The sequence below is a fragment of the Pseudomonas sp. Pse79 genome (assembly GCF_024519615.1).
GTDB lineage: Bacteria > Pseudomonadota > Gammaproteobacteria > Pseudomonadales > Pseudomonadaceae > Aquipseudomonas > Aquipseudomonas veronii.
Genome location: NZ_JALJRR010000021.1, coordinates 1 through 57,671, shown reverse-complemented (window position 1 = coordinate 57,671; position 57,671 = coordinate 1). Strand labels below are relative to the sequence as shown.

At 62.4% G+C, this 57,671-nt stretch carries 43 protein-coding genes and 1 pseudogene (1 of these 44 running past the window's edge); 12 read left to right on the top strand and 32 right to left on the bottom strand.

Annotated elements, in window-relative coordinates; translation table 11 throughout:
• The 4 genes from NR164_RS22970 to NR164_RS22955 all read right to left on the bottom strand — a co-directional run.
• On the bottom strand, positions 1–2,523 hold the 5' portion of the coding sequence (locus tag NR164_RS22970) for a hypothetical protein (protein WP_256823304.1). The gene continues 174 nt to the left of window position 1, outside the view; only the first 2,523 of its 2,697 coding nucleotides appear in the window; the start codon lies at positions 2,521–2,523; the stop codon falls past the left edge of the window.
• Positions 2,524–2,815: 292 nt separating this feature from the next.
• Positions 2,816–5,521, bottom strand: coding sequence for a hypothetical protein (locus tag NR164_RS22965; RefSeq protein WP_256823303.1), 2,706 nt, complete (start codon positions 5,519–5,521; stop codon positions 2,816–2,818).
• A 148-nt stretch (positions 5,522–5,669) separates the two neighbouring features.
• Complete coding sequence (locus NR164_RS22960) at positions 5,670–18,566, bottom strand: non-ribosomal peptide synthetase (protein WP_256823302.1); 12,897 nt, start codon at positions 18,564–18,566, stop codon at positions 5,670–5,672.
• A gap of 45 nt (positions 18,567–18,611) precedes the next feature.
• A complete protein-coding gene (locus NR164_RS22955; RefSeq protein ID WP_017845801.1) occupies positions 18,612–19,364 on the bottom strand; it encodes a thioesterase II family protein in 753 nt (250 codons plus the stop codon).
• Positions 19,365–19,667: 303 nt separating this feature from the next.
• Between NR164_RS22955 and NR164_RS22950 the strand changes: the two genes are divergently transcribed.
• A complete protein-coding gene (locus tag NR164_RS22950) occupies positions 19,668–20,219 on the top strand; it encodes an RNA polymerase factor sigma-70 (RefSeq protein ID WP_017845800.1) in 552 nt (183 codons plus the stop codon).
• Positions 20,220–20,255: 36 nt separating this feature from the next.
• On the opposite strand, the gene NR164_RS22945 is transcribed toward NR164_RS22950, so the two are convergent.
• Positions 20,256–21,044 carry an ABC transporter substrate-binding protein gene (locus tag NR164_RS22945; protein WP_026139881.1) on the bottom strand — a complete coding sequence of 263 codons (789 nt, stop codon included), beginning with the start codon at positions 21,042–21,044 and terminating at the stop codon, positions 20,256–20,258.
• Between the two features lie 92 nt (positions 21,045–21,136).
• The gene (locus NR164_RS22940) at positions 21,137–21,760 is read right to left on the bottom strand and encodes a TetR/AcrR family transcriptional regulator (RefSeq protein ID WP_046382540.1); all 624 of its coding nucleotides are present in this window, start codon (positions 21,758–21,760) and stop codon (positions 21,137–21,139) included.
• Between the two features lie 154 nt (positions 21,761–21,914).
• Between NR164_RS22940 and NR164_RS22935 the strand changes: the two genes are divergently transcribed.
• From NR164_RS22935 to NR164_RS22905, 7 genes are all read left to right on the top strand, one after another.
• On the top strand, positions 21,915–23,693 hold the full coding sequence (locus NR164_RS22935; protein ID WP_256823301.1) for an acyclic terpene utilization AtuA family protein: 1,779 nt from the start codon (positions 21,915–21,917) through the stop codon (positions 23,691–23,693).
• Between the two features lie 75 nt (positions 23,694–23,768).
• Positions 23,769–25,385, top strand: a complete 1,617-nt coding sequence (atuC, locus tag NR164_RS22930; protein WP_256823300.1) for a geranyl-CoA carboxylase subunit beta — start codon at positions 23,769–23,771, stop codon at positions 25,383–25,385.
• A 415-nt stretch (positions 25,386–25,800) separates the two neighbouring features.
• Positions 25,801–26,958 (top strand): citronellyl-CoA dehydrogenase, encoded by a 1,158-nt coding sequence (atuD, locus tag NR164_RS22925; protein ID WP_256823299.1) that lies wholly within the window; start codon positions 25,801–25,803, stop codon positions 26,956–26,958.
• A complete protein-coding gene (locus NR164_RS22920) occupies positions 26,955–27,722 on the top strand; it encodes an enoyl-CoA hydratase/isomerase family protein (protein ID WP_046382536.1) in 768 nt (255 codons plus the stop codon). Before atuD ends, NR164_RS22920 begins: the two co-directional genes overlap by 4 nt.
• Positions 27,719–29,632 (top strand): acetyl/propionyl/methylcrotonyl-CoA carboxylase subunit alpha, encoded by a 1,914-nt coding sequence (locus tag NR164_RS22915; protein ID WP_306218228.1) that lies wholly within the window; start codon positions 27,719–27,721, stop codon positions 29,630–29,632. Before NR164_RS22920 ends, NR164_RS22915 begins: the two co-directional genes overlap by 4 nt.
• 73 nt (positions 29,633–29,705) lie before the next feature.
• The gene (locus NR164_RS22910; RefSeq protein WP_079444445.1) at positions 29,706–30,248 is read left to right on the top strand and encodes an exonuclease domain-containing protein; all 543 of its coding nucleotides are present in this window, start codon (positions 29,706–29,708) and stop codon (positions 30,246–30,248) included.
• Positions 30,249–30,312: 64 nt separating this feature from the next.
• Positions 30,313–30,597, top strand: a complete 285-nt coding sequence (locus tag NR164_RS22905; protein ID WP_017849400.1) for a pyrimidine/purine nucleoside phosphorylase — start codon at positions 30,313–30,315, stop codon at positions 30,595–30,597.
• Between the two features lie 62 nt (positions 30,598–30,659).
• Here NR164_RS22905 and NR164_RS22900 read toward each other — a convergent pair whose 3' ends face one another.
• Positions 30,660–31,466 carry an MOSC domain-containing protein gene (locus tag NR164_RS22900; RefSeq protein ID WP_046382533.1) on the bottom strand — a complete coding sequence of 269 codons (807 nt, stop codon included), beginning with the start codon at positions 31,464–31,466 and terminating at the stop codon, positions 30,660–30,662.
• Between the two features lie 39 nt (positions 31,467–31,505).
• Positions 31,506–32,441: a chemotaxis protein CheV gene (locus NR164_RS22895; protein ID WP_046382532.1), complete on the bottom strand. Its 936-nt coding sequence runs from the start codon at positions 32,439–32,441 to the stop codon at positions 31,506–31,508.
• Positions 32,442–32,992: 551 nt separating this feature from the next.
• Between NR164_RS22895 and NR164_RS22890 the strand changes: the two genes are divergently transcribed.
• From NR164_RS22890 to NR164_RS22880, 3 genes are all read left to right on the top strand, one after another.
• Positions 32,993–33,442 carry a hypothetical protein gene (locus NR164_RS22890; protein ID WP_169865368.1) on the top strand — a complete coding sequence of 150 codons (450 nt, stop codon included), beginning with the start codon at positions 32,993–32,995 and terminating at the stop codon, positions 33,440–33,442.
• Positions 33,443–33,721: 279 nt separating this feature from the next.
• A complete protein-coding gene (locus NR164_RS22885; protein ID WP_046382531.1) occupies positions 33,722–34,615 on the top strand; it encodes a sensor histidine kinase in 894 nt (297 codons plus the stop codon).
• Entirely contained in the window at positions 34,612–35,271 is a 660-nt protein-coding gene (locus NR164_RS22880) for a response regulator transcription factor (RefSeq protein WP_017849395.1), read from the top strand. Before NR164_RS22885 ends, NR164_RS22880 begins: the two co-directional genes overlap by 4 nt.
• Here NR164_RS22880 and yegS read toward each other — a convergent pair.
• From yegS to flhA, 15 genes are all read right to left on the bottom strand, one after another.
• A complete protein-coding gene (gene yegS / locus NR164_RS22875) occupies positions 35,230–36,150 on the bottom strand; it encodes a lipid kinase YegS (protein WP_046382530.1) in 921 nt (306 codons plus the stop codon). The genes NR164_RS22880 and yegS overlap by 42 nt on opposite strands.
• Positions 36,151–36,323: 173 nt before the next feature.
• Entirely contained in the window at positions 36,324–36,716 is a 393-nt protein-coding gene (locus NR164_RS22870) for a DUF2802 domain-containing protein (protein WP_046382529.1), read from the bottom strand.
• Positions 36,717–37,199 (bottom strand): chemotaxis protein CheW, encoded by a 483-nt coding sequence (locus tag NR164_RS22865; RefSeq protein ID WP_017849392.1) that lies wholly within the window; start codon positions 37,197–37,199, stop codon positions 36,717–36,719.
• A gap of 80 nt (positions 37,200–37,279) precedes the next feature.
• Positions 37,280–38,077, bottom strand: coding sequence for a CheW domain-containing protein (locus NR164_RS22860; RefSeq protein WP_256823297.1), 798 nt, complete (start codon positions 38,075–38,077; stop codon positions 37,280–37,282).
• Positions 38,077–38,865: a ParA family protein gene (locus NR164_RS22855; protein WP_017849390.1), complete on the bottom strand. Its 789-nt coding sequence runs from the start codon at positions 38,863–38,865 to the stop codon at positions 38,077–38,079. The genes NR164_RS22860 and NR164_RS22855 overlap by 1 nt, the downstream gene beginning before the upstream one ends.
• A gap of 50 nt (positions 38,866–38,915) precedes the next feature.
• Entirely contained in the window at positions 38,916–39,803 is an 888-nt protein-coding gene (gene motD / locus NR164_RS22850; protein ID WP_017849389.1) for a flagellar motor protein MotD, read from the bottom strand.
• Positions 39,804–39,945: 142 nt separating this feature from the next.
• Entirely contained in the window at positions 39,946–40,686 is a 741-nt protein-coding gene (locus NR164_RS22845; RefSeq protein WP_017849387.1) for a flagellar motor protein, read from the bottom strand.
• Positions 40,686–41,810, bottom strand: coding sequence for a chemotaxis response regulator protein-glutamate methylesterase (locus tag NR164_RS22840; RefSeq protein WP_079444447.1), 1,125 nt, complete (start codon positions 41,808–41,810; stop codon positions 40,686–40,688). Before NR164_RS22840 ends, NR164_RS22845 begins: the two co-directional genes overlap by 1 nt.
• 48 nt (positions 41,811–41,858) lie before the next feature.
• Positions 41,859–44,126 (bottom strand): chemotaxis protein CheA, encoded by a 2,268-nt coding sequence (locus tag NR164_RS22835; protein ID WP_256823296.1) that lies wholly within the window; start codon positions 44,124–44,126, stop codon positions 41,859–41,861.
• 11 nt (positions 44,127–44,137) lie between these two features.
• Positions 44,138–44,926, bottom strand: coding sequence for a protein phosphatase CheZ (locus NR164_RS22830; RefSeq protein ID WP_017845401.1), 789 nt, complete (start codon positions 44,924–44,926; stop codon positions 44,138–44,140).
• An 18-nt stretch (positions 44,927–44,944) separates the two neighbouring features.
• Entirely contained in the window at positions 44,945–45,319 is a 375-nt protein-coding gene (locus NR164_RS22825; RefSeq protein ID WP_003192908.1) for a chemotaxis response regulator CheY, read from the bottom strand.
• A 168-nt stretch (positions 45,320–45,487) separates the two neighbouring features.
• Entirely contained in the window at positions 45,488–46,228 is a 741-nt protein-coding gene (fliA, locus tag NR164_RS22820) for an RNA polymerase sigma factor FliA (RefSeq protein WP_017845400.1), read from the bottom strand.
• Positions 46,225–47,058: a flagellar synthesis regulator FleN gene (gene fleN, locus NR164_RS22815; protein ID WP_003192912.1), complete on the bottom strand. Its 834-nt coding sequence runs from the start codon at positions 47,056–47,058 to the stop codon at positions 46,225–46,227. Before fleN ends, fliA begins: the two co-directional genes overlap by 4 nt.
• Before the next feature lie 105 nt (positions 47,059–47,163).
• Positions 47,164–48,480, bottom strand: coding sequence for a flagellar biosynthesis protein FlhF (gene flhF, locus NR164_RS22810; RefSeq protein WP_046382525.1), 1,317 nt, complete (start codon positions 48,478–48,480; stop codon positions 47,164–47,166).
• Between the two features lie 11 nt (positions 48,481–48,491).
• Complete coding sequence (flhA, locus tag NR164_RS22805) at positions 48,492–50,606, bottom strand: flagellar biosynthesis protein FlhA (protein ID WP_227778909.1); 2,115 nt, start codon at positions 50,604–50,606, stop codon at positions 48,492–48,494.
• A 466-nt stretch (positions 50,607–51,072) separates the two neighbouring features.
• On the opposite strand from flhA, the pseudogene NR164_RS22800 reads away from it, so the two are divergent.
• Positions 51,073–51,354, top strand: a pseudogene (locus NR164_RS22800) (DUF6124 family protein).
• A gap of 109 nt (positions 51,355–51,463) precedes the next feature.
• Here the strand turns inward: NR164_RS22800 and NR164_RS22795 are convergent.
• From NR164_RS22795 to fliL, 9 genes are all read right to left on the bottom strand, one after another.
• Positions 51,464–51,667: a cold-shock protein gene (locus tag NR164_RS22795; RefSeq protein ID WP_017845394.1), complete on the bottom strand. Its 204-nt coding sequence runs from the start codon at positions 51,665–51,667 to the stop codon at positions 51,464–51,466.
• Positions 51,668–52,045: 378 nt separating this feature from the next.
• Positions 52,046–53,182: a flagellar biosynthesis protein FlhB gene (gene flhB, locus NR164_RS22785; RefSeq protein WP_017845392.1), complete on the bottom strand. Its 1,137-nt coding sequence runs from the start codon at positions 53,180–53,182 to the stop codon at positions 52,046–52,048.
• 3 nt (positions 53,183–53,185) lie between these two features.
• Entirely contained in the window at positions 53,186–53,971 is a 786-nt protein-coding gene (gene fliR / locus NR164_RS22780; RefSeq protein WP_057003870.1) for a flagellar biosynthetic protein FliR, read from the bottom strand.
• A 4-nt stretch (positions 53,972–53,975) separates the two neighbouring features.
• A complete protein-coding gene (fliQ, locus tag NR164_RS22775; protein WP_003175300.1) occupies positions 53,976–54,245 on the bottom strand; it encodes a flagellar biosynthesis protein FliQ in 270 nt (89 codons plus the stop codon).
• Positions 54,246–54,249: 4 nt separating this feature from the next.
• Positions 54,250–54,993 (bottom strand): flagellar type III secretion system pore protein FliP, encoded by a 744-nt coding sequence (fliP, locus tag NR164_RS22770; RefSeq protein ID WP_046382522.1) that lies wholly within the window; start codon positions 54,991–54,993, stop codon positions 54,250–54,252.
• Positions 54,993–55,436 carry a flagellar biosynthetic protein FliO gene (gene fliO / locus NR164_RS22765; protein WP_026139822.1) on the bottom strand — a complete coding sequence of 148 codons (444 nt, stop codon included), beginning with the start codon at positions 55,434–55,436 and terminating at the stop codon, positions 54,993–54,995. The genes fliP and fliO overlap by 1 nt, the downstream gene beginning before the upstream one ends.
• A 1-nt stretch (position 55,437) precedes the next feature.
• A complete protein-coding gene (gene fliN, locus NR164_RS22760) occupies positions 55,438–55,905 on the bottom strand; it encodes a flagellar motor switch protein FliN (protein WP_017845388.1) in 468 nt (155 codons plus the stop codon).
• 56 nt (positions 55,906–55,961) lie between these two features.
• Positions 55,962–56,930: a flagellar motor switch protein FliM gene (fliM, locus tag NR164_RS22755; RefSeq protein ID WP_017845387.1), complete on the bottom strand. Its 969-nt coding sequence runs from the start codon at positions 56,928–56,930 to the stop codon at positions 55,962–55,964.
• A gap of 9 nt (positions 56,931–56,939) precedes the next feature.
• Positions 56,940–57,440 (bottom strand): flagellar basal body-associated protein FliL, encoded by a 501-nt coding sequence (gene fliL, locus NR164_RS22750; RefSeq protein ID WP_017845386.1) that lies wholly within the window; start codon positions 57,438–57,440, stop codon positions 56,940–56,942.
• Positions 57,441–57,671: the final 231 nt, after the last annotated feature.

Here is a 57,671-nt window from a genome sequence, read left to right as displayed (position 1 = left end):
CACTAGTACCAAACGAGGCGCAGGAGCCCCATTTGTCTCACGGACCCAGACACTGAACTTATAGTCACGTCCCGCCTCCAGTTGGGTGAAGTCTTTGTATAACTTCACGCGCTGAGTGACAGGATTGGTCGTGTTGGTATAACCCCAGTCTTGCAGATAATACCCATTTGACGATCCGGGAACCGCCCCTGTTTTAAGCACCAGATCCTTGATATTTGCGGCACCCGGCCCTCTTTGCCAAGCATTCCAACCTTTGCCGTTCGGATCAAAGTCAGTGTGGTCATAAAATGCCTTATGGAACGCCAACCGCAACTGCGGAAAGGCAATCGCATTACCCACAACGCCACCCACATCTGGCGTCGCCTTGAACGCAATGACCAGATCGGTTCTATTCTTCAGTTTCTCCAGCTCTGCACGCGGGAGCAGCTTCGTCAATCCACCGGACACCTCAGTAATCGGCTCGGCAATGGACACTTTGATGGTGTAGGGCGCGCCATTTTCGGCAGTGCCCACGCATTCCAACCAACCAATCTGCCCCTGCAGAATGAACCACCACGGCTCTATGGTGATTTCAGCATCCCCAGTAAAACTACGCAGATCCAAAATACCGCCTTGAACGGCGGGAGGCGTCGCCTGCGGCACAACCGGCGTCGGCAGACGCACCGGAACACTGACGTGCAAGTTCAAATCAGCCGAGGTCTGCATCTGGCAGGCGCTGGTCACGGTGTAATTGATCTTCACCGTTTTGCCGATGCTCTCGATCACCGCTTCGCGCGGCACGAAAAAGATGACCGCGCCCGACGCGCTGCCAGGCTCGGCGGCCAACGGCCAGCAACTGCCGTTGGGGCGGGTCCAGCACACACTGATGCTCTGGCCGGGATGGCTGCCGACGTAATCCACCGCCACATGTACACCGTCGCGTCCGTTCCAGACGGTCAAGTCGCTGCCCACTGCCTCGGTGACGCTGGGCGCCAGCAACACACTGGGCTCTTGGACGATCGTGAAGGACTTCGGTGTAAATTCAAGGGCCGTCGCCCGATTGCACGCACCATCGAAGCTTGCGGCAAAGTGCAGGACGAACTCACTGCAGTCCGCTAGTTTTTTCAGTTCTGCCCGTAGGATGGGCGCATCAACCCCCTCTCTGAGCCAGCGCGCCGTAAGGGGTTCATCCATCAGGATGTCAAACCGGTAAGGGCTGTCATCCAGACGCACGCCGGTCACCCACATCCAGCAACATTGCCCCTCGGCGGCGTACTCCCAGATCGGCACCAGCCCCGTGGCATTCGCCGTGAACGTCTTGAGGTTCAACTCTCCCGCCGTTGCCTCTTCGATATCCGGCGAGGTCAGTTGAGGCCCCAGTACCTTGATCACCCGCTCCGGAGAGTACTGGGGCAGAAAACCACCGAATTGAACGCTGTAGTTCAGTGTCAAGTTCCGGTTGAACAGCGCAGCGATGATCTCGGGAGGCACGTCAAATGACAGGCTCACCGCCCCCCGACTCACCTCCTGGCAACCGAGGGACACCGGCCCATAATTCGGCCCGGAGGCATAAGCGCACACGTAATCACCTTCGCTCATGCCGTCGTAGACCACGATTGCATGGCCGCCCTGGGTGGTATTGGTCGGGTTCACCTGCCAGTGACCGGGAGGTAGCTCCACCGACTCCCGTAGGTGCGGCGCAACCAGATGCAACTGCGGATCAACGCGCAGCAGCGTCGTAGAGCGCTGATGGAAATCCTGGGCATTGTCCGGTAGCGGGTTGTCAGCCGACACCGGCTCACCTGGCGCAGTGCCGTCCCAGATAACCCCCAAATGGCAGGTAAGGGACGAGTAGTCTTCCAGGCGTGAGAGCCAGCCACGCGACAAACTGAACTCGAACACAAACCCCGGATGCGCTTCCTCCGCGGTCACAAGGTGGTCATAGGCCACCCAATAAAACCTGAACGGCACCTGATGCTGATTACCGGCGACCACCACAAACAAGCGCTCCCCTTCCCGGATCATCGGCCAGGCCTTGATCCGGATGGTTTCATCGCCCTCGAAGGTGAACATATTCAGCCACAACGTGCTCCACTCCAACTCGGCATGCACAAACTCAGGCATAGACTCACGCAGATCCTCTTCGCGGACGTGCTGGATCTCAAGCTCAAGCACCAGCGACTCTTTGCGCACACCACTGACGACAGCCTCATACCAGATCAGCACCGTATGCCCGATGCAGGTACTGATCCATTGCCACGGAATCTCGGCCACGTCGCCGCTCGCCACATTGATCGGCGGGAATGTCGGGGCAGCCTGGTCTTTGATCGCGAAATGCACAACGACCTGGGTGCTGCCGGCCGGCAGCGTCAGCGTCGCGGTCGTGCCTTGGGCTGCATCCAGGGGATAAAGCACACTGTTGTTCTGGGCGAATTCGATGATTGCAACGGGCAACTCCGCAGCGGCGGCGTTGGCTGTTGGAGGAGACGCAACCCTCGCCGTTTGCGCGGAAGGTGTAGTTTCAGGGATCGGTTTTTTAGCCACGATAAGACTCCTGTCCAGCGTTAGATAACCATCGGGGCTGGCCCTCGCGGGCCAGGAACTCTGTTTATCTAACGCTTGGATCAGGGCACTCGCCTACTGTCAGAATTGACAGTTATTACTTGAAAGCTGCGTAAAATCGACCAATGGTAGTTCCGCAAGTCCAACCTCGAAAACACCGCCCCCCCTGCTGGGCATACTAAAATGTTCCTGAAAAAACACAGGAACATTATTTAAAGCAATCATCCTGAAGAAAATAGAAGCGCCCCTTCTCCAGAGGCGCTCATACAAATGATTAGAAGTAGAGTTCCCAGTTATCCGTAAAGGAATGCTGCCGAGTATGCACAACTACTGTTGTGATCAATTCACCAGCGCCGCCCGTAAATTCAACCCAATTATCAACCGGGTCTCCAGCAGAGAACACGCGCTCGCCCAGCTTTCTTCCCAACGCATTATAAAACTCAAAGCTACCGTAATAGACATGTCGCATATAAGAAAACCTCAATTGCATATAGCCTGAGTTAAGCGTGAAATCCACCCGTTGAAGCGGCAGCTCTCCATCGCCGTTGCTACAGGAAAACGCAATGGCCTGTCCCGACGTCATCGTCGGATTGCCGCCGGAGGCCGCATGAACCCCCATGATCGCCTGATAATGCTTCACCGTCATAAGCGGCGTACGCAAGATACTTCCAACTGAATAGTAACCTCCAACAAGACTCTCGAATGTCTCTGTAACTTTCGAGATGACACGCACGATCAGCTCGCGCGACGGGCATACCACTGCGTCGCTCTCATTCGAACTGCCGTCTGGCGTCACGCTGAAGGTGAAGGTCATTGAGGAGCCATCCTTCGCCTTTTCCAATTCGGCACGCGCCACTGGGCTTGCCACCCCTGCGCCTGCCTCTGCCGCCGTAATGGTCCTGGCCGAATACACCATAAACGAGTAGGCAGTGCCGTCCTTTTTCGTACCGTTTGCCCGCAGCCAGCACTTCTGCCCTGCCCTCAGGAACCACATCGGATCTTCGAGGGAATTGGGATTTCCAGTGAATGCTCTCAGGTCCAGCGTAGCGTTCTGCGTCCTGGGAGGCGTCGCCTCCAGTAGGTTCGGGGTTTCCAGGCGCACCGGGTTGCTGATATTCAAGTTCAATGGCAGTGAAGCCTGCACCTTGCACGCGCTGGTCACGGTGTAAGTGATTGGCACGGTTTTGCCCATGCTTTCGATCACCGCTTCCGGCGGCAACTCGAAGATCACGGCTCCAGTAGTACTTCCGGGTTTGGACGCCAAAGGCCAGCAAGCGCCATTCGGTTTCTTCCAGCAAACGCTGATGCTGTGTTTGGTGTGGTTGCCCACATAATCCACTTCGACGTGTATGCGATCGCGTCCGTTGTAGGCGGTCAAATCGGAACCCACCGCTTCGGTAACTTTGGGAGCGGCCAGCAGTAGAGGCTCTTGCTCGATCTTAAACGTCTGAACGGGGAACAAATGGCCGCTCGCTAGATCGCTGACCTCACAAAAGCTCACCGCAAAGTGCAGTTCAAAATCGCTGCAATCAGCCACCTTTTGCAGTTCAGCTCTCGGGATAGATGCATCGACACCGCGAGTCTTCCAATCATCCGTGACAGGCTCAGCCTTCAAAATGTCGAATCGGTAGGCACTGCCGTCTTCACGCTCACCCGTGATCCACATCCAGCAAAGGTTCGAGCACTCAGCATAGGCCCACACAGGCACTGTCGCCGTTGCGTTCCGAGGGAAGGTGTTGAGGTCCACCGTACCGTTAGTCGCTTCTTCAATAACCGAGTGGGGAAACTGGGGGGTTAAAACGCTGACAACTTGTTCAGGTGAAGCCTGCGGTTCCTCACTGTTGGGGAACTGGACGGTGTAGGTCAGCGTCATCGACTTGTTGAAATAACAGGCAACGATACACGGCGGGAGCTTGACGGACGCCAACTCCCCATCATTTTCAAGCGTCACACAGCCCAACGGCTCAGCCCCGTGATCGGCCCCCCTCACATAGAAACAAATTTGGTCGCCTGCATAGGTTTCCAGGGTTGGGGCATCCACATTGCCCCCCTCTTTGGTGAGTTCGGGATTAAGGCACCACTTCTCGTTGTACAGCACAGATTGCCGCAAGTGCGGAGGCGGCAAGTTCTCAAGGCCGTGATCGACAATCAGAGCAGCCGTTCGACGACGCTGGATTTCAAGCGCGTTTCTCGGCAGGCGGGTCTCCAAGTGAGGATCAATATCGGCCGCAGGTTCAGCTGGCAAGCCGCTTGTGATCCAGGCACTTTGCAGGGTGATCGATCTCCAGGGTTTACGTCGTGCCAGCCAACCACGTGAAACAAAGAATTGGAGTACATGGCCTGGCATAGCCTCCTGCTCAGTCAACACGTAATCATAAACCACGGTGTAGAAGGTATACGGAACAACGTCTTGCTCGGTAACAGCAGTGCAATAAACCTTATCGCCCTGTTGGGCAAGCGGCGGAACCGGCACAAGAACCGTCTCATGGCCTTCGTGATCGTGCATGTCATAGGTGGGCGTGTTATGCACGATTTTTTCGTGGAGCAGGTAGGGGGCGAGCTCTTCACTTTCACTTGCTGGGTAAAACGATATCCCCACTTCCTTGACCAACGAAGTCACTGCCTGCCCTTGCGCCTTGCCGGTATAGAAAATGAGGGCCGTAAACCCCATGAGTTTCGTCAAGTAATCCAAGGGGATCGCTATCTTCCTTGCTCCTGACTCACCACTCGAATCCACAATATCAGCAAGGACCAGCTCAGGTGCCTCCTTTGCGCTGAACTTGACGGTGATAGTCGACGCGTCCATACGTGAGTCAACTGTCAGGTATGAATCCGGCATGTTGGCGGGAAGTACTGTGCTATCCACCTCACTGGAGATTGTCGGGGCGGCAACCTCCAGAGTTTTGGGCTTGAGCGATTTTGGCGTTGTTGCTTCGACCGCGGTTGAGGAGACTTCAGGCGGTGTTTTTTCTTTAGTCATGACAAGAACTCCGTGTTCCAGGGGGATACCCTCAGCCCGTCTGAAGCCGAGGACTCTCCCTTTAGTGAGCGCCTTTGACTCTCCTTCGCCTACTGTCAGAATTGACAGTTCTTTTTAAGAAACAGCCCATTTCCGACCGATGGCAGCCTCACAAGCCCTCCAACTCCGCCATCAAATCACTCAACCGATCCACCTTCTCGGCACTGATCGCTGTCGCCGCCAGCCCATCGATGTACTCGGCCAACTGCGCCACCGTGCTGCACTCGAACATCGCCCGCAACGGCACATCCCGTTGCAACGTCTTCTGCACGCGCGAGGCGATCTGCGTGGCCAGCAACGAGTGCCCGCCCAGTTCGAAGAAGTTGTCCTGCACGCCCACCCGGTCAACCTTGAGCACCTCGGCCCAAATCGCGGCCAATGTCCCCTCCAGTGCCGTGCGCGGCGCCAAGTAGGCCTGGTCGTGCAACTGGCCGATCTCCAGGGCCGGCAGGGCGTTGCGGTCGAGTTTGCCGTTGGCGTTGAGCGGCAGGCGCTCGAGCCACAGCCAGTGCAGCGGCACCATGTATTCCGGCAGTTCGGCGCGCAGGCGTTGTTTGATGCGCTCCAGGCACTCACCGGGGTCGAGGGTGGTGTCGGCGGCCACCAGGTAACCGACCAGGTGTTTGCCATTGACGCCCTCCTGCACCCCGACCGCCGCGTCGCGCACTGCCGCTTGTTCATGCAGACGCGCTTCGATTTCCCCCAGCTCGATGCGGTAGCCGCGGATTTTCACCTGATGGTCGATACGCCCGACGTACTCCAGCACCCCATCGCTGCGCCGCCGTGCCAGGTCGCCGCTGCGGTACAGACGCTCGCCCGCGGCGCCGAACGGGTTGGGCACGAACACCTGGGCGGTGCGCAGCGGGTCGCTGACGTAACCGCGCCCTACGCCGGTGCCGGCGACGCACAGCTCGCCCACCGCGCCCTGCGGCACCAACGCCAGTGCAGCGTCCAACACGTACAAGCGGTTGTTGTCGGTCGGCGCACCAATCGGCAGGTAAGTGCCACGGGTCGAGGCCAGGTCGACACGGAAGAACGCCACATCATCCGAACATTCCGCCGGACCATAAGCGTTGACCAAGCCAATCTCGGGGTAACGCAGCAACCACTGCTGCGCCAGCTCCGGCGGCATGGCTTCACCGGTCGGCAGCATCCAGCGCAGGCCGTCCAGGCGGATGCGTGCCTCGGCCAGCATGCCCTGGATCAGCGACGGCACGCTTTCCAACACGCTGATGCCCTGGGCCTGCACATGGGCGAGCAAGCCCTGAGGATCGTGGGCGACGGCATTCGGCACGATATCCACCCGCGCGCCGAACAGCGGCGCGGCAAGGAACTGCCACACCGAAATATCGAAACTCTGCGAGGCGGTTTGCGCGATCACATCCACCGGGCTCAGGTCCAGGTACGGCACCTTGCTCAACTGGTTGTTGAGCATGCCGCGCTGTTCGACCATCACGCCTTTGGGCTGGCCGGTGGAGCCCGAGGTATAGATCACATAGGCAAGGTTGTCCGGGCCACTGTAAATGCCGGGGTTCGCCCCACGAGCAGGCACCTCCTCCCACACCAGCAACTGGCATTCCACGCCTTGCAGCAGCTCAATGGCCTGCTCGCGACACGCCTCGGTACACACCAGCAACGGGGTGCGGCTCAGCTCGATAATCCGGCTCAGACGCTGACCGGGCAGCCCCGGGTCGAGCGGCAGGTAACCGGCACCGGCCTTGAAGCTACCGATGATCATGCCGAGCAAATCGAGACTGCGCTCCGCCAGCAATGCCACCGGCTGGTCCAGGCCGACACCCGCGGCGATCAGTGCGTGGCCCAGGCCGTTACTGCGCCGGTTCAACTCGGCATACGTCCACTGTCGGTCGAGGCACGTGGCGACGATGCGTTGCGGATGCTGCGCCACCTGGGCTTCGAACAGCTCGATATAGCTGCGCTCCAGCGGGTAGGCGTGCTCGCTCCGGTTGCAGCCGTGTACCAGGAATTCACGCTCCTGCGCGCCCATCAATGGCAGCTCGGCCATGTCGCCATGAAAACCCTGCATCAGCGCCAGCAGCAGGCGCTTGAACTCACTCAACATGCCCTGCACGGTGCTTTCGTCGAAGTAACGCTGGTCGTAGGACAGGTGCAAACCAAGCTCATCGCCCGGATAGCACACGGCCGTCAGCGGGAAGTTGGTGTGGGTGCGGCCGGAGTCCGAGGTGGCGTTCAGGCTTTGCGCACGGTCGAGCACCGAGACTTCCACCGGGGCGTTTTCGAACACGAACAGGCTGTCGAACAGCGGTTGGCCCTTGGGCAATTCGCTGTGTTCCTGAAGGGTCACCAGCGGCAGGTATTCGTACTCGCGCAGTTGCATATTGCTGTCGAGCAGGCCATTCAACCAGTGGCGCACGCTGCACTGTTGGCCCTCCTCGGGCAGCTTCACACGCAGCGCGATGCTGTTGATGAACAGGCCAACGGTCCGTTGCATGTCCGGCATGTCCACCGGACGCCCGGCCACGGTGACGCCGAACAGCACGTCACGCTCGCCGCTCAAGCGCCGCAGCACCAGGGCCCACGCGGCCTGGGCAAAGGTGTTGACGGTCAACTGATGGGCCTGGGCCAGTTCGCGCAGGTGTATACCGTCGCGGGCATCGAGGCGGGTGTAGCAATCGCCCACTACCATGCCGCCGCTGCCGCCGGCGTGTTCGCGCAGGAACGGGCGGTCGCTGGGGATCGGCGTGGTGCGCTCGAAGCCCCGCAGGTTGTGCTGCCACCACTGGCGCGCCGCACTCAGGTTCTGGCGTTGCAGCCAGGCGATGTAGTCGCGATAACGCGGCGGCGTGGCCAGTTGCGCGTCGTGGCCTGCGCCGAGGGCCGTGTAGAGGTCGAAGAAATCATTCATCAACAGCGAACGGCACCAGGCATCGATGAGGATGTGGTGGTTGCTCATCATGAACCAGTAGCGCACTTCAGCGACGCGGATCAGACGCAGGTGGAACGGCGCCTGGTTGAGCAGATCGAAACCGGCTTCGCGCTCGGCCTTGAGCAGGGCTTGCAGGCGCGGTTCCTGTTCGGCCTCGGCAACGGCGCGCCAGTCCAGGTACTCGATCGGCGTACTGCCGGGTTTGTGGATCACTTGCAGCATGTCCTCGCCGACGTTCCAGCAGAACGAGGCGCGCAAGGCTTCGTGACGGGCGATCACCGCTTGCCAGGCCTGGGCGAAACGCTCGGGGTCGAGGGCGCTGTCGATGCGGTAGCGGTCCTGCATGTAGTAGAGGCCGGTGCCCGGTTCAAGCAGGGTATGCAGCAGCAGGCCTTCCTGCATCGGGGTCAGCGGGTACACGTCTTCGATCGCACTGGCGGGCACCGGCAAGGCGTCCAACTGCGCCTGGGTCAGGCGCGCCAGGGGGAAGTCGGAAGGCGTGAGGCCGCCGGCGCCGTCCTTGAGGCAATGGGCGATCAGGCTGTGCAGTTCGTCCAGGTAGGCCGCGGCCAACTCGCCAATCGTCTGCTGATCGTGGCGTGCGCGGCTGAAGGTCCAGCGCAGCACCAGTTCGCCGCCGTACACCTGGCTGTCGACACTCAGTTCGTTGGGCAGCGGCGCATCCGGGTCATGGGCGGGGCCGGCGGATTCCTCCAGCGGGTGGAACAGTGCATCGGCGCCGAAGCTCTGGTCGAACTGGCCGAGGTAGTTGAAGGTGATGTCGGCACTCGGCAGTGCGGCCATCGTCTGTTTGCACAGGTCGTCCGCCAGGTAGCGCAGCACGCCGTAGCCCAGGCCTTTGTGCGGCACGCCGCGCAGTTGCTCCTTGATGGCTTTGATCGATGCGCCCTGCTCCGCCAGCGGCGTCAGGCGCACCGGATAGGCGCTGGTGAACCAGCCGACGCTGCGGGTCAGGTCGATCTCATCGAACAGGGTTTCGCGGCCGTGGCCTTCCAGTTGGATCAGCGCCGAGGCGTGACCGCTCCAGCGGCACAGTACGCGGGCCAGGGCGGTCAGCAGCAGGTCGTTGACCTGGGTGCGATAAGCGCTGGGGGCCTGTTGCAGTAACTGGCGGGTGCGTTCGGCGTCCAGGCGCACACTGAGCGTCTCGGCATCGCGATGGCGCAATGCGCCGTGCGGGCGCGCCACCGGCAAGGGCACCGCCGCACCGGCCAAGCGCTCCTGCCAGACGCACAATTCTTCGCGCAAGGATTCGCTGCCGGCATAGGCCTGCAAGCGGGCGGCCCAGTCGCGCAAGGCACTGGTCTTGGCCGGCAGGCTGACGGATTGGCCGTCGCTCAATTGGCGATAGACGTTTTGCAGATCCTCAAGCAACACACGCCACGACACACCATCCACCACCAGGTGATGGATCACGATCAGCAGGCGCTGCTGGCCTTGCGGACCGTCCACCAGCAACGCGCGCAACAGCGGGCCGTGGGCCAGGTCGAGGCTGCGTTGGGTGTCGCTGAACAACGCGCTGCACTGTTGCAGATCACACACTTGCGCCTGCATCAGCACACCGCCCTCCGGCACGGCCAGGTGTTCGGCGTGCCATTGCGCGTCGCGCCGGGTGAAGCTCAGGCGCAGCGCGTCATGCTGTTCCAGCACCGCCAGCAGGGCTTGCTCCAGGCGATGGGGATCGAGCAGTTGCAGCGGTTTGAGCACCAGCGCCTGGTTCCAGTGTTGACGCGCGGGAATCTCTGTCTCGAAGAACCACTGCTGGATCGGCGTGAGCCCCGAGCGGCCGCTCAGCACGCCTTGCTCGGCGCTGACCTGCTCGGCGCGCATGGCGACGGCGGCCAGGGTCTGTACGGTCTGGTGCTGGAACAAATCCCGCGGGCTGAAGTGAATCCCGGCCTGGCGCGCACGGCTGACCACCTGGATCGACAGGATCGAATCGCCGCCCAGTTCAAAGAAGTTATCGTCGAGACCGACCTGCTGCACGTTCAACACCGCGCACCAGATCGCCGCCAACGCCTGCTCCAGCGCGTTGCGCGGCGCCACGTAGTGTTGGCGATTCGCCTCGGCATCCGGCGGCGGCAAGGCGCGGCGGTCGAGCTTGCCGTTGGCGGTCAGCGGCATGCTGTCCAGCACGAGCCAATGGGCGGGCACCATGTAGTCCGGCAGTTGCGCTTTGAGGTGCGCCTTCAAGGCGTCGCGCAAGGGGCCGTGCTCGGCGTCGCTGGCCAGATAGGCCACCAGCTGTTTGCCGCTCGGCGAATCCAGCGCCAGCACCACCGCTTCGCGCACGGCGGGATGTTCGAGCAGGCGCGTTTCGATCTCGCCCAGTTCGATGCGGAAACCACGGATCTTCACCTGATGGTCGATCCGCCCGAGGTATTCCACCTGGCCATCGCTCAGTTGGCGCACCAGATCGCCGGTGCGGTACAGGCGACCGCCATGGGCCGCGAAGGGGTCCGCGACAAAACGCTCCGCGGTCATCCCCGGACGCTGGTGATAACCCTGCGCCAGCCCTGCCCCGCCGACGTACAACTCGCCGCTCGCGCCTTGCGGCACCAGGGCCAGGTCGGCGTCGAGAATATAGGCCACGCGGGCGCCGACGATGCTGCCGATCGGCACGCTGCCGACGCCCTCCGCCAAGTGCTGCGGTGCGAGGCCGGCCAGCGGCATCACCACGGTTTCAGTCGGGCCGTAGGCGTTGAAAAACACCTGCGGCTGGAACGCCGCGCGGATGCGCTGCAGGTGTTCGCCGGTCAGCGCCTCGCCGCCGGTGATGCACAACCGCACCGGCAAGGTCTGCTGCTGGGTCGCCAGCCATTGCGCCAACTGGCTGCCGTAGCTCGGGGTGAAGCCCAGCACATTGATGCGATGGGTGCGGATCAGCCCGCAGATCTGCTCGGCATCCCACTGGCCCTGGGCGCGCAATACCAGTTGTGCGCCGCTGAGCAACGGCACCAGCAAACGCTCGGTGGCGGCGTCGAAGTTGATCGAATAGAAGTGCAGCTCACAGTCATCCGGGCGCATGCCGAAACGCTCGATCACGGCCTGGCAGTGCATGGCGATTTCGCCGTGGCACACCACCACGCCTTTTGGCTTGCCGGTGGAGCCGGAGGTGTAGATCAAGTACGCCGGGTGTTGCGGCAGGCTGAGAAACGGCGGCTCACTGGCCGGGTAGTTCGCCAGCACCGGCAGGTCGTCTTCCAGGCACCAGCACGCCAGCGTCGCCGGCAGTTCACCGAGGGCGGCGAACATCGCCGCATCACTGAGCAGCAAGCCGATGCCGCTGTCTTCGATCATGTAATGCAGGCGGTCCAGCGGGTACTCCGGGTCCAGCGGCACATAGGCGCCGCCGGCCTTGAGAATCGCCAGCAGGCCGATGACCATTTCCAGGGAGCGCGGCAACGCCAGGCCGACGCGCACCTGCGGGCCGACGCCACGCTCGCGCAGCATCCAGGCCAGGCGGTTGGCGCGGGCATTCAGTTCGCGGTAGCTGAGGGTCTCACCGGCAAACGTCAGTGCCGGCGCGTCGGCACGGGCCAGTGCCTGCTGGTTGAACAGTGAGTGAAGGCACTGGTCGAGGCGCTGTTCAGCCGCGTCGCTCCCCAGGCTGCGCTGCAATGCGTGCCGCTCGTCGGCACCCAGCATCGGCAGTTCGCTGAGGCGTTGCTGCGGGTCGGCGATCAGCGCTTCGAGCAGGTTGCGCCAATGTTCGGCCATGCGCGCAACGCGCGGCTCATCGAACAAATCGGTGCTGTAGGTCAGGCAGCATCCCAGGCGATGATCGAGGTCGGTGACTTCCAGGTTGAGGTCGAACTTGGTCGCACGCGCATCGTTGGCCAGGTACTCGACGCTCATCCCGCCCAGTTGGCGGCGCTGCTGGAATTCCCAACGCTGCACGTTGCACATCACTTGGAACAGCGGGTTGTACGCCGCGCTGCGCGGTGGTTGCAGCGCTTCCACCAAATGGTCGAACGGCAGGTCCTGGTGAGACTGGCCCTCGATCACGGTGTGACGGACTTGCTCGAACAACTCACCGACGCTCATCTGCCCGTCGAGCCGGCAACGCAGTACCTGGGTGTTGAGGAAGGCGCCGATCAGCCCTTCGCTTTCCGGGCGAATCCGATTGGCCACCGGAGCGCCGATGCGCAGGTCAGTCTGGCCGCTGTAGCGGTAGAGCAACACCGCCAGCGTGGCGGTCATGCTCATGAACAGGGTCAGGCCGTGCGCAGCATTGAAGGCCCGAACGCGCGCGGCCAGTTCGTCGCTCAAATCAAAACGGTACAGCCCGCCGCGGTGGCTTTGCACCGGCGGCCGCGGGCGGTCGCCGGGCAGTTCCAGCAGCGGATGCTCATAACCCAATTGCGCGATCCAGTAATCGAGCTGGCGCTGGCGCTCGCCGGACTCCAGCCACTGGCGCTGCCACACGCTGTAGTCGAGGTACTGCACCGGCAGCGGCGCCAGCGGCGAGTCGCGCTCATCGATGAAGGCTTCGTACAGCGCGCTGAGTTCACGGGCAAAGATGTCCATGGCCCAGCCTTCGGTGACGATATGGTGCAAGGTCAGCACCAGGTAATGTTCCTGCGCGCCGGCCTTGACCAGGCACACGCGCAACAGCGGCCCGGTTTCCAGGTTGAACGGCGTGTGCGCCTCGACATCGGCCAGCTGCTGCAAGCGTTGCTCACATTCGAGGTGGCTCAGCGCCGAGAAGTCCTGCCAGCCCATGCACAGGCCGGTCTGCGCCGACACCTGCTGCTGGGCCACGCCATCGACGCTCGGGAAGGTGGTGCGCAGGGTTTCGTGACGCATGACCAAGGCCTGCAACGCGGCCTCGAAACGCCCCACGTCGAGCACCCCGCGCAAACGCGCCATGCCGCCGACGTTGTACGCCGGGCTGTCCGGCTCCAACTGCCAGAGGAACCACATCCGCTGCTGGGAATAGGACAGCGGCACCGGCAGGCTGCGGTCGACCTGGGCGATGGCGGTCTGTTGGTTGCGTTGGCCGGCGGCCTGGATCAGCCCGACCTGCTCGGCAAACGCGCCGAGTTCGCTGGCTTCGAACAGGGTGCGCAACGGCAGCTCGACGTCACACGCCTGGCGGGTGCGCGAGATGATTTGCGTGGCCAGCAACGAATGGCCGCCGAGGGCGAAAAAATCATCGCGCAGGCCGATCCGCGGCAGGCCCAGCACTTCGCGCCAGATCGCCGCAATCTGCTGCTGCAACGGTGTGACAGGTTCAACGTGTTCGCGGGTTTGCCACACCGGCTCGGGCAGCGCACGGCGGTCCAGCTTGCCGCTCGGGCTCAGGGGCATGGCGTCCAAGCGCATCAGGTGCGCAGGCACCATGTATTCCGGCAACCCGGCGGCCAGGGCGGCTTTGACGGTTTGGGCGTCGAGCGCGGCAGTGGCGGTGTAATAGCCGATCAATTGATCATCGCGCACCAGCACCACGGCCTGGGCGATACCGTCGAGGGCCAGCAGGCGCGCTTCGATTTCTTGCGGTTCGACGCGAAAGCCGCGCAACTTGACCTGCTGATCGAGACGACCGAGGTAGTCGAGCACGCCGTCAGCGCTCCAGCGTGCGCGGTCACCGCTGCGATACAGACGGCTGCCCGGCGCGCCCAAGGGGTCGGCGATAAAACGCTCGGCGGTGAGCCCGGCGCGGCCGAGGTAACCGCGTGCCAGGCCGATGCCGCCGATGCACAGCTCGCCCGGCACTCCCGCCGGCAACGGGTTGAGCTGCTCGTCGAGCACGCGGCAGATCACATTGCCCAACGGTCGGCCAATCGGCGAACGCTCGCCATCCTCGGCGCGGCAGTGCCAATGGGTGACGTTGATCGCGGTTTCGGTCGGGCCATAACGGTTGTGCAACTGCACCGCCGGCAACCGCGCAAGCACACGGTCACGCAACTCGGCGGGCAAGGCTTCGCCGCCGCAGAACAGACGGCGCAGGCTGGTGCATTCGGCCGCCAACGGCTCGTCGATAAACAGCTGCAACAGCGGCGGCACAAAGTGCAGAGTGGTCACGCCATGGGCCTGCACCAGTTGCGCGATGCGCTGCGGGTCGCGCTGCTCGCCCGGCCCCGCCAACACCAGGCGGCAGCCGGTGATCAGCGGCCAGAAGCACTCCCACACCGACACGTCGAAACTGATCGGGGCTTTTTGCAGCAGCACGTCGCTGTCATTCAGCGCGTAGGTGGCCTGCATCCACTGCAAGCGCTCGGCCAGGGCCGCATGGGTGTTGCCCACGCCCTTGGGCTGGCCGGTAGAGCCGGAGGTGTAGATCACGTAAGCGAGGTGCTCGCCGTCCAGATGCAGGCCCGGCGGCTGGGTCGGCCAACGGTCGAGGTGCAGGCTGTCCATGGCGATCACGCACACGTCTTCGGCCGTGGGTAATTGCGCCAGCAACGCGGTCTGGGTCAGCAGCAGGTGGACGCCACTGTCCTTGAGCATGTAGGCCAGGCGCTCGGCGGGGTAATCCGGGTCCAGCGGCACGTAGGCGCCGCCGGCCTTGATGATCGCCAGCAGGCCGATCAACAGTTGCGGCGAACGCTCGGCGGCGATGGCCACGCACACGTCGGGGCCGACGCCCTTGTCGCGCAGGTAATGGGCCAGGCGGTTGGCCTGGGTGTGCAGTTGGGCAAAGCTCAGGCTGCCGCCCTGCCAGACCAGCGCGGTGCGGTCCGAGGTGTGTTGGTTGAGCTGTTCGGGCAACCATTGCCGGGCCGGCGCGCAAGGCGCTTCGCTCCAGGGCCGCTGTTCGTCGTGTTGCATCAACTTGAGGTCGCCGAGGGCCCGCTGCGGTTGCTCGCACACGGCGTGCAGCAGGTTGATGAAGTGCTCGGCCAGGCGTTGGATGGTGGTGCTTTCGAACAATTCGTCGGCGTAGTCGAACGCCAGGCTCAGGCGCCCGTTGCGGTCTTCTTCGCTGTGCAATTGCAGGTCGAACTTGGCTTCGCGGCTGTGCCACGCCAGTTCTTCGGCGAGCAGGCCCGGCAGGCGACGCAAAGCGCCGAGGTCGCGCTGCTGATGGTTGAACATCACCTGGAACAGGCCCTGTTCACGGGCGTGGGGGAACGCTTCGAGCAGTTGTTCGAAGGGCAGATCCTGATGGGCCTGGGCGCCCACTGCCGCCTGGCGCGTGGCCGCCAACAGCTGGTTGAACGGCAGGCGCCCGTCCAGCTCGGCGCGCAGTACCAGGGTGTTGATAAAGAAGCCGACCAGGCCTTGGGTTTCCTGGCGCGGGCGGTTGGCGCTGGGCACGCCGATGCGGATGTCGCGCTGGCCGCTGTAGCGGTAGAGCAAGGTCTGGAACGCCGCGAGCAACAGCATGAACGGCGTCGATTGGTTGGCCTGGGCAGTCTGGCGAATCGCTGCGCTGAGGCTTGCGCCCAGACGCACGTTGTGGCGCGAAGCACTGTTGCGTTGCCGCGCCGCACGCGGGTGATCGGTGGCCAGGCTCAAGGCTGGGTGTTCGTCTCCCAACTGCGCCTTCCAGTACGCCAGTTGCCGCTGGCCTTCGCCCTCGGCCAACCATTGGCGCTGCCAGTTGCCGTAGTCGGCGTATTGCACGGCCAGTGGCGGCAGTTGCAGGGGCTGGCCCTGAGACGCCGCGGCGTACAGGCGCGAGAACTCATCGATGAGGATATTCAGCGACCAGCCGTCGGCGATGATGTGATGCAGCGTCACCAGCAACTGATGGTCTTCGTCGTCCAGGCGCACCAGGCTCACCCGCAGCAACGGGCCGTTTTCCAGGTCGAACGCGGTGTGCGCCTGCTCCTCGCGGATCTGCTGCGCACGGGCTTCGCGCGCGGCGGCGGGCAGGTCACCAAGGTCGATGACGTGCACGTCGAATGCGCTGCTGGCCAACACCCGTTGGAAGGCTTGCCCATCCCGTTCGTAGAAGCGCGTGCGCAGGGCTGGGTGGCGCTGGATCAGCTGCGCGAAGCTGGCGCGCACCGCGTCTGCATCCAGCTCGCCGCGCAGGCGCAGGGCACCGGGGATGGTGTATGCGTGGCTCTGCGGGTCGAGTTGCCAGGTGATCCACAGGCGATTCTGTGCGAGGGATTGCGGCAGTTCATCCTCATGCGACAAGCACTGGATCGCGCCTTGGGCGACGCCGCCATCCTGCTGCAGCTGTGCCACATCGGCGGCGAAGGCCGACAAGGTCGGCGCTTCGAACAGCAGGCGCAGGTTCAGTTCCAGGCCCAGGGTTTCGCGCAGGCGCGCAACCACTTGGGTCGCGCTGATGGAATTGCCGCCGAGCAGGAAGAAGTGGTCATCCGCCGCTACCGTCGCCACCTGCAACTGCTCGCACCAGATCGCCGCGATCTGGGTCTGCAAGGTGGACGCCAGCGCGACATCACTGGCCGCCCCTTGCAGACCGGGGAACTGCGCATAGCTGTCGAGGCTGCCATCGGCGTAACGCAACGCACATGCCGAACGCTGCAGCTTGCCGCTGGAGGTCTTCGGCAACGCGCCGGGGTTGAGCAACACCACCACGCACGGCGCCTCTTGATAGGCTTCGGCCACGGCTTGGCGGATCGCCGTGATCAGCGCTTGCGGCGCGAGGATTTTCTGCACGCTGCGGCTGATCTCAGCGGCGATACCGATGCCTTCCTGGCCCTGCTCATTCACCGCGAACGCCGCAACCCGGCCTTTGCGCACCACCTCCACTTCGCGCTCGATGGTCTGCTCGATGTCCTGCGGGTAGAGGTTGTGGCCGCGCACGATCAGCAGGTCTTTCAAGCGCCCGGTGATGTACACCTCGCCCTCGCGGATAAAGCCCAGGTCGCCGCTGCGCAGCCAGGTGCGGCCGGCGTGCTGGACGAAGGTCTTGGCGCTGGCTTCGGGGTTGCGCCAGTAGCCGTGGGCAATGCTCGGGCCGCTGGCCCAGAGTTCGCCGACGCAGTTGTCAGGCAGTTCGCTCAAGGTGTGGGGATCGGCGATCAGCACCGCGTGGTCCGGCTGATGTGTGCCGCAACTCATGATCGCCGCGCCCGGCCCCGGCTCGGCGCGGTTGGCGGCCAGCGCCTGCGCATCCAGGCGCAGCGCCGGGATACCGTGGCCACGGCGGCCGCCGGCGACAAACAGGGTTGCTTCGGCCAGGCCGTAGGAGGCGAAGAAGTTGTTCGCGGTGAAACCGCACGGGGCGAACTTCTCGGCGAAGCGTTCCAGGGTGTCGAGGCGGATCGGTTCGGAGCCGGAATACGCCACGCGCCAGCGCTTCAAATCCAGGCGTTCCAGGGCCGATTCGCTGACCCGTTCGCTGCACAAGCGATAGGCGAAATCCGGGCCGCCGCTGATGGTGCCGCCGTATTCGCTGATCGCTTCCAGCCAGCGCAAGGGCCGGCCAAGGAAGTACGCCGGCGACATCAACACGCAGGGCACGCCGCTGAAGATCGGTTGCAGCAGGCCGCCGATCAGGCCCATGTCGTGGTACAGCGGCAGCCAGCTGACGATCACGTCATCCGGGTTCAGGTCGATGCCGAAACCGCGCCGGATCAGCAGTTCATTGGCGACCAGATTGCCGTGGCTGACCTGCACGCCCTTGGGCAAGGCGGTGGAGCCCGAGGTGTATTGCAGGAAGGCGATGTCGTCGGCTTGCACATCGGTGGCGACCCAGCGCTCGGCAAGCGCGCTGTCGAGGGTGTCGACCGCCAGCAGCGGCGGCGCGTTTTCGATCTGCGCCAAGTCATCGCCGAGGCTGGCGATGGTCAGCAACAGGCGCGGTTCGGCGTCGGCGATGATCGACAGCAAGCGCGCCTGGTGATGGTGACGAGCGGACTCCGGCGGATAGGCCGGCACCGCGATCACCCCGGCGTACAGGCAGCCGAAGAACGCCGCCACATAGTCCGGCCCGCTGGGGAACAACAATACGGCACGGTCGCCCAGGTCGGCGTTGGCCTGCAGGGCGGCGGCGATGGCACGGGCGCGTCGGTCGAGGTCGCGGTAGCTGAGGACCACGTTGTGTTCGGCGGACTCAGCGAGGAAACGCAGAGCGATCCGCTCCGGAGTCTGCGCGGCGCGGCGTTGAAGGGACTGAGCCAGGGTGCGGGGAAGTTCGAAGGCGTCCATCATGGGGGTTCCTGCCTGAAATCGGCTTACGGGAAAATCGGGAAGGGTTCAGCCGGCGGTCAGTCGCCGCGCCGCGCCATTGCGCCAGCGCGCCAGGTGTTCCTCGGCGTAGCGCCGCACACAGCGCAGCACCGCGCTTTCGTGCTGCACCAGAAAGAAGTGGTGGCCGTCGAACAGGTCCAGGGAAAAACCGCTGGCGGCGTCTGCCTGCCAGTCGAGTAACTGGTCGGCGCGCACGCTGTCCTGCTTGCCGCCGAACACATGGATCGGCATGCCCAGCGGCTCGCGTCGGCCATAGGCGAAGCTGCCGCACAACAGGAAGTCGGCGCGCAGGATCGGCAGCATCAACTGCATCAATTCGCGGTTGGCCAGGGCTGCTTCGGCGGTGCCTTGCAGGTCGCGCAGGCGGGCGATCAGTTGCTCATCGGTCTTTTCGCGGGCGTACTCGCTGACGTCGCGCCGCGCCGGGCCGGCGGTGCCGGACGCAAACAGTGCCAGCGGCGCAGGCACGTTGCGCGCTTTGAGCGCGTGCGCCAGCTCGAACGCCAGCAGGCCGCCAAGGCTGTGGCCGAACAACGCGTAGGGGCCGTTCAGGTCACGACTGATTTCATCCGCCAACTGCGCGGCCAAGGCGCCGATGTCGCGTTGCAACGGCTCGTCCATCCGCATGCCACGCCCTGGCAACTCCAGCGGGCACACCTGCAACCAGTCCGGCAGAACACGCCGCCAACGCACGTACACCATGGCGCTGGCCCCCGAATAAGGCAGGCAGAACAGGCGCAGTCGAGTCGGCGCGCTCATCGCTCGACGCCCCCCATCTGAAACGCGCCATATGCACGATAAAAACCCATCTCGCCCTCCTGCGGGTGCTGATCCTTGGCCGTTTTACCAACGAACCTGTCACCCAGAAGAACGGACGGCGTCGCCAAATAATTAGTCGTCGAGGACGAGCGAGACGGGGTTCACACCTTCAGCCCACGAACAAAATCAGTCAGACTTCTCATTTGACAATAATTATCATTCAGCATAATTTGTTGCCCGATGTGTAGGAGGCCTCAGCACGGACGCCCTCCCCTAACCTCTTTTGCGATCAAGGTGATTTCCATGACGGAACAAGTATCCACAGGCAGGTGCGACTCACCGCTGCTCCAGGCATTCGTCGATAATCGGCTGATTCTGGTAAAGATCGCAGCACGTATTACCGGCTGCCGCTCCCGGGCCGAAGACGTCGTGCAGGATGCCTACTTCCGGCTGCAATCGGCGCCGACGATCACCTCATCGTTCAAGGCGCAATTGAGTTATCTGTTCCAGATCGTGCGCAACCTGGCGATCGATCACTATCGCAAGCAGGCCCTGGAGCTCAAATATTCGGGGACCGAAGAGGAAGGCTTGAATGTGGTGATTCAGGGCGCGTCACCGGAAACTTCGCACATCAATTTCAACACCCTGGAGAACATCGCCGACGCCCTGACGGAACTGCCCCAGCGCACCCGCTATGCGTTCGAGATGTACCGCCTGCACGGCGTGCCGCAAAAGGACATCGCCAAGGAACTCGGCGTCTCGCCGACCCTGGTCAACTTCATGATTCGCGATGCGCTGGTGCATTGCCGCAAGGTGTCGGGCAGTCACAGCGATACATTTGCACGGCGGCTCTGAAACTCGCCCCGGCGCGAAGCCTGGTCTCCCGAAACCTCAGGGCACCGCCGTCACATCGATGCGATAGGGCTCGAATATCTTCAACAGCTCGCCGTCATCGCGCAAACGTTTGAGCAGGCCGGCAAACGCTGCGCTGCTGATCGGCGCCTTGGGCCGCAGCAACGCATAGTGATGGTACACCTGGTCGACGCGCTCCGAGATCAGGAACTGGGCGGCCATGTCGACGTTGCGCGCCAGAAAATCACTCAGGTACGAGCGGGTCACCAGGGCGATATCGGCGCGACCGCGCGCGACCATCAGCAGGTTGCTGTCATGGGAGTAGGTCAACGTCGCGTTGAAGTGCTCGGCCATGAACTTGGGGTCGGCATTGAAGTTGGCGAAGGCGTAGTGATAACCGCTGAATACCGCCAGGCGCTTGCCGCCAAGGCTGGTGAAATAATTCTGGTCGCGATCGGGCTCACGCTGGGCGACGAAGATTTCGGCATCTTCCAGGCCCATGTCGACCGTGGTGTGAGGAATCTTCTGCCAGCCCCAGTCGGGGTTTTCGAAAATCGCCACGTCGACCCGGCCCTGCTCGAAATCGCGAAAGCGTCGCGGGATCGAGGTCGGCACCAGCACGAACTGATAGTCGGTTTGCGAGGCGTTCAGGGCTTCGACCAACTGCGGCAGCAATCCGGTGTCGGCGCCCTGCTCGGGGCGCACGGTGTACGGCGGAAAATGCGCAGCGCCGATCCTCACCAATTGCGCAGCCGAAGCCGGCATCCACGCAACGGTGCCCAGTGCCCATAAAGTAAGTCCTGCAGCCAGTCGCCATGGCGAAAACATTAAGGCACACACCGTTTAACCTGCTGATGGCAATAAGCTAGGCGTTTTTGTCTGGCGAGACAACTTCCACCGGAAAATTAATAGCTTGCGCCTCAATCAGCCTTCAAAACCATCAACAACGCCTCTTCGGCCAACTGCTCGAGGGTCAAGCTGCCCTCGGCGCGGAACCAAGTGGTGGTCCAGGACAAGGCACCGGTGAGGAAGCGCCGGGCGATAAACACATCCCCCTTGATATAGCCGGCGGCCTTGGCCTCGCCCAGCACCTGCAGCCAGATCGCTTCATAGACATCACGCAAGGCCAGCACCTGGGCCTGGCCCTCGGCCGACAGCGAACGCCACTCGTACACCAACACCGCCATGGCTTCGCCGCTGCCGCCCATGATCGACTGCAATTCGCAGCGAATCAGCGCCAGCACGCGCTCGCGCACCGTGCTAGCCTCTTCCAGCGACGCACGCATCAGCGCAGTGTTGTAGCGGATGGTTTCTTCCATCACCGCGCGCAGGATCTCGTCCTTGCTCTTGAAGTGATGAAAGATGCTGCCGGACTGGATGCCCACGGCACCGGCCAGGTCGCGCACGGTGGTGCGCTCGAAGCCCTTGTTGCGAAACAGGTGAGCCGCGGTTTGCAGCAACTTGCCCCGGGCACTGTCGGGGTCGGTCAATTGGCCGCCGTCGACCATGGCGCGCATCACCCGCAGGGCTTTGTGCTCATCCATGCTGCTCTCCTTTACGTCTGCTGACATCTTGGCCGGCAATTTAGGCCGTGCCTGCCAGCCAAGCAAGCGCTTGGCTGAAAACTTGTGTCCGGAGTTTACAAACCAAGCGCTTGCTTGGTAGTCTCGTCGCCAGCCATTCGAGGAAGGATTTCTCATGAGCAAGACGGTTCGCATCGGCTGCGCCAGCGCCTTCTGGGGCGACACCTGCACCGCCGCCGCCCAGTTGGTACACGGCGGCAAGCTGGACTATCTGGTGTTCGACTACCTGGCGGAAGTCACGATGTCGATCCTCGCCGCTGCGCGGATCAAAGATCCCCAGGCCGGCTACGCCACGGACTTTGTCGAGGTGCTGTCGCCGCTGCTGGCCGAGATCCAGCGCCAGGGCATCCGTGTGATCAGCAACGCGGGGGGCATCCACCCCCAGGCCTGCGCCGCCGCCCTGCAAGCGGCCTGCGACGCGGCGCAACTGCCGCTGAAAATCGCCGTGCTGCTGGGCGATGACCTGCAGCCCCAACTCAAACACCTGCGCGGCAGCGTCGACATGTTCAACGGCGCGCCGCTGCCGCCGCTGTGCGTGTCCGCCAATGCCTACCTCGGCGCGCCGGGCATTGTCCGCGCGCTTGAGCTGGGGGCGGATATCGTCATCACCGGGCGGGTGGTCGACAGCGCGGTGGTCAGCGCCGCGTTGGTGCATGAGTTCAACTGGTCATGGCAGGACTACGACCGCCTCGCCCAGGCCGCCCTGGCCGGGCATATCGTCGAATGCGGCGCGCAGTGTACCGGCGGCAACTTCACCGACTGGCGCGACGTACCGGATTACGAGCACATCGGTTTTCCCATCGTCGACGTCAGCGCCGACGGCCAGTTCACCGTGAATAAAGTCGCGGGCAGCGGCGGGTTGATCAGCGAGCTGAGCGTGGCCGAACAACTGCTCTACGAAATCGGCGACCCGCGCGCCTACTTGCTGCCCGATGTGATCTGCGATTTCAGCCAGGTCAAATTGCAGCAGCAAGGCAAACACAGTGTGCGTCTGCACGGTGCCAAGGGTTTGCCGCCGACCGCTCAATACAAAGTCAGCGCCACTTACCCGGATGGCTTTCGCTGCACCGCCAGTTGCCTGATCGCTGGGATCGACGCGGTGGCCAAGGCCGAGCGGGTCGCCCAGGCGATTATCGACAAGACGTCGGAGCTGTTCAGCCAGCGCGGTTGGGCGCCCTACACCGAGGTGAACATCGAACTGCTCGGCAGCGAAGCCACCTACGGCGCGCATGCGCGACGCCGGGACTGCCGCGAGGTGGTGGTGAAGTTGGCGGTGCGCCACCCGAGCAAGCCGGCGCTGGTGCTGTTCGCCCGCGAAATCGCCCAGGCCGCCACCGGCATGGCACCGGGGCTGACCGGCATCGTCGGCGGGCGGCCGACGGTGTATCCGTTGATTCGACTGTTTTCGTTCCTGATCGATAAATCGTCCTGTGAGCTGGCGATTGATTTGCAGGGTGAACGCCACGCTTGCGCGCTTCCGGCCAGCCACGCACTGGGCACGCCGGCCGCCGCCCTCGAACCGCCCAAACCCCAAGGCCGCGCCGATGCCAGCGTGCCCCTGGTGAAACTCGCGGTGGCCCGTTCCGGCGACAAGGGCAACCACAGCAACATCGGGGTGATTGCCCGCGACCCGGCGTACCTGCCGTGGATCGCCGAAGCCCTGACCCCGGCCGTGGTCGTCGACTGGATGGGCCACGTGCTCGACCCGGTCCACGGTCGCGTCGAACGCTGGTACCTGCCCGGCAGCCACAGCCTCAACTTCCTGCTGGAAAACGCCTTGGGCGGCGGCGGCATCGCCAGCCTGCGCATCGACCCGCAGGGCAAGGCGTTTGCCCAGCAGTTGCTGGAAATCCCCATCGCCGTGCCGCAACACATCGCCGATCAACTCACGTAAAGGAGCGTTGCCGTGGCCTTCGACTCGATCTTCAAAGCCGACCTGCCGGATGTCCTCAAAGGGGAGTCATAAACCATGCCGGTGATCGAAACCCTGATCGACGCCCACAGCCCAGACTTCGTGCGCAACCGCGAAGCGCTGCTGGCGAGCCTGCAGCAACTGCGCCTGTTGGAGCAGAACCTGTTGAGCAAGGCGCAGGAAGCCAAGCCCAAGTTCGACAAACGCGGGCAATTGCTGCCGCGTGAACGCCTCAACCTGCTGCTGGACCCTGGCGCGCCGTTCCTGGAACTGGCCAGCCTGGCCGGCTACAAACTCCATGACGACAAGGACGGCAGCGCCGCCGGCGGCGGGTTGATCGCCGGCATCGGTTACGTCAGCGGCGTGCGCGTGCTGGTGGTGGCGAATAACAGCGCGATCAAGGGCGGCACCATTTCCCCCACGGGCCTGAAGAAATCCCTGCGCCTGCAACAGATCGCGATGGAAAACCAACTGCCGGTGGTGACCCTCGCCGAAAGCGGCGGCGCCAACCTCAACTACGCGGCGGAGATTTTCGTCGAAGGCGCGCGCAGCTTCGCCAACCAGGCGCGCATGTCGGCCATGGGCTTGCCGCAGATCACCGTAGTCCATGGCTCGGCCACGGCGGGCGGCGCGTATCAGCCGGGGCTGTCGGATTACGTGGTGGTGGTGCGCGGCAAGGCCAAGCTGTTCCTGGCCGGCCCGCCGCTGCTCAAGGCCGCGACCGGCGAAGTCGCCACCGATGAAGCACTGGGCGGCGCCGAGATGCACGCGCAAATCGCCGGCACCGCGGAATACCTGGCGGAAAACGATGCCGACGGGGTGCGGATCGTGCGCGAAATCGTCAGCCTGCTGCCGTGGAACGAGCGCCTGCCGTCGATGCCCAAACGCACGTATGCCGAGCCGCTGTACCCCATCGACGAACTGCTCGGGCTGATCCCCGACGACCCGAAAAAACCCTACGACGTCCGCGAAATCCTCGCACGCCTGGCCGACGGTTCGAATTTCCTCGAGTTCAAGGGCGAGTTCGACGCACATACCGTGTGCGGCCACCTGCACATCCAGGGCCGCGCCGTCGGCGTGATCGGCAATAACGGCCCGATCACGCCCAAGGGCGCCAGCAAGGCCGCGCAATTCATCCAACTGTGCGACCAGAGCCGCACGCCGCTGCTGTTCCTGCACAACACCACCGGCTTTATGGTCGGCACCGAGGCGGAACAGCAAGGCGTGATCAAGCACGGCGCGAAGATGATCCAGGCGGTGGCCAATGCCCGTGTGCCTAAACTCACCGTGGTGGTCGGCGGCTCCTACGGCGCCGGCAACTACGCCATGTGCGGCCGCGGCCTCGACCCGCGCTTCATCTTCGCCTGGCCCAACAGCCGCACCGCCGTGATGGGCGGCGCCCAGGCCGGCAAAGTACTGCGCATCGTCACCGAAGCCAAACAACGGAAAGACGGCCTGACCCCCGACCCCAAGATGCTCGACATGCTGGAACAAGTCACCGCACAGAAACTCGACAGCCAATCCACCGCACTGTACGGCAGTGCAAACCTATGGGATGACGGCCTGATCGACCCACGGGATACCCGCACGTTGCTGGGCTTCCTACTGGATATCTGCCAGGAAGCCGACATACGGACGTTGCAACCGAACAGCTTTGGCGTAGCACGGCTCTAAAGTCATCAAGACAACAAAACCCTGCTGTTGCTCTGCTGTTGCTCTGCTTTTGATCTTGATCTTGATCTTAGGCGCCCCGTCAAACCACGCTGGCCGAACGCAGGCTTGAATCCGAGTGGTGGGGCAAGAGCCCTTTTGGTTACTTTTGGGCTCTTTTCCAAAAGTGACCCGCTGTAAGAGCGGAACCCATAGCAGCCGTTACCAAAGAAACGGATATGTACTCAACCCAAAAAAATGGTCGGCCAAGAGGCCGCCATCGGGGGCAAGCCCCCTCCCACATTTGGAGCGAGGTGAGCCCAATTTCGAGCGAGGTGAGCCCATTGGATATCTACCCGCTGTAAGACCGCCAGCAAACCAGCTCCCACAGATGGAGCCATGCACACCCGAAGAACGCCCACACGGAGAACAATAAAAAATGATCTTCACCCAGGAACACCAGGCACTGCGCCGCACCGTCCGCGCCTTCGTCGACCGCGAGATCAACCCCCACGTCAACGAATGGGAAAAAGCCGGCCGCTTCCCCATCCACGATATCTTGCGCAAGGCCGGCGACCTCGGCCTGCTGGGCATCTCCAAACCCGAGCAATTCGGCGGCATGGGCCTGGACTACAGCTACTCCATCGTCGCCGCCGAAGAATTCGGCAGCATCCGCTGCGGCGGCATCCCCATGTCCATCGGCGTACAGACCGACATGTGTACCCCCGCCCTCGCCCGCTTCGGCTGCGACGCACTGCGCGAAGAATTCCTGCGCCCGGCCATCAGCGGCGAGCAAGTCGGTTGCATCGGCGTCTCGGAAGCCGGCGCCGGTTCCGATGTGGCCGGGCTGAAGACCCAGGCACGCAAGGACGGCGACGACTACGTGATCGACGGCAGCAAAATGTGGATCACCAACTCGCCGAGCGCCGACTTCATGTGCCTGCTGGCCAACACCTCCGACGACAAGCCGCACCTCAACAAGTCGCTGATCATGGTGCCGATGAACACACTGGGGATCAGCGTCAGCCCGCCCTTGGAAAAACTCGGCATGCACAGCTCCGAGACCGCCCAGGTGTTCTTCGACGGCGTGCGTGTGCCGCAACGCAACCGCATCGGCCATGAAGGTGCGGGGTTCATGATGCAGATGCTGCAATTCCAGGAAGAACGCCTGTTTGGCGCGGCCAATATGATCAAGGGCCTGGAGTCCTGCATCGACAGCACGATCGAATACTGCAAGGAGCGCCAGACCTTCGGCAAAGCGCTGATCGACAATCAGGTGATTCACTTTCGCCTGGCCGAACTGGCCACCGAAATCGAATGCCTGCGCGCCCTGGTCTACCAGGCCACCGAGCAGTACATCAAAGGCCAGGACGTGACGCGCCTGGCCTCCATGGCCAAGCTCAAGGCCGGGCGGCTGGGCCGCGAAGTCAGCGACAGTTGCCTGCAATACTGGGGCGGCATGGGCTTTATGTGGGACAACCCGGTGGCCCGCGCCTATCGCGATATGCGCCTGGTGTCGATTGGCGGCGGCGCCGACGAAATCATGCTGGGCATCATCTGCAAACTGATGGGCACCCTGCCGGGGAAAAAACCATGAACACCCTGCTGCTCGAACCCCATAACGGGGTGCTGCACATCACCCTCAACCGTCCGCAAAGCCGCAACGCGATGAGCCTGGAGATGGTCAATGAACTGCGCGCGGTGCTGGCGCAGTTGGACGATCAGGTGCGCGCGCTGGTGATCAGCGGCGCGGCCGGGCATTTCTGTGCCGGGGCGGATGTGAAAGACCTGCTCGGCGCCAGCGACAAGGCGCAATTGCAGACGCTGAACCGCGCGTTCGGCACCTTGCTGCAGGAAGTTGAAGCCGTGCCCCAAGTGGTGATCGTGGTGCTGCAAGGCGCGGTGCTGGGCGGTGGCTTTGGTTTGGCGTGCGTCAGTGATATTGCGCTGGCTGATCACCAGGCGCAGTTCGGCTTGCCCGAGACCAGCCTGGGCTTGCTGCCGGCGCAGATCGCGCCGTTTGTGGTCAAGCGCATCGGTCTGACGCACGCGCGCCGGCTGGCGCTGACGGCGGCGCGGTTCGACGGGGTCGAGGCTGAGCGCTTGGGCGTGGTGCATTTTGTCGAGCGCGATCCGCAGGCGTTGGCCGAACGCCTGGATGAAGTGCTGGGCCAGGTATTGCGTTGCGCGCCGGGGGCGAATGGGCGGACCAAGGCCTTGCTGCTGGCCAGCGCGGAGCAACCGCTGGGGCCGTTGCTGGATCAGGCCGCCGCGTGGTTCGCCGAGGCGGCGACGGGCGAAGAAGGGATCGAAGGCACCCAGGCCTTTGTGCAACAGCGCAAGCCACGGTGGGCCGAATGAACAAGATCCTGATCGCCAACCGCGGCGAAATCGCCTGCCGCATCCAGCGCACCGCCCAGGCCTTGGGCTATCGCACCGTAGCGGTCTACAGCGACGCCGACGCCCAGGCTGCGCACGTGCAGATGGCCGACGAAGCCGTGAATATCGGCCCGGCGCCGGTGCAGCAGTCCTACCTGAATATCCCGGAGATTCTCAGCGCAGCCCAACGCACGGGTGCCGACGCGGTCCACCCCGGTTATGGCTTTCTCTCTGAAAACCCCGATTTCGCCCGCGCCTGCATAAACGCCGGGCTGACCTTCATCGGCCCCAGCGTCGAGGCCATCGAACTGATGGGCAGCAAGCGTCGGTCCAAACTCGCCATGCTCGAGGCCGGTGTCCCGTGCATCGCCGGCTACCAAGGCAGCGCCCAGGACGACGCCACGTTGCAAATAGAAGCTGAACGCATCGGCTTCCCGCTGATGATCAAGGCCAGTGCCGGCGGCGGCGGCCGAGGTATGCGCCTGGTGCATCAGCGCGAACACCTGCAAGAGCAACTGCGCAGCGCCCGCTCCGAAGCCCTGAATGCATTCGGCAGTGACGAACTGATCCTGGAACAGGCGCTGATCGAACCGCGCCACGTCGAAATCCAGCTGTTCGGCGACAGCCACGGCAACCTGATCCACCTCGGCGAACGCGACTGCTCGGTCCAGCGCCGCCATCAGAAAATCATTGAAGAGGCGCCCTGCCCGGTGATGACCCCGGCCCTGCGCCAGGCCATGGGCGACGCGGCGCTGAAGGCCGGGCGTGCGGTGAATTACGTCGGTGCCGGGACGGTGGAGTTCCTGCTCGACCGCGACGGCCGGTTCTACTTCCTGGAGATGAACACTCGCCTGCAAGTCGAACACCCGGTCACCGAACTGATCAGCGGCCTCGATCTGGTCGACTGGCAACTGCAAATTGCCGCCGGCCAACCGCTGCCGTTACAGCAAGCGCAGGTCAGCCTCAGCGGCCACGCCATGGAAGTGCGCCTGTACGCCGAAGACCCGGCCCAGGGCTTTCTGCCGCAAACCGGTGCGGTGTTGCGCTGGGAACCGGCCGCGGGCGTGCGGGTCGACCACGGGGTTCTCGAAGGTCAGCGCATCAGCCCGTTCTATGACCCGCTGCTCGGCAAGATCGTCGCCCATGGCGCCACCCGCGAGGAGGCGCGGCGCAAGCTGCTGCGCGCCGTGGAGGACACGGTGCTGCTGGGCGTGGCGAGCAACCAGCAGCTGTTGACCGACCTGCTCAAGCACCCGAAGTTTATCCACGGCGACTTCAGCACCGCGTTGATCGCCGAACACTTCAGCGAGATCCGCCGCCCCCGCGCATCCGCCGAACAGCTGGCCCTGGCCGCCGCGCTGTTTTATCAACACAGCGCTCAGGCCCATGCCCCGGCCTTATCAGGGTGGCGCAACGGCGCTGACGTGCCGTGGAGCTATCAGTTGGCCGTCGACGATGCGGTCCAGGACATCACGGTCAGCGTCCTGGCCGACCATCACCTGCAGGCCAACGGCATCGACATCCGCCACCTCAGCAGCGACGGCCGCTGGGCCACCGCAGTGATCAACGGCATCCGCCGCCGCAGTGCCTACCACCTCGACGGTGCCCAGCTGTGGCTACCGGGCGTGAGCGTGACCAACCGCACCCACCACGTTGCCAACCGCCAGCCCCCAACCGGCGGCGGCAGGGTCGAGGCGCCGATGGACGGCGCCATCGTCGATGTGCGCGTGCGCGCCGGTGAACGCGTCACTCAGGGGCAACTGCTGCTGGTGCTCGAAGCGATGAAAATGGAGCATCCGCTGAAGGCCGGCATCGACGGTGTGGTCAAGGCCGTGCAGGTCATGGCCGGCGATCAGGTGCGCAATCGCCAGGTGTTGCTGGAGATCGAATAAAGCCTGGGCGGAACTACGCGGCCGGGCTACGCTCTATCCCCATCAGGACGGGAAGAGTACGGGAACCTGCACGATGCCTCATTGGCTGATTATTGACCTTGAAGCCACAACGGATGACGGCGGCTGGCCCGTGACGGAGATGGAAGTCATCGAGATCGGCGCAAGCCTGGTCAACCGCCAGGGCCGCGAGTTGGATCATTTCCAGCGTTTTGTGCGACCGCAGCGGCGTCCATTGCTGACGCCCTTCTGCCGCAAGCTGACCCATATCACCCAGGCGAACATGGACAGCGCCGCGCCTTTCGGCGAAGTGTGGGCGCTGTTCGAGCGCTGGCTGGGCCAGCATCAGGCACACCTGGAAGGTTGGGCCAGCTGGGGCGACTACGATCGCCAGCAGCTCGAGCTGGAGTGGCAGCGCCATGGCCTGAGCAGCGCGCTGGCCCAAACGCCCCATATCAACCTCAAGCAACGCTTCGCCAAGGCCCGGCGCCTGGACAAGCCAACGGGGCTCAATAGCGCCCTGCAATTGGCGGGAATGCAGTTCAATGGCCAGCAACACCGGGCGCTGGAAGATGCGCGCAACACCGCACGCCTGTTACCGCTGATTTTGCCGGTCTAGGCAGCTCCCTTGCCCTTGGGCATACTGGCCGACCTTTCCAGACCCTTTTTCCGAGGATTCGCCCATGTTTAAAGTCAACGAGTACTTCGACGGCACCGTCAAGTCGATCGCTTTCGGCACCGCAGAAGGTCCGGCGACCATCGGCGTCATGGCCCCGGGTGAATACGAATTCGGCACCGCCCAGCGTGAAATCATGCACGTGGTATCCGGCGCCCTGACCGTCAAGCTGCCCGACAGCAGCACCTGGGAAACCTTCGCCGCCGGCAGCCTGTTCCACGTTCCGGCCAACAGCAAGTTCCAGCTGAAGGTCGCCGTGGACACCGCTTACCTGTGCGAATACCGCGGCTAAGCAATTCCCGCGCGAAAAAAATGCCCGTCTCGCAGGAGACGGGCATTTTTTTTGGGGGCGCATTATTCGAGGACAGTCACCGGCATGCCCACTTCCAGGCGGCCCACGCCATCGTTGACCAGGTTCTGGCCGAACATCGCGCCGTCTTCGGTCTTGCGATAGGCCTCCAGCGTCACGAAGGGTTCGCGGTCGGCACTGCGCTCGCCGGTCTGCGGGTCGATGGTGGTCAGAATGCAGCGTGAGCACGGCTTGACCACGCGAAACTCGACATCGCCGATGCGCAGGCGTTTCCAGCCGTCTTCGGCGAACGCATCGCCACCGTCGATCACCAGGTTGGGGCGAAAGCGCAGCATTTCCATGGGCCGACCGACGTGCCGGGACAGGTCGTCCAGGGAGGCCTGGCCGATCAGCAGCAACGGGTAACCGTCGGCGAACGCGACCTGATCATCGTCCTTGCCATAACCGGCTTGTGTGGTGCGCGCGCGCTCCAGCGGGATGTGGACCAGCCGCGTTGGCTTGCCGATAAAGTCGCTGACCCAGGCGGCGGCGGCATCGCCCGCATCCGGCACGCGCAAGGTGTCGCGCCAGATGGTCACACCGCGCAGTTCAGCCTCGCTGCCGGGCAACGCCACGTCCAGCGCTGCGTAGCCAGGCGAACTGAGGGTCAGGCCACCGCTGCGGTTCCACAGCGCCGACAGCTGGCTCATCGTCGCCACGGCGCGCTGCGTCAAGAAACGCCCGCTGGCTTCGTCCACCAGCATCCAGCGTCGATCGCCATCCAACCCGAGCTTGTCCAGGCCGATCTGCTGCAACGTTTCGGCCTTGCCGGATTTCAAAGGGTAACGGTACAGCGCGCTGAGACGGAGCATGAGCCTGCATTCCTGAGGGGCAAAACCGTCACCCTAAGGTCAAGCCGGCGCTTCGTCCAGCATCAGTCGCTGACGCACCACATCCACCAGCTTGTCCGGCTGGAATTTGGACAGGAAGTTATCGCACCCGACCTTCTTCACCATCGACTCGTTGAAACTGCCCGACAGCGAGGTGTGCAGCACCACGTACAGCTCACGCAGGCGTGGGTCATTGCGGATCTCGGTGGTCAGGCGGTAGCCGTCCATCTCAGGCATTTCGGCGTCGGTGAAGATCATCAGCAATTTGTCGGTCATCACCTGGCCGCTGTCGGCCCAGGCCTTGAGCATGTTCAGCGCCTTGAGGCCGTCACTGGCGATGTGCATCTTCACGCCCAACTGGCCCAGGGTGTCGCGCAACTGCGACAGCGCGACATTGGAGTCGTCCACCAGCAGCACTTCACGGCCACGGGCGCGCTCCAGTATCGGGTCATCGAGTTTATCGCGGGAGACCTTGGCGTTGTATGGCACGATCTCGGCGAGGACTTTTTCCACGTCGATGATTTCCACCAACTGGTCATCGACCTTGCTGATGGCCGTGAGGTAGTGCTGGCGCCCGGCGCTGGTCGGCGGCGGCAGGATGGCTTCCCAGTTCATGTTGACGATGCGATCGACACCGCCCACCAGGAACGCCTGCACCGAGCGGTTGTACTCGGTGACGATGATGGTGCTGTTGGGCCCCGGCACCAGCGGGCGCATGCCGATGGCCTGGGACAGGTCGATCACCGGCAGGGTCTGGCCCCGCAGGTTGACCACGCCGCACACAAACGGGTGGCGCTGAGGCATCAGGGTCAGCTTGGGCAGTTGCAAGACCTCCTGCACCTTGAACACGTTGATCGCGAACAGCTGCCGCCCGGCCAGGCGAAACATGAGAATCTCCAGGCGATTCTCACCCACCAATTGTGTGCGTTGATCTACCGTGTCGAGAATGCCGGCCATTAAAAGCTCCTGATATGCGCGCAGGTCGCGCTAAGGGATTATGCGGTTCGCTAAGCTTGTTATCGGCGGCAAGCGCCAGACCTTGACCCCTGTAAAATGCCACGCAAATCCATTGATGTCACACTGACATCATGCTTTACTGCACAGGCCTCTTCATTGGGCAGAATAGCAACATTGCGCGACATTCAAATCGGCGCAAGGTTCCGCTGCGTAAGGGATTCCCCTAGGCACAATCAGGCCCAACCTGATATTCGCGATATCTAATTGCCATTAATGTGACGCCATTCTCATTGCATGAATGGAGTCAGGCTTTTGTTTGCCATCGTAAGCCCAAGGCCCGCGGGCCTTCCGGACACTCACCTGTCGGCAATCGAAGTTGCGCAATCGGCCCCGATGACGAGGGCAGTGCGCGCCTCGCATGATCATTCAAATAAACGTCCTACTAAAGTCTCAGAAGCGCCCTACAGATTTCAGTCATCTTTCAGCGGTAGTTTTACGCTATTCACGCAGTGCGACATCTCATCGCCCGACCGTATGCTGTGGAGACTTGCATGATGAATAGCGCGAACGAGTGGCAAACCACACTTCCCGAATTCCTGCTAGAGGCCGAAAAGCTGCTGAGAAAGTCGGAAGAGTGCTTGAGCCATCTGCATTTGATTCGTAATGACAGCGATGCCATCGACTGCATGAAGTTCAGCCTCACGGCGCTCGCCGAAAAGGCCGATGATCTGGCTCTGCAGGCGATCAGCGAGTTCTCGCGACATATCCAAGACCTGATTGCCAACGCGCAGAGCCCTTTGCAACTGCACGATCAGGCCCTCGATGCCTTGAACAACTGCCTGACGTTACTGGCGTGGCAACTGGAGTTGATCGACACCCGCACCGGTGAGTTGAGCCTGGATGAAAGTGAACAAACCTCACTGATTGCGACGGTCACTCTCCAGATCCCGCAGAAGGACTTCACCAATAAGCCGCAACAGCGTCTGCACCACGTTTCATGAATGACTGCGCCGTTAAGCACTAAGGTGTCGCTTTCACCCAGCGTCTTGCCCAAAAACGACAAGAATAACTAATGTGCCCTGCAATAAGTGGCGACAACCAAGTTGCCCGCGCTATAAAGCCAATCCATACAAAACAACCGCCAACATATAACTATTCTTAATAGGCATGCCCCCACACCGTGCAAATGACGCCTGGCGACCAACGGTAAGCAAAGTGGTACCATGCCGCCCTCGAAGTGACCTAACGTCATGATGCATAAAACGTGAAAAGCATCCGCTATGTACGCCAGCCTCAAGTCACTCCTCGTCAAATCCGCTTCCCGCAGCAATGCCCGTCGACTGGTTCTCGTGTTGTGCCTGTGCTCACTGCTGCTGGGGCTGTGGGCCTACGCTCGCTCCACGCCCTTGCCATTGATGGTGTTGCTGATCAACGTGGCCACCCTGGTGCTGGTGGGCCTGCGGCAGTGGAACTCACGTAAATCGATCAAGTTCCAGCCCCAGGAACTGGCCGATCGCCTGCTGCAAGTCCAGGAAAACGAGCGGCACCGCCTCAGCCGAGAGCTGCACGACGATATCGGCCAATTGCTCACCGCCGCCAAGCTGCAAAGCGAATGGCTCAAGCGCCGCCTGCCGGAAGACCTGCAGGGCCAATGCACAGTGCTGTGCAACACCCTGAACGAGACCTTGGCCAAGGTGCGCGACGTGTCCGCCATTCTCAACCCGCGTCAGTTGGCCAGCCTGGGCCTGGAAGCCAGCCTGCGCGCGCACCTGCTCAAGACCCTGGGAAACACCTCGATTCATTGGAGCCTGGAATGCCAGCAACGGCTGACCGGCATTCCCGAAGAAATGGCCGTGGCCGCTTTTCGCATCACCCAGGAAGCGGTGACCAACATGCTGCGCCATGCCCAGGCGCAAAACCTGCTGGTTCGCCTGCAACGCCTGCCCCAGGGCCTGTCGCTGTTTATCAGTGATGACGGCCAGGGCTTTTCGCCCGCCAGCAACCCAGGCCTGGAAGGCCAACGGGGCATGGCGGGCATGTCCGAGCGGATTGATCAACTGGGGGGCACCTTGTCCGTCAGCAGCCAGCCAGGCAAAGGCACGCGGATCGACGCACTTTTCCCCTGGGCGCCGCGCGCCCTCGAACGGGCCAGTCCCCTGAAGGTTCTCGAGTGACCCGCACTTTACTCCTGGTGGATGACCACGCACTGATCAGGGCCGGCGTCCGCGCGCTGGTCCTGGACATTCCCGGCTACACGGTGATTGGCGAAGCCAGCGATGGCGCGCAGGTGCTGGAAACATTCAGCGCCCTGCTGCCGGATATCGTGCTGCTGGACCTGTCGATGAAACACACCGGCGGCCTGGATGCGTTGCACCAGCTCAAGACGGCCTACCCCAAAAGCAAGGTGCTGATCCTGTCGATGCACACCGACCCGGAGCTGATCATGCGAGCCCTGGAGGCCGGCGCCCATGGCTACCTGCTCAAGGACACCAGCGCCAACGAACTGGAGCAGGCACTGCTGGCGCTGAGCAATGACGAGCGCTACCTGAGCCCGGCGATTGCCCACACCGTGATCAGCCAGGCGCTGGTACGCAATCAGGCCCCGTCCTCCCCGGTCGTCCACAACCACAACCTCACCGCTCGCCAGTTGGAAATCCTGCGCCTGGTGGTGCGTGGCAAATCCACCCGGGAAATCGCCCACGGCCTCGGGTTGAGCATCAAGACCGTGGAAGCCCACCGCTCGCAAATCATGAAGCGCCTGCAGATTTTCGATGTGGCGGGCCTGGTGTTATTTGCCGTGCGCGAGCAGATCATCAGCCTGGACGACTAAGGGCGAACCCGGCGGCAGATGGACGCGCAGGGCCTTGGGCACGACCTCGAAATGCAGGTCATCGCCTTGCAGCGGTTCGCCATCCAGGTTGATATACAAACCTTGCGCCACCTTGATCTTGACCCACGGCAGGCGCGCGCGGACAAACATGGTGTCCAGGCCCCAGCCATTGTTCATCAGTTCACGCAGGGTGCCGACCACTTCCTGGGGGGCCGGCAAAATGCTGATGTCCAGCAGCCCATCGTCCGCCAGTGCGTCGGGGCACAGCACATGCCCACCGCCTGCCTGGCGGCCGTTGCCGATGCCCAGCGCGAGCAGCTCGCCTTTCCAATGGAAATCCGGGCCTTCCAGCTCGCCATACGCGGCCTTCAACTCACTGAAGCGCGACAAGCCGGTGAACAGATAGGCCGCGCCGCCCAGCACTTTCTTCAGTTCTTCGGAGGTATTGGCGGTGACCTGGCTGCCGAAGCCGCCAGTGGCCATGTTGAGGAATACTTGCCCGCCGACGCGGCCGAGATCGATCGCCCTGGCCGGCACATCCAGCAACGCCAGGGCCTGATCGGGCTGCAGCGGCACACCGGCGGCGCGGGCAAAATCATTGGCGGTGCCCAACGGCATCAGCACCAGGCTCGCGTCGGTCCCGGCCTGGGCCATCGCCTCGGCCACATCGCGCAAGGTGCCGTCACCGCCGCCGGCAATGATGTGCGTGTACCCGCCGTCCAGGGCCTCGTTGACCAGCCGCTGCGCGTCGCCGCCCTCCCACGTCACCCGCACCGCCAGCTCCCAGCCCTGCTCACGCCGAGCCAGCACGGCAGCGCGCACGTCCTCGTTGAGGGCTTGCTTGCCGTGGAGGATCAACAGGGCTTTGTGGGTGGTCATGGGGGGAGCTCTCCTGGGGTCAAAGGTGCTTGAAGGATGTTGACCTTTGAGGAGATAAAAAAAGCCATCGGGTTTGCAATTTAATTGGCCAGAGGCGACGCCAGGCTGCTTTCCTGTAAGCGCGGGCAAGCCAGCGCCTACAGTTGGATCGCTAGATACCCATCAGCGCGCAATCAGCTTTTGTGCAACTTACTCATCAACTGCGCCTCAGCCTGGGTCAGGCCGCACGACTGCGTCAGCTCATCCACGGTCGCGCCCATGCCGACCAGCTTCGCCGCCTGGGCAAAAGACAGGCTGGAGGGATCGCGCTGTTCAATCTGCGCCAGCTTGTCCGGCAACGGCCCGAGGATCGCGCGCAGTTCATGCACCTCATCCCCGACCCGCACCGCACTTTGCTGGAAGTGATCGACGCGCTTGGCCAACTCCACCACGCGCCGGTCACGCACGGCATCGCGTTCGGCCTGTTGCACCACCCACTCGCGTTGCTGGCGCACATAGCGCAGCAAAAACGCCAACGTCCCGGCCCACAACAGGGCCAGGACGATCACCGCTGCTTCAAGGAACAATCAGATGTTCTCCAGATCCGACCATTCTTCTTCGCTCATCATTTTGTCCAGCTCGACCAGAATCAGCAGTTCGCCGTTCTTGTTGCAGACGCCCTGGATGAACTTGGCCGACTCTTCGTTACCCACGTTCGGCGCGGTTTCCACTTCCGATTGGCGCAGGTAAACCACTTCGGCCACGCTGTCGACCATGATCCCGACCACTTGCTTGTCGGCCTCGATGATGACGATGCGGGTGTTGTCGTTGACTTCGGTCGGTATCAGACCGAAACGCTGGCGGGTGTCGATCACCGTCACCACGTTGCCGCGCAGGTTGATGATGCCCAGCACGTAGCTTGGCGCACCCGGAACCGGAGCGATTTCGGTGTAGCGCAGCACTTCCTGCACGCGCATGACGTTGATGCCGTAGGACTCGTTGTCCAGTTTGAAGGTAACCCATTGCAGGATCGGATCATCCAAACCTTGTGCGGACGCTGACTTATTCATACCCCTGACCCCTTCAAATGCCGTTGGACACGGCGTGTGTGCTTCTTTGGCCGCACAACCGTGCGGCCGATCTTGTTCAATTAACTGCGTTGCTGGCCCGGCATCGACTTGACCGCGCCGCTGGCGATCAACTCGGCCAGTTCGGCGACGTCGAGCAACGCGCACATGTGTTCGATCACGGTGCCCGCCAACCAAGGGCGCTGGCCCCGTTGGCTGCGCCATTTGATTTCATTCGGGTCCAGGCGCAACGAGCGGCTGACTTGATGCACGGCCAGCCCCCACTCGTAGCCTTGCACCGAAATCACGTATTGCAAGCCCTGGCGGAAATCATCGCGGTAGCGGTCGGGCATCACCCAGCGCGCGGTGTCCAGCACCTTGAGGTTGCCGGCCTGGCTGGGCAGGATGCCGAGGAACCACTCCGGTTGCCCGAACAGCGGTGTCAGCTCCTGGCCTTCCAGGGAATAAATCGAGCCCAGGCACACCAGCGGCACCGCCAGGGTCAACCCGGCGACGTCGAACAGCAGGCATTCGAACGGCTCGGCGGCCCACGCCGGGCGGCCGTCGCCGGTGACCGGCGGCGGCGTGATGCTCGGCGGCAGGTGGACTTCAACCACCGGCTCGACCACCACGGGTGCGACCGGCACAGGCGCAACCACGACCGGTGGACTCGGCACCATCACCTGCGCATCACGCGCCTGTTCTTCCAGCACCGCCAACTGGAATTCATCCAGTGTGCTTTGTGCGTCTACGGCGGGTTCGAGGACCAGCAGCGGTTCCGGCAGTTCTTCCTCGGTCGCGTCCTGCAGCAAGGCATCCAGGTAGGATTCCAGTGCCAGTTGCGGCCGCGTCTTGACCTTGAGTTCGACAGGACGGTTCATCACGCCACCTGCGCCACAAGCTGTTGCGACAGCAGGTGCTTGAGCAGCGCGCGGTACGCCAGCACGCCGCGACTTTTACCGTCGAACTGCGAAGGGGTCAGGCCGGCGCGGCTGGCGTCGCGCAGGCGCGTGTCCACCGGGATATAGCCTTGCCAGATGGTGTCCGGGTAGGCGTCGCGCAGTACGCGCAAGGTGCCGAGGGACGCTTGGGTGCGGCGGTCGAACAACGTCGGCACGATGCTGAACGGCAGCGCCTGTTTGCGTGAGCGGTTGATCATCGCCAGGGTGCTGACCATGCGTTCCAGGCCCTTGACCGCGAGGTGCTCGGTCTGCACCGGGATCACCAACTGCTGGCTGGCCGCCAAGGCGTTGACCATCAGCACGCCGAGCAACGGCGGGCTGTCGATGATCGCGTAGTCGAAGTCCTGCCACAGTTGCGCCAGGGTCTTGGCGATCACCAGGCCCAGGCCGCTCTGCCCCGGCGACTGGCGCTCAAGGGTGGCCAGGGCGGTGCTCGACGGCAGCAGGGAAATGCTTTCATTGCTGGTGGGCAGCAGCAGTTGCCCGGGCAGATCGCTCGGCACGCTGCCCTTGTGCAGGAACAGGTCGTAGCAGCTGTGCTCCAGCGCGTCCGGGTCGTAGCCGAAATAGCTGGTCATCGAGCCGTGGGGGTCCAGGTCGACCACGACCACGCGCTTGCCCGCCTCGGCCAGCAAGCCGGCTAAGGCGATGGAGGTGGTGGTCTTGCCGACTCCACCTTTTTGATTGGCAACTGCCCAGACTCTCATTCGGTTGATTCCTCCCGGCGGGCACAGGCGCGACCGAGACAGTGCATAGGTTATTGAGCCGGTGACGGAGAATTGACGGAGCTTTGCCGTACCGGCGGCTTTGCAAGGGCCGGTGCAGTTTGTGTGCCAGCCCGCTTCAATGCCGCGTCCGGGGTTGCATTTGCCGTGCCGGTGCCGGTCAGGCTGCGGCGCACATCCAGGTTGCGCGAGACCACCAGCACCACCCGGCGGTTGCGGGCGCGGCCTTCCGCCGTGGCGTTATTGGCCACCGGCTGGAACTCGCCGTAGCCGACCGACGCCAGGCGACCGGGGTTCACGCCCTGCATCGCGAGCATCCGCACGATGCTCGCCGCCCGGGCCGACGACAGCTCCCAGTTGGTCGGGTACTGCGCGGTACTGATGGGGATATTGTCGGTGAAGCCTTCGACGTGGATCGGGTTTTCAAACGGCTTGAGGATCGCCGCCACCTTGTCGATGATGGTGAACGCCTGGTCGCTGGGCATGGCATCGGCGCTGGCGAACAGCAGGCTCGAATTGAGCTCGATCTCCACCCACAACTCATTGCCGCGCACGGTCATCTGGTTGGAGCTGATCAAGTCGCCGAACGCGGCGCTGATATCGTCGGCGATGCTTTTCAGCGGGTCGCCGGTGCCGCCCATGCCGGCGGAGGTCTCATCGCTGTCGTTGACCAGCGGCTTGGCCGGGGTCACGGTCTTGGGCCGCTCTTCGCCGATCGGGATCGGCTTGAGCGAACGATCGGCGTCGTTGAACACGCCGATCAGCGCTTGGGAAATGACTTTGTACTTGCCTTCGTTGATCGACGAGATGGAGTACATCACCACGAAAAACGCGAACAGCAAGGTGATGAAGTCCGCGTAGGACACCAGCCAGCGTTCATGGTTGACGTGTTCTTCAGGCTCGCGACGGCGACGGCTCACAGACGATTACCTCCGCAAAACGAATCACCTGCAGGAGCGGGCTTGCTCGCGAAAAATCCGAGAGCAACGCGTTCATCCAAGATGCCCGCGTCATCGTTGACGATTTTCGCGAACAAGCTCGCTCCTACACGTTTCATGTACATCAATCCATGAAGCCCTGGAGCTTCAATTCGATGGAGCGCGGGTTCTCGCCCTCGGCAATCGACAGGATGCCTTCGAGCAACATTTCACGGTAACGCGACTGGCGCAGGGCAATCGACTTGAGCTTGCTGGCCACCGGCAACAGCACCAGGTTGGCACTCGCCACACCGTAGATGGTGGCGACAAACGCCACGGCAATGCCGCTGCCCAGTTGCGACGGATCGGCGAGGTTGCCCATCACGTGGATCAGGCCCATCACCGCACCGATGATGCCGATGGTCGGCGCGTAGCCGCCCATGCTTTCAAAGACTTTGGCGGCGTTGATATCGCGGCTTTCCTGGGTGTAGAAATCCACTTCCAGGATGCTGCGAATCGCCTCCGGCTCGGCGCCGTCCACCAGCAATTGCAGGCCTTTGCGCGCGTAGCTGTCGGGCTCGGCATCGGCCACGCCTTCCAGGCCCAGCAGGCCTTCCTTGCGTGCGGTGAGGCTCCAGTTGACCACGCGGTCGATGCCGCCGGCCAGATCGACGCGCGGCGGGAAAATAATCCAGATCAGGATCTGCATGGCACGCTTGAACGAACTCAAGGGCGACTGCAGCAATGCCGCGCCCACGGTGCCACCGATCACGATCAGCGCCGCCGGGCCGTTGGCCAGGGCGCCGAGGTGCCCGCCTTCGAGGTAGTTGCCGCCGATGATCGCGACAAACGCCATGGTGATGCCGATCAGACTCAGTACATCCATCAGAGGCAGGCCTCCACCAAATGCCTGCCGATATCGTCCAGGCTGTAGATCGCGTCGGCCAGCTCAGCCTTGACGATGGCCATCGGCATGCCATAAATCACGCAACTGGCTTCGTCCTGGGCCCAGATCGCACTGCCGCCCTGCTTGAGCAGGCGCGCGCCTTCGCGACCGTCGGCGCCCATGCCGGTGAGTACCACCGCCAGAACTTTGTCGCCGTAGGACTTGGCTGCCGAACCGAAGGTGATATCCACGCAGGGCTTGTAGTTGAGGCGTTCATCGCCCGGCAGGATTTTGATCGCGCCACGGCCATCGACCATCATCTGCTTGCCCCCAGGCGCCAGCAGCGCCAGGCCAGGACGCAGGATGTCGCCATCCTCGGCTTCCTTGACGCTGATGCGGCACAGCTTGTCCAGGCGCTCGGCGAAGGCCTTGGTGAACGCGGCGGGCATGTGCTGGATCAGCACGATCGGCGCCGGGAAGTTGGCCGGCAGTTGGGTCAAGACCCGTTGCAGGGCAACCGGGCCGCCGGTCGAAGTACCAATGGCAACCAGCTTGTAGGCCTTGCGTTTCGGCGCCGGCGAATGGGCGCTTGGCGCAGGTGCCCGCACGGTTGCCGCGGCAGGCCGGGCAACCGCTGCCGGCGCCGGGCGACCGAACGCCGTGCTGGTGGGTGCCGCCGGAGCCGCGACCGGCGCAGGCGCCGGGGCGCTGAACAGGCTGCGACGGTTGCTGCGCGAAATGCTGTGGACCTTCTCGCACAGCATCTGTTTGACCTTCTCGGGGTTGCGCGAGATGTCTTCGAAATTCTTCGGCAGGAAGTCCACCGCACCGGCGTCCAGCGCATCCAGGGTGACCCGGGCGCCTTCGTGGGTCAGCGAGGAGAACATCAATACCGGGGTCGGACAGCGCTGCATGATGTGTCGGACTGCGGTGATGCCATCCATCATCGGCATCTCGTAGTCCATGGTGATCACGTCCGGCTTCAACGCAATGGCTTGATCAATCGCCTCTTTACCGTTGGTGGCCGTGCCGACCACCTGGATCGTTGGATCGGCGGAAAGAATTTCCGAGACGCGGCGGCGGAAGAAACCCGAATCGTCCACCACCAGGACCTTGACTACCATAAACACTCCGTTAGGCGGGGCAGGCAATACCGCCCTGCCCCACCAGAATCAAATACGCCGTGCGGCGTAACGCTTGAGCATGCTCGGAACATCGAGAATCAATGCGATACGACCGTCACCGGTGATGGTCGCACCCGACATGCCCGGGGTTCCCTGCAGCATTTTGCCCAAAGGCTTGATGACCACTTCTTCCTGGCCGACCAGTTGATCGACGACAAAGCCGATGCGCTGGGTGCCCACGGAGAGAATCACCACATGGCCTTCGCGCTGCTCTTCATGGGCGGCCGAGGCGACCAGCCAGCGCTTGAGGTAGAACAGTGGCAACGCTTTGTCGCGCACGATCACCACTTCCTGGCCGTCCACCACGTTGGTGCGCGACAGGTCGAGGTGGAAGATCTCGTTGACGTTGACCAGCGGGAAAGCGAAGGCCTGGTTGCCCAGCATCACCATCAGGGTCGGCATGATCGCCAGGGTCAACGGCACCTTGATGACGATCTTCGAGCCCAGGCCCTTGGTCGAGTAGATATTGATCGAACCGTTGAGCTGGCTGATCTTGGTTTTCACCACGTCCATGCCCACGCCACGGCCCGACACGTCGGAAATCTCGGTCTTGGTCGAGAAGCCCGGCGCGAAAATCAGGTTGTAGCACTCGGTGTCGGTCAAGCGGTCGGCGGCATCCTTGTCCATCACGCCACGCTTGACGGCGATACCGCGCAGGATCGCCGGGTCCATGCCTTTGCCGTCATCGGTGATCGACAGCAGGATATGGTCGCCCTCTTGTTCCGCCGCCAGAATCACCTTGCCGTTACGGGACTTGCCCGCGGCTTCGCGTTCTTCCGGGGTTTCCACGCCGTGGTCGACGGCGTTGCGCACCAAGTGGACCAGCGGGTCGGCCAGGGCCTCGACAAGGTTTTTGTCGAGGTCGGTTTCTTCACCCACCAGTTCCAGGTTGATTTCTTTCTTGAGCTGGCGAGCCAGGTCACGAACCAGGCGCGGGAAGCGACCGAAGACTTTCTTGATCGGCTGCATCCGCGTCTTCATCACCGCGGTCTGCAGGTCGGCAGTGACCACGTCGAGGTTCGACACGGCCTTCTGCATGGCTTCGTCGCCACTGTTCAGGCCCAGGCGCACCAGGCGGTTACGCACCAGCACCAGTTCGCCGACCATGTTCATGATGTCGTCCAGGCGCGCGGTATCCACACGCACCGTGGTTTCGGCTTCGCTGGCAGGCTTGTCGGCCGCGGCGGCGGCCGGGGCACGCGCGGCAGCAGCAGGAGCGGCGGCAGCCGGGGCCGGGGCCGGCTTGACGGCAGCAGGTGCCGCGGCTTTGGCCGGTGCCGGTTTGGCCGCCACCGGGGCTGCCGTCGCCGCAGCGCCAGCGGCCACTTCGGCGAACTTGCCCTTGCCGTGCAATTCGTCGAGCAGGGCTTCGAATTCGTGATCGGAAATCAGCCCGTCGCCGGCAGGTGCGGCAGCGGCAGCGGCAGCCGCAGCAGCCGGTGCGGCAGCAGTTGCGGCGACTTCCGGCAAGGCATCGGCCGCAAAGGAGCCCTTGCCATGCAACTGGTCGAGCAACGCTTCGAATTCGTCGTCGGTAATGTCGGTGCCGGCGGCGGCGGTGGCTGCCGGAACTTGCGAGGTACTCGCAGGTGCTTGCGCCTCAGCCGCAGGTGCAACGGCGTCGGCAGCGAACTGGCCCTTGCCGTGCAACTGATCGAGCAGGGATTCGAATTCTGCGTCGGTAATGTCTTCGCCGGTCGGCGCGGCGGGCGCGGCCACTGCAGCGACCGCTTGCGGCGCTTCGGCTTCGGCCTTGACCGCATTGAGGGAGTCGAGCAGTTGCTCGAACTCGCTGTCGGTGACATCCGCTTCGGCTTCGACCACAGGCTCCGGAGCCGCTTCCACCACCGGCGCGGCCGCGGTGTCGGCAGGCTCCGCCAGACGCGCCAGGGCGGCCAGCAGTTCCGGGGTGGCTGCGGTGATCGGGGCACGTTCGCGAACTTCGCTGAACATGCCGTTGACCGCATCCAGCGCTTCGAGAATCACGTCCATCAGCTCCGAATCAACGTGACGCTCACCCTTGCGCAGGATGTCGAACACGTTCTCGGCGATGTGGCAGCACTCCACCAGCTCATGGAGCTGGAGGAAGCCGGCGCCCCCTTTTACAGTGTGAAAACCGCGAAAAATTGCATTGAGCAGGTTCGCATCATCCGGTCGGCTTTCCAGCTCGACCAGTTGTTCGGACAGTTGCTCTAAAATTTCGCCGGCCTCTACAAGGAAATCCTGAAGGATTTCTTCATCGGCGCCGAAGCTCATGGGTGTGCTCCTTAGAAGCCTAAACTGGATAACAGGTCATCTACGTCATCCTGACCTGACATAACGTCTTCACGTTTATCGGCATGAATCTGCGGACCTTCACCCTTGGCGAGATGTTTTTGTGGATCTTTTTCCGAGAGGATCGCTTCGCGGTCATGTTCGATGCCGGCGAAACGATCAACTTGGCCTGCCATAAGCACCAATTTGAGCAAGTTGCTTTCCACTTCGGTGACCAATTGGGTCACGCGCTTGATCACCTGACCGGTGAGGTCCTGGTAATCCTGGGCGAGCAGAATGTCATTGAGGTTGCTGGACACCGTGTGGTTGTCCTGTTCGCTGCGCGACAGGAAACCCTCGACCCGACGGGCCAACTCACGAAACTCCTCAGCCCCCACTTCCCGACGCATGAAGCGGCCCCAGTCAACGCTGAGGGCCTGGGCTTCGTTGGCCATGCCGTTGACCAGGGGCGTGGCGTTTTCCACCAGGTCCATGGTGCGGTTGGCCGCCGCTTCAGTCAGCCTGACCACATAGGACAGGCGTTCAGTGGCATCGGTGATTTGCGAAATTTCTTCAGCCTGGGGCATGTGCGGGTCAATCTGAAAATTGACGATCGCACTGTGCAGCTCGCGCGTGAGCTTGCCCACTTCCTGATACAGGCCGCGGTCACGGGTCTGGTTAAGCTCATGGATTAACTGCACCGCGTCGCCGAACTGGCCTTTTTCAAGGCTCTCGACCAGTTGGTGAGCATGCTTTTTCAGGGTCGACTCAAAGTCCCCCTGTGACGTTTCTTTATGCTCCATAGCTCCCCCGCGATGGCATTAGCCGTGGATGCGTTCGAAGATTTTTTCGATCTTCTCTTTCAAGGCCAATGCAGTGAATGGCTTGACCACGTAGCCGTTGACCCCGGCCTGGGCGGCTTCGATGATCTGCTCACGCTTGGCTTCGGCGGTCACCATCAACACGGGAAGGCTGCGCAGTTTTTCATCGGCGCGCACATGGCGCAGCAAGTCGATACCGGTCATGCCGGGCATGTTCCAGTCGGTTACCAGAAAGTCGATGCTCCCGCTGTTGAGGATCGGAATCGCCGTAAGGCCGTCATCCGCCTCGACCGTGTTGGTGAACCCCAGGTCACGCAACAGGTTTTTTATGATCCGCCGCATCGTTGAGAAGTCATCAACGATGAGGATTTTCATGTTCTTGTCCAATTCGACCTCCAAGCAGTCTTAAAACGCGTCCAGCACCTGGACGCGCCATTTCAATCAACAGGCGTTACACAAAAAGGACTGCCCAGGGCACCACGAAACTCACCCGCGAAAACCAAGGGCCTCGCGGTAGTGTCTGCAGTGTCCCCACACTGCCTGTCAGCGCGCGCGCCACTCTCCCAGGCGTCCCCGCAAGCGGGCTGCGCACTGGCTGTGCAGCTGGCTGACACGCGATTCGCTGACCCCCAGGACCTCACCGATTTCCTTGAGGTTCAGCTCTTCGTCGTAGTACAGCGCCAACACCAGTCGCTCACGCTCCGGCAGATTGGCAATCGCGTCCGCCAGCGCCCCCTGAAAGCGTTCATCTTCCAGGTCGCGCGACGGTTCGAGATGAGCACTCGCGCCGTCCTCGTGCAGCCCTTCGTGTTCGCCGTCCTGCAACAGGTCGTCGAAACTGAACAGGCGGCTGCCCAAGGTATCGTTCAAAATCCCGTAATAATCGTCGAGACTCAATTGGAGTTCGGCCGCAACTTCGTGATCTTTAGCGTCGCGACCGGTTTTTGCTTCAATTGCACGAATTGCGTCACTGACCATGCGCGTATTGCGGTGTACCGAACGCGGCGCCCAATCCCCTTTACGCACTTCATCGAGCATCGCGCCACGGATACGGATACCCGCATACGTCTCGAAACTCGCACCCTTGCTCGCGTCGTATTTGGTCGATACTTCGAGCAGGCCGATCATGCCGGCCTGGATCAAGTCTTCGACCTGGACACTGGCGGGCAGGCGTGCCAGCAAGTGATAGGCAATGCGCTTGACCAGCGGCGCATAGCGCTCGATCAATTCGCCCTGGCGGTCACGTGCCGAATTTTTGTAAAGGTTATAGCCGCTGGCTGTCATAGCACCGGTCCTGCGCTCGTCTGATGCACCAATCGCTCGACGAAAAACTCCAGATGCCCCCGAGGGTTGGCGGGCAACGGCCAGGTATCGACCTTCTGAGCAATAGCCTTGAACGCCAACGCGCATTTCGAACGAGGGAACGCTTCGTAGACCGCACGCTGCTTTTGCACGGCCTTGCGTACACACTCGTCATAGGGAACTGCGCCGACGTATTGTAAGGCGACATCGAGAAAGCGATCAGTGACCTTGGTCAACTTGGCGAACAGGTTGCGTCCTTCCTGCGGGCTCTGGGCCATGTTGGCCAGCACGCGGAAGCGGTTCATGCCGTAGTCGCGGTTGAGCAGTTTGATCAGGGCGTAGGCGTCGGTGATCGAGGTGGGTTCATCGCAGACCACCAGCAGGACTTCTTGCGCGGCGCGCACGAAGCTGACCACGGACTCGCCAATCCCGGCGGCGGTGTCGATCACCAGCACGTCGAGGTTGTCGCCGATATCGCTGAACGCCTGGATCAGGCCGGCATGCTGCGCAGGGCTCAAGTGGACCATGCTCTGGGTGCCCGAGGCGGCCGGCACGATGCGGATGCCTCCAGGGCCCTGCAGCAGCACGTCGCGCAGCTCGCAGCGACCCTCGATCACATCGGCGAGGGTGTGTTTGGGCGTGAGCCCCAGCAAAACGTCAACGTTCGCCAACCCAAGGTCAGCATCCAGCAGCATGACACGACGGCCAAGCTCTGCCAGGGCCAGGGACAAATTCACTGACACGTTAGTTTTCCCGACGCCACCTTTGCCGCCGGTCACCGCGATCACCTGTACGGGATGCATGCTGCCCATTTTAATTCTTTACCTTGTCTTGCTTAGACGCAGGCTACATGGCTTGGCCGCGTGAATCGCTTGCAGACCATCGATGTAGATACATTTCATGGTGTTCATGCTGCCTCAACCCACCCGCTTTGCCGGGTTGTGGTAAAGGTCAGCGAACATATCGGCCATCGCTTCCTCGCTAGGCTCTTCTTGCATTTGCACGCTGACGGCACGGCTGACCAACTGATGACGGCGCGGCAGATGCAAATCATCCGGAATCCGCGGCCCGTCGGTCAGGTAGGCGACCGGAAGTTCATGACTGATAGCCAGGCTCAGCACCTCGCCCAGGCTCGCGGTTTCGTCGAGCTTGGTGAGGATGCATCCGGCCAGGCCGCAGCGCTTGTAGCTATGGTACGCAGCGGTAAGAACTTGTTTTTGGCTGGTGGTTGCAAGCACCAGGTAATTTTTTGCCTTGATGCCACGCCCGGCCAGGCTCTCCAGCTGCATGCGCAACGCCGGATCGCTGGCTTGCAGGCCGGCGGTATCGATCAGCACCACACGTTTGCGCAGCAACGGATCGAGGGCGTTGGCCAGGGACTGGCCCGGGTCGACGTGGGTCACCGACACATTGAGGATGCGGCCCAGGGTCTTGAGTTGCTCCTGGGCACCGATGCGGTAGCTGTCCATGCTTACCAGCGCGATGTTCTGGGCGCCGTACTTGAGCACGTAGCGCGCCGCCAGCTTGGCCAGCGTGGTGGTCTTGCCCATGCCGGCAGGGCCGACCATGGCGATCACGCCGCCCTCTTCCAGGGGTTCGAGTTCCGGGGTGACGATCATCCGCGCCAGGTGGGCCAGCAACATGCGCCAGGCCTGGCGAGGTTCTTCGATTTCGCTGGTCAGCGCCAGCAGGTCGCGGGACAACGGGCCGGACAGGCCGATGCGTTGCAGGCGACGCCACAGGTTGGCCTGTTGCGGCTTGCTGCCTTGCAGTTGGGTCCAGGCCAGCGAACCGAGCTGCACTTCCAGCAGCTCGCGCAGGCCGTTGAGCTCAAAGCGCATCGAGTCGAACACACGCTGGTCGACTGCGGCGGCCGGGGCAGGCGCGGCAGGACGCGGCGGTTCGATGAACGTCGGCTCGACCAGCGGCTCGGCGGCGGTCAGCGGCAGGCCGGCGAACAACTGGCGATTGGTGGTCGCATCGCTGTCACCGCGCATGCTCAGTTCGGCCTGGGCCGAGACAATGCGCGAGGCCGTCTTGCGCAGCTCGTCTTCAAGCTCCATGTTCGGGACACGCGGGGCCAGCGCCGAAGGGGTGTAATCCAGGGCAGCCGTCAGCTCGACACCGCCGGCAATACGACGGTTACCGATAATCGCAGCGTCGGCGCCCAGCTCGTCACGTACCAGTTTCATGGCCTGACGCATATCGGCGGCGAAAAAACGCTTTACTTGCATAACCCACTACCTCAGCCGTTGGGCCCTACTGTCGCGACGATAGTCACTTGCTTGTTGTCAGGGATTTCCTGATAAGCCAAAACGTGCAAATTCGGCACTGCCAGGCGTCCAAACCGCGACAACATCGCTCGGACCGGGCCTGCCACCAGCAGAATCACCGGCTGGCCCTGCATTTCCTGACGCTGCGCTGCTTCGATCAACGAACGCTGCAGTTTTTCAGCCATGCTTGGCTCCAGCAGAACGCCCTCTTCCTGGCCCTGTCCTGCCTTCTGAATACTATTGAGCAATATTTGTTCCAACCTTGGCTCCAAGGTGATCACAGGCAGCTCAGACTCAATCCCTACAATGCTTTGTACGATAGCGCGGGATAATCCAACGCGCACGGCGGCCACCAACGCGGCAGTATCTTGACTCTTGGCGGCATTGTTGGCGATGGCCTCGGCGATGCTGCGAATGTCGCGCACCGGCACCTGTTCGGCCAGCAGCGCCTGCAGCACCTTGAGCAATTGCGACAGCGACAGCACGCCCGGCACCAGCTCTTCGGCGAGCTTGGGCGAGGCTTTGGCCAGCAAACCCATTAGTTGCTGGACTTCTTCGTGGCCGATCAGCTCGTGGGAGTGCTTGTACAGAATCTGGTTGAGGTGCGTGGCGACCACGGTGCTGGCGTCCACCACGGTGTAGCCGAGGGACTGCGCCTGGCTGCGCTGGCTGACTTCGATCCAGACCGCTTCCAGACCAAAAGCCGGATCTTTGGCGGTTATACCGTTCAGCGTACCGAACACCTGGCCCGGGTTGATCGCCAGCTCGCGGTCGGGGTAGATCTCCGCTTCGGCGAGGATCACGCCCATCAGGGTCAGGCGGTAGGCGCTGGGGGCCAGGTCGAGGTTGTCGCGGATATGCACAGTGGGCATCAGGAAGCCCAGGTCCTGGGACAGCTTCTTGCGCACGCCCTTGATCCGCGCGAGCAATTGGCCGCCCTGGTTGCGGTCGACCAACGGGATCAGGCGGTAGCCGACTTCCAGGCCGATCATGTCGATCGGGGTCACATCGTCCCAGCCCAACTCCTTGGTTTCCTGGGCGCGGGCCGGCGACGGCAGCAGTTCCTGCTGGCGCGCGATTTCTTGCTGGGCCTTCACCTTGACCAAGTTCTGCTTTTTCCAGAACAGGTAGGCGCCACCGGCGGCCATCGCCGCCATGCTCAAGAACGAGACGTGGGGCATGCCGGGCACAATGCCCATGATCGCCATGATGCCCGCCGCCACGGCCAGCGCCTTGGGCGAGGCGAACATCTGCCGGCTGATCTGCTTGCCCATGTCTTCGGAGCCCGACGCACGGGTCACCATGATCGCCGCAGCTGTGGATAACAACAGTGATGGCAATTGCGCCACTAAACCGTCACCGATGGTCAGCAGGGCGTAGACCTTGCCCGCATCGCCGAAGGTCATGCCATGCTGGAAGATCCCGACCGCCATGCCGCCGATCAGGTTGATGAACAGAATCAACAGGCCGGCGATGGCGTCACCGCGCACGAATTTGCTGGCACCGTCCATGGAACCGTAGAACTCGGCTTCTTGGGCCACTTCCAGGCGACGCGATTTAGCCTGGTTCTGGTCGATCAGGCCGGCGTTGAGGTCGGCGTCGATGGCCATCTGTTTGCCGGGCATGGCGTCGAGGGTAAAGCGCGCGCTCACCTCGGAAATCCGCCCGGCGCCCTTGGTCACCACCACGAAGTTGATGATCATCAGGATCGCGAACACCACGATACCGACCACGTAGTTACCGCCGATCACCACCTCGCCGAAGGCCTGGATCACCTTACCGGCGGCGGCATGCCCGTCCTGGCCGTGGAGCATGACCACGCGGGTCGACGCCACGTTCAACGCCAGCCGCAACAGCGTGGCGATCAGCAGGATGGTGGGGAACACCGCGAAATCCAGCGGCCGCAACGCGTAGACGCAGACCAGCAGGACCACGACGGACAAGGCAATGTTGAAGGTGAAGAACACGTCGAGCAGGAACGGCGGCATCGGCAACATCATCATTGCCAGCATCACCAGCAACAACAACGGCACACCCAGATTGCCCCGCGAGAGGTCAGTCAGGGTGCTGCGGGCCGTGCTGAGCATTTGAGAGCGATCTACCACCGGTACTCCTCGCATCCTTGAAGCAAACTTTTGACGCCGAGAGGCGTCCTGGAGGCGCTATTGCAAGAAGCCTTCCAACTTCTGTTCTCCGAGTTGGATCAGTGACTAAGGAGCAAGCGCCCTCGCCACAAGTGTTCGCCTGCAGAGGTTGCGAAACTTCCGATAAGTGTTTGAGGTTGCCCCTAGGAAACTCGCTCTCTAGTCTCCGTACTTCGCTGCACACGCGGCGGTCGGGCGTCGCGGCCCATGTAAATTCAGGCGCAAAGTGCCATTGTCCGCTTTCAGTTGACGTTTTTTTATCGTCTATTGTGCGGCGCTACGGTGGCTGTGCGCGGGATACCTTCGGGTATGCCGGTTTCCTGATTCCGGTCCGCGAACCTGCGTACAGCTGCCACCCCATCGCATCGCGGCGATCAGTGGCAGCTCCACTTAAATCAGGAGCGTCACAATGGTTAAACCAACCCCAAATCCCCCGCGCGGCACCAATACCCCACCCACCGTGCTGTTCACCCTCATCGACGGCATCAGCACCGAAGACCTGCTGGTCAACCTCACCGAAACCCTGGCTTGCGCACACGCCCTGACCTGCGACTTCGCCTTTGATCTGGAAGGATCACGGTGAGAAGGGGCGCTGGGAATTGCGCAATTGGTTGGGGTAGCGCGGTTATTGGCCGAGCGAGTCCTGGATGACATCGAGCCATCAGCCGAGACCGAACTGGGTAAACCCTAGACAGGCATCCAACCCAGTGATCGTTCCCGCCAGTGGGAACGATCAACTTTTGCTTCAAGGGGGCAGAGCGCCGAGGGGCGCGGCGAAGGGATGCTATCAGTGGCGATCTTTATACAGGACGCACATTCTCGGCCTGCGGGCCTTTTTGGCCCTGCGTCACGTCGTATTCCACTTTTTGATTTTCTTCCAAACTTTTGAAACCGGTGCCGGTGATTGCTGAATAGTGGACAAACACGTCCGTGCTGCCGTCGTCGGGAGAAATAAAACCAAACCCCTTCTCCGCGTTAAACCATTTCACAGTGCCCGTTGCCATGGCCGTTCTCCGTACACTTCAATTAAGAACTTACACAGGTGTCGTCAGATCAGTTGAATGTCGCATGCATAGATGCCCGCCGGTCGATGGATCATCCAAAACTGCACTTTCTGCCCCTCCGAAAGCAGGCATCCATCCGAACTGCACAGATCTACCAACACATCGTCTCCCCCACTATCCAACGCAATCGAACCCAATCCGGTCTGCTGGTCATAAGACTTAACCCGGCCTGTGAATAGCTGCATCGCCCCACTCCCGGCATTTTACTTCGCAGTACCTGAGGCAATAGAACCGCGAGAAGGCGAAAGTGACGACTGTCAAAGTTGACAGGTCAGGAAGGTTTACGACGAATGGCACGGTGCCAATTTGAACAGTTGGTCAGGAATCGCGCCGCAAATCCGGCGGAATCGGCAGGTCCTTGAGTGGATCGGGGCGCTTGCCTTTGCCCGCGCGGTACTGGCGGATCTGGTAGACGTAGGCCAATACCTGGGCCACGGCCAGGTACAGCCCGGCGGGGATTTCCTGGTCGAGGTCGGTGGAGTAGAAGATCGAACGCGCCAGCTCCGGCGACTCCAGCAACAGGATGTCGTTGGCCACGGCGATTTCGCGGATTTTCAGCGCCGTGAAGTCGCTGCCCTTGGCCAGCAGCATCGGCGCGCCGCCCTTCTCCGGGTCGTACTTGAGGGCCACGGCGTAGTGGGTCGGGTTAGTGATCACCACGTCGGCGTCGGGCACCGAAGCCATCATCTTGCGCTGGGACATTTCGCGCTGCAGTTGGCGAATGCGCTGCTTGACCTCGGGGCGGCCTTCCTGGTCCTTGTGTTCGTCGCGCACTTCCTGCTTGGTCATCAGCAGTTTCTTGTGGCTTTCCCACAACTGGATCGGCGCATCCACGGCGGCGATCAGGATCAGCCCGGCGGCCATCCACAACGCACTCCAGCCCACCACTTGCACGCTGTGGATGATCGCCGACTCCAACGGCTCATGGGCGATGCGCAGCAGGTCATCGATGTCGGAGGACAATACCACCAAGGCCACGAACAGAATCAGGATGAACTTGGCCAGGGCCTTGAGCAGTTCCACCAACGCCTTGGTGGAAAACATGCGCTTGAGCCCCGCCGCCGGGTTCATGCGGCTGAATTTTGGCGCCATGCTGCTCGCGGCGAACAGCCAGCCTCCAAGGGCGACTGGGCCGATCAGCGCGGCCAGGAGCAAGGTGATCAAAATCGGCTGCACGGCCAGGATCGCGATTTTCCCCGAATGCAGCAGGTACTGCCCCATGGCGCCGGGGCTGAGCAGCACTTCACGGGGCAGGCTGAAGTTGAGTTTCATCAACTCCATCAGGTCGAGCGCCAGGCCGCCGCCGTAGATCAGCAAGGCGCCGGCACCGGCCATCATCGTCGCGACGGTGTTGAGCTCTTTGGAGCGGGCAATCTCGCCCTTTTCCCGGGAGTCCTTTTTTCGTTTCTCCGTGGGGTCTTCTGTTTTGTCCTGACCACTCTCGCTCTCGGCCATGGCTCAGCGCGCCCGTGCCAGATCACGTAAGAACTGCAAGGCGTCGCTCGCCAGCGGTTGATACTGATTGAGAATGTCGGCCATGCCGATCCAGAAAATCCCCATGCCCAATACCAGGGTCAACGGGAAACCGATAGAGAAGATATTCAGCTGCGGCGCCGCGCGGGTCATCACCCCAAACGCGATGTTGACCACCAGCAGCGCGGTGATCGCCGGCAGCACCAGCAACAGCGAAGCGCCCAACACCCAACTGAGGCGCCCCACCAGTTCCCAGAAGTGATTGACCACCAACCCCGAGCCGACCGGCAAGGTGGTGAAACTTTCGGTCAGCACCTCGAACACCACCAGGTGGCCGTTCATGGCCAGGAACATCAAGGTCACCAGCATGGTCAGGAACTGCCCGATCACCGCCGCCGACACGCCGTTGGTGGGGTCGACCATCGACGCAAAACCCATACCCATCTGGATCGAGATGATTTGCCCGGCGATCACGAATGCCTGGAAGAACAGTTGCAGAGAGAAACCCAGCAGCGAGCCGATCAGGATCTGCTCGGCAATCAGCATCAGCGCACTGAGGTCCAGCGCATTGACCGCAGGCATCGGCGGCAAGCCCGGCACCAGCACCACGGTGATCGCCACCGCGAAGTACAGGCGGATGCGCCGTGGTACCAGGGTGGTGCCGAACACTGGCATGCTCATCAGCACCGCCGTGACCCGGAACAGCGGCAAGATAAACGACGCGACCCAGGTGCTGATCTGGGTGTCGGTCAACGCCAGCAGTGATTGCATGCGGTCAGCCGATCAACTGCGGAATACTGCCGTACAGCTGCAGGATATATTCCATGAAGGTTTGCACCAGCCACGGGCCGGCGACAATCAACGTGACCAGCATCACCAGCAGGCGCGGCAGGAAGCTCAGGGTTTGTTCGTTGATCTGGGTCGCGGCCTGGAACATCGCCACCAGCAGGCCGACCAACAGGCTCGGCACCACCAGCACGGCAACCATCATCGTGGTCAGCCACAACGCTTCACGGAACAGGTCGACGGCAACTTCTGGGGTCATAGCCCTACACTCCGCCGAAACTGCTGGCCAACGTGCCGATGATCAGTGCCCAGCCGTCCACCAGCACAAACAGCATGATTTTGAACGGCAACGAGATGATCAGCGGCGACAGCATCATCATCCCCATGGCCATCAGCACGCTCGCCACCACCAGGTCGATGATCAGGAACGGGATAAAGATCATGAAACCGATCTGGAACGCCGTCTTCAGTTCCGAGGTGACGAACGCCGGCACCAGGATCGTCAGCGGCGCCTGGTCCGGCGTGGCGATGTCGGTGCGCTTGGACAGGCGCATGAACAGCTCAAGGTCGCTGGAGCGGGTCTGCGACAGCATGAAGTCTTTGATCGGGCCTTGGGCCTTGTCGATGGCGTCTTGCGCCGTGAGCTTTTCCGCGAGGTAAGGCTGCAGGGCTTGCTGGTTCACCTTGTCGAAGACCGGCGCCATGATGAACATCGTCAAGAACAGCGCCATGCCCGTGAGGATCTGGTTCGATGGCGTCTGTTGCAGGCCCAGGGCCTGACGCAGGATCGAGAACACGATAATGATGCGCGTGAAGCTGGTCATCAGCATGACAAACGCCGGGATAAAACTCAGCGCCGTCATGATCAGCAGGATCTGCAGGCTGACCGAATACTCCTGGGCCCCGGCCGCGTTGGTGCCAAGCGTAATCGCCGGGATCGACAACGGGTCGGCGGCGAACGCCAATGGCGCGGCCAGCCACAGCATGAGCGTCAATAAAACGCGCATTACTTCTTATCCTTCTGATCCTTGCCCAGCAATTCCATCAGGCGCTGGGCGAATTCTGGCGTGGCGGCTTGGGTCGGGGCGACGTTGACCGGGGTCTTGAGCACATGCAGCGGGGTGATGCGGCCGGGGGTGAGGCCCAGCAGGATCTGTTCCTCGCCCACCTGCACCAGCACCAGCCGATCACGCGGGCCGAGGGCGCGCGAGCCGATCATCTCGATGACCTGGGCGTTGCCCGGGCCAATGTTCTGCACCCGACGCATCAACCAGGCCAGCACGAAAATCAGCCCGACCACCAGCAGCAGGCCCAGTACCAGTTGGGTCAACTGACCGCCGATACCGCTGCTCACCACCGGTGCCGCCGCCGCGGCCGCCTGCGCGACCGGCTCGGCCGCGAGGGCGCTCAATGGCAGCGCCAGCAACAGTCCCGCCATCGAATACTTCATGTCAGCGCAGCTTCTTGATGCGTTCGCTCGGGCTGATCACGTCGGTCAGGCGAATGCCGAACTTTTCGTTGACCACCACCACTTCGCCATGGGCGATCAGCGTGCCGTTGACCAGCACGTCCAGCGGCTCGCCGGCCAAGCGGTCAAGCTCGATCACCGAGCCCTGGTTGAGCTGCAGCAGGTTGCGGATGTTGATGTCGGTGCTGCCGACTTCCATGGAGATCGACACCGGGATGTCGAGAATCACGTCCAGGTTCGGGCCGTCGAGGCTCACCGGGTCGTTGTTCTTCGGCACGCTGCCGAATTCTTCCATGGGCAGGCGGTTACTGGCCGGTGCAGTAGAGGCATCGGCCGCCAGCAGCGCGTCGATATCGTCCTGGCCGACATCGCCGGTTTCTTCCAGGGCCGCAGCCCATTCGTCGGCCAGGGCCTGGTCTTCGGCGGAAGTGTTTTCGTGTTCGGTAGCCATTACATGTCCTCGGCGGAGCAAACATTCATAAATAGGGGTGCATCAATACGGGTGACTCAACGCCGGTTGATCGGCTCCACCACTTGCAGCGCCAGGTTGCCCTTGTGGGAACCGAGCTTGACCTTGAACGACGGCACGCCGTTGGCGCGCATGATCAGTTCTTCCGGCAACTCGACGGGAATCACGTCGCCCGGTTGCATGTGCAAGATATCCCGCAGGCGCAACTGACGACGCGCCACGGTGGCGCTCAGCGGCACGTCGACGTCCAGCAGGTCTTCGCGCAGGGCCTTGACCCAGCGTTCATCCTGATCGTCGAGGTCGGACTGGAAGCCGGCATCGAGCATTTCGCGCACCGGCTCGATCATCGAGTACGGCATGGTCACGTGCAGGTCACCGCCACCGCCATCGAGTTCGATGTGGAACGTCGACACCACAATCGCTTCGCTGGGGCCGACGATGTTGGCCATGGCCGGGTTCACTTCCGAGTTGATGTACTCGAAGTTGACTTCCATGATCGCCTGCCAGGCTTCCTTCAAGTCGATGAAGGCCTGCTCCAGCACCATCCGCACCACCCGCAGTTCCGTGGGGGTGAATTCCCGGCCTTCGATCTTGGCGTGACGGCCGTCGCCGCCGAAGAAGTTGTCCACCAGCTTGAACACCAGTTTGGCGTCGAGGATGAACAACGCCGTGCCGCGCAATGGCTTGATCTTGACCAGGTTGAGGCTGGTAGGCACGTACAGCGAGTGTACGTATTCACCGAACTTCATCACCTGCACGCCGCCCACCGCCACGTCCGCCGAGCGGCGCAGCATGTTGAACATGCTGATGCGGGTGTAACGGGCGAAACGCTCGTTGATCATTTCCAGGGTCGGCATGCGTCCACGGACGATGCGATCCTGGCTGGTCAGGTCATAACTTTTGACGCTGCCGGGTTCGGCAGCCGTTTCGGTCTGTACCAGACCATCGTCCACGCCATGCAGCAGCGCATCGATTTCATCCTGGGACAGCAGGTCTTGCACGGCCATGTGGTGATCCTACTGCAATACGAAATTAGTGAAGAGCGCCTGCTCGACCACCACTTTGCCGAGCTCTTTCTGGGCCACTTCCTGCACGCTGGCAGTGACCTTCTGGCGCAGCATTTCCTGGCCCACCGGGGTGGCCAGGTTGTCGAAGCTTTGCGCGGAAAACAACATCACCAGGTTGTTGCGGATCACCGGCATATGCACCTTGAGCGCATCAAGGTCCGCCTGGTTGCGCGCCAGCAAGGTGATGCTCACCTGCAGGTAGCGTTGACGACCGTTCTGGTTGAAGTTGGCGACAAAGGCCGGAAGCATCGGCTCGAAGATTGCCGGTTGCTTGACGTTACTGGCAGTTTCGGCGGCGGGCGCCGGTTTGCTCGCACTGCTGTGCATGATGTACCAAGTGCCGCCCACAGAGGCGCCGATGGCCAGGACCAGGGCCAGGACAATCAACAGGATAAGCTTGAGCTTACCCTTGCCTGCAGGTGCTTTTGCTGCGTCGTCGCTCTTCGCCATGCCAATAATCCGTCACTATTCGGGGATTCATAGATCTACGGAAAGGCAAGAGCAAGTGTTATGCCAGAGTTGTCAGGCAGAGCAGGACAGCGGCCACTCCACAGATCCATTGTGGGAGGGGGCTTGCCCCCGATAGCGGAGTTCCAGTCGACCGATCCGTTGACGGGCACACCGCCATCGGGGTGTACAGACGGAGACATCCTTTACAAACGAGACCGGGGACATCCTTTA

Coding starts and splice junctions, on each gene's coding strand:
- NR164_RS22825 (WP_003192908.1), bottom strand. CDS start 45,319: ATGAAAATCCTCATCGTTGATGACTTCTCAACGATGCGGCGGATCATA.
- NR164_RS22860 (WP_256823297.1), bottom strand. CDS start 38,077: ATGAACCGTCCTGTCGAACTCAAGGTCAAGACGCGGCCGCAACTGGCA.
- NR164_RS22915 (WP_306218228.1), top strand. CDS start 27,719: ATGAACAAGATCCTGATCGCCAACCGCGGCGAAATCGCCTGCCGCATC.
- NR164_RS22920 (WP_046382536.1), top strand. CDS start 26,955: ATGAACACCCTGCTGCTCGAACCCCATAACGGGGTGCTGCACATCACC.
- NR164_RS22955 (WP_017845801.1), bottom strand. CDS start 19,364: ATGAGCGCGCCGACTCGACTGCGCCTGTTCTGCCTGCCTTATTCGGGG.
- NR164_RS22835 (WP_256823296.1), bottom strand. CDS start 44,126: ATGAGCTTCGGCGCCGATGAAGAAATCCTTCAGGATTTCCTTGTAGAG.
- fliR (WP_057003870.1), bottom strand. CDS start 53,971: ATGCAATCACTGCTGGCGTTGACCGACACCCAGATCAGCACCTGGGTC.
- NR164_RS22865 (WP_017849392.1), bottom strand. CDS start 37,199: ATGAATAAGTCAGCGTCCGCACAAGGTTTGGATGATCCGATCCTGCAA.
- atuD (WP_256823299.1), top strand. CDS start 25,801: ATGATCTTCACCCAGGAACACCAGGCACTGCGCCGCACCGTCCGCGCC.
- atuC (WP_256823300.1), top strand. CDS start 23,769: ATGCCGGTGATCGAAACCCTGATCGACGCCCACAGCCCAGACTTCGTG.
- yegS (WP_046382530.1), bottom strand. CDS start 36,150: ATGACCACCCACAAAGCCCTGTTGATCCTCCACGGCAAGCAAGCCCTC.
- NR164_RS22950 (WP_017845800.1), top strand. CDS start 19,668: ATGACGGAACAAGTATCCACAGGCAGGTGCGACTCACCGCTGCTCCAG.
- NR164_RS22845 (WP_017849387.1), bottom strand. CDS start 40,686: ATGGATGTACTGAGTCTGATCGGCATCACCATGGCGTTTGTCGCGATC.
- NR164_RS22855 (WP_017849390.1), bottom strand. CDS start 38,865: ATGAGAGTCTGGGCAGTTGCCAATCAAAAAGGTGGAGTCGGCAAGACC.
- NR164_RS22965 (WP_256823303.1), bottom strand. CDS start 5,521: ATGACTAAAGAAAAAACACCGCCTGAAGTCTCCTCAACCGCGGTCGAA.
- flhF (WP_046382525.1), bottom strand. CDS start 48,480: ATGCAAGTAAAGCGTTTTTTCGCCGCCGATATGCGTCAGGCCATGAAA.
- fliO (WP_026139822.1), bottom strand. CDS start 55,436: ATGAAGTATTCGATGGCGGGACTGTTGCTGGCGCTGCCATTGAGCGCC.
- NR164_RS22830 (WP_017845401.1), bottom strand. CDS start 44,926: ATGGAGCATAAAGAAACGTCACAGGGGGACTTTGAGTCGACCCTGAAA.
- fliP (WP_046382522.1), bottom strand. CDS start 54,993: ATGCGCGTTTTATTGACGCTCATGCTGTGGCTGGCCGCGCCATTGGCG.
- NR164_RS22905 (WP_017849400.1), top strand. CDS start 30,313: ATGTTTAAAGTCAACGAGTACTTCGACGGCACCGTCAAGTCGATCGCT.
- flhB (WP_017845392.1), bottom strand. CDS start 53,182: ATGGCCGAGAGCGAGAGTGGTCAGGACAAAACAGAAGACCCCACGGAG.
- fliA (WP_017845400.1), bottom strand. CDS start 46,228: ATGACAGCCAGCGGCTATAACCTTTACAAAAATTCGGCACGTGACCGC.
- NR164_RS22840 (WP_079444447.1), bottom strand. CDS start 41,810: ATGGTAGTCAAGGTCCTGGTGGTGGACGATTCGGGTTTCTTCCGCCGC.
- NR164_RS22935 (WP_256823301.1), top strand. CDS start 21,915: ATGAGCAAGACGGTTCGCATCGGCTGCGCCAGCGCCTTCTGGGGCGAC.
- NR164_RS22890 (WP_169865368.1), top strand. CDS start 32,993: ATGATGAATAGCGCGAACGAGTGGCAAACCACACTTCCCGAATTCCTG.
- NR164_RS22900 (WP_046382533.1), bottom strand. CDS start 31,466: ATGCTCCGTCTCAGCGCGCTGTACCGTTACCCTTTGAAATCCGGCAAG.
- NR164_RS22795 (WP_017845394.1), bottom strand. CDS start 51,667: ATGGCAACGGGCACTGTGAAATGGTTTAACGCGGAGAAGGGGTTTGGT.
- NR164_RS22895 (WP_046382532.1), bottom strand. CDS start 32,441: ATGGCCGGCATTCTCGACACGGTAGATCAACGCACACAATTGGTGGGT.
- NR164_RS22885 (WP_046382531.1), top strand. CDS start 33,722: ATGTACGCCAGCCTCAAGTCACTCCTCGTCAAATCCGCTTCCCGCAGC.
- NR164_RS22940 (WP_046382540.1), bottom strand. CDS start 21,760: ATGGATGAGCACAAAGCCCTGCGGGTGATGCGCGCCATGGTCGACGGC.
- NR164_RS22910 (WP_079444445.1), top strand. CDS start 29,706: ATGCCTCATTGGCTGATTATTGACCTTGAAGCCACAACGGATGACGGC.
- fliN (WP_017845388.1), bottom strand. CDS start 55,905: ATGGCTACCGAACACGAAAACACTTCCGCCGAAGACCAGGCCCTGGCC.
- fliQ (WP_003175300.1), bottom strand. CDS start 54,245: ATGACCCCAGAAGTTGCCGTCGACCTGTTCCGTGAAGCGTTGTGGCTG.
- NR164_RS22960 (WP_256823302.1), bottom strand. CDS start 18,566: ATGATGGACGCCTTCGAACTTCCCCGCACCCTGGCTCAGTCCCTTCAA.
- fliL (WP_017845386.1), bottom strand. CDS start 57,440: ATGGCGAAGAGCGACGACGCAGCAAAAGCACCTGCAGGCAAGGGTAAG.
- fliM (WP_017845387.1), bottom strand. CDS start 56,930: ATGGCCGTGCAAGACCTGCTGTCCCAGGATGAAATCGATGCGCTGCTG.
- NR164_RS22945 (WP_026139881.1), bottom strand. CDS start 21,044: ATGTTTTCGCCATGGCGACTGGCTGCAGGACTTACTTTATGGGCACTG.
- fleN (WP_003192912.1), bottom strand. CDS start 47,058: ATGGGCAGCATGCATCCCGTACAGGTGATCGCGGTGACCGGCGGCAAA.
- flhA (WP_227778909.1), bottom strand. CDS start 50,606: ATGCTCAGCACGGCCCGCAGCACCCTGACTGACCTCTCGCGGGGCAAT.